Source organism: Pseudoalteromonas sp. S16_S37 (assembly GCF_014694405.1).
Taxonomy (GTDB): domain Bacteria; phylum Pseudomonadota; class Gammaproteobacteria; order Enterobacterales; family Alteromonadaceae; genus Pseudoalteromonas.
This window is the reverse complement of record NZ_JAAUWV010000020.1, coordinates 1-56,024: the sequence shown is the minus strand read 5'-3', so window position 1 is coordinate 56,024 and position 56,024 is coordinate 1. Positions and strand designations below refer to the sequence as shown.

64 protein-coding genes and 2 pseudogenes (1 of these 66 running past the window's edge) are annotated in these 56,024 nt (G+C 41.2%); 17 read left to right on the top strand and 49 right to left on the bottom strand.

The window, feature by feature from the left end:
- From HC733_RS10935 to HC733_RS10885, 12 genes are all read right to left on the bottom strand, one after another.
- Positions 1 to 1,241, bottom strand: the 5' portion of a protein-coding gene (locus tag HC733_RS10935; protein WP_190365082.1) for a phage tail tape measure protein. 1,126 nt of this gene lie to the left of the window's left edge; the window shows 1,241 of its 2,367 coding nt (coding positions 1-1,241); its start codon is at positions 1,239 to 1,241; the stop codon falls past the left edge of the window.
- 6 nt (positions 1,242 to 1,247) lie between these two features.
- Positions 1,248 to 1,364: a DUF6890 family protein gene (locus HC733_RS23630; protein WP_446727639.1), complete on the bottom strand. Its 117-nt coding sequence runs from the start codon at positions 1,362 to 1,364 to the stop codon at positions 1,248 to 1,250.
- A gap of 53 nt (positions 1,365 to 1,417) precedes the next feature.
- Positions 1,418 to 1,702, bottom strand: coding sequence for a putative phage tail assembly chaperone (locus HC733_RS10930; RefSeq protein ID WP_190365081.1), 285 nt, complete (start codon positions 1,700 to 1,702; stop codon positions 1,418 to 1,420).
- Positions 1,695 to 2,315 (bottom strand): hypothetical protein, encoded by a 621-nt coding sequence (locus tag HC733_RS10925; RefSeq protein ID WP_190365080.1) that lies wholly within the window; start codon positions 2,313 to 2,315, stop codon positions 1,695 to 1,697. The genes HC733_RS10930 and HC733_RS10925 overlap by 8 nt, the downstream gene beginning before the upstream one ends.
- Positions 2,315 to 2,767 carry a phage protein gene (locus HC733_RS10920; RefSeq protein ID WP_190365079.1) on the bottom strand — a complete coding sequence of 151 codons (453 nt, stop codon included), beginning with the start codon at positions 2,765 to 2,767 and terminating at the stop codon, positions 2,315 to 2,317. Before HC733_RS10920 ends, HC733_RS10925 begins: the two co-directional genes overlap by 1 nt.
- 10 nt (positions 2,768 to 2,777) lie before the next feature.
- The gene (locus HC733_RS10915; protein ID WP_190365078.1) at positions 2,778 to 3,872 is read right to left on the bottom strand and encodes a DUF2586 domain-containing protein; all 1,095 of its coding nucleotides are present in this window, start codon (positions 3,870 to 3,872) and stop codon (positions 2,778 to 2,780) included.
- A 10-nt stretch (positions 3,873 to 3,882) separates the two neighbouring features.
- The gene (locus HC733_RS10910) at positions 3,883 to 4,506 is read right to left on the bottom strand and encodes a phage virion morphogenesis protein (protein ID WP_194710038.1); all 624 of its coding nucleotides are present in this window, start codon (positions 4,504 to 4,506) and stop codon (positions 3,883 to 3,885) included.
- Position 4,507: 1 nt separating this feature from the next.
- Positions 4,508 to 4,981, bottom strand: a complete 474-nt coding sequence (locus tag HC733_RS10905) for a phage tail protein (RefSeq protein ID WP_190365076.1) — start codon at positions 4,979 to 4,981, stop codon at positions 4,508 to 4,510.
- A complete protein-coding gene (locus tag HC733_RS10900; protein WP_190365075.1) occupies positions 4,978 to 5,415 on the bottom strand; it encodes a head completion/stabilization protein in 438 nt (145 codons plus the stop codon). The genes HC733_RS10905 and HC733_RS10900 overlap by 4 nt, the downstream gene beginning before the upstream one ends.
- A 61-nt stretch (positions 5,416 to 5,476) precedes the next feature.
- A complete protein-coding gene (gpM, locus tag HC733_RS10895; RefSeq protein ID WP_190365074.1) occupies positions 5,477 to 6,229 on the bottom strand; it encodes a phage terminase small subunit in 753 nt (250 codons plus the stop codon).
- Positions 6,230 to 6,295: 66 nt separating this feature from the next.
- Positions 6,296 to 7,348 (bottom strand): phage major capsid protein, P2 family, encoded by a 1,053-nt coding sequence (locus tag HC733_RS10890; RefSeq protein ID WP_190365073.1) that lies wholly within the window; start codon positions 7,346 to 7,348, stop codon positions 6,296 to 6,298.
- A gap of 11 nt (positions 7,349 to 7,359) precedes the next feature.
- Positions 7,360 to 8,259, bottom strand: coding sequence for a GPO family capsid scaffolding protein (locus tag HC733_RS10885; protein ID WP_190365072.1), 900 nt, complete (start codon positions 8,257 to 8,259; stop codon positions 7,360 to 7,362).
- Between the two features lie 191 nt (positions 8,260 to 8,450).
- On the opposite strand from HC733_RS10885, the gene HC733_RS10880 reads away from it, so the two are divergent.
- From HC733_RS10880 to HC733_RS10865, 4 genes are read left to right on the top strand one after another with little or no spacing between them, the layout of a single operon-like run.
- Entirely contained in the window at positions 8,451 to 10,223 is a 1,773-nt protein-coding gene (locus tag HC733_RS10880; RefSeq protein ID WP_190365071.1) for a terminase large subunit domain-containing protein, read from the top strand.
- A complete protein-coding gene (locus tag HC733_RS10875) occupies positions 10,223 to 11,281 on the top strand; it encodes a phage portal protein (protein WP_190365070.1) in 1,059 nt (352 codons plus the stop codon). The genes HC733_RS10880 and HC733_RS10875 overlap by 1 nt, the downstream gene beginning before the upstream one ends.
- Positions 11,278 to 11,592, top strand: a complete 315-nt coding sequence (locus HC733_RS10870) for a hypothetical protein (protein ID WP_190365069.1) — start codon at positions 11,278 to 11,280, stop codon at positions 11,590 to 11,592. Before HC733_RS10875 ends, HC733_RS10870 begins: the two co-directional genes overlap by 4 nt.
- Positions 11,592 to 11,990 carry a 3TM-type holin gene (locus HC733_RS10865; RefSeq protein ID WP_190365068.1) on the top strand — a complete coding sequence of 133 codons (399 nt, stop codon included), beginning with the start codon at positions 11,592 to 11,594 and terminating at the stop codon, positions 11,988 to 11,990. The genes HC733_RS10870 and HC733_RS10865 overlap by 1 nt, the downstream gene beginning before the upstream one ends.
- A 151-nt stretch (positions 11,991 to 12,141) precedes the next feature.
- Here the strand turns inward: HC733_RS10865 and HC733_RS10860 are convergent, their stop codons facing one another.
- Positions 12,142 to 12,378: a PapB/FocB family fimbrial expression transcriptional regulator gene (locus HC733_RS10860; RefSeq protein ID WP_190365067.1), complete on the bottom strand. Its 237-nt coding sequence runs from the start codon at positions 12,376 to 12,378 to the stop codon at positions 12,142 to 12,144.
- A 343-nt stretch (positions 12,379 to 12,721) separates the two neighbouring features.
- Here HC733_RS10860 and HC733_RS10855 point away from each other — a divergent pair, with 343 nt between their 5' ends.
- Positions 12,722 to 12,967, top strand: a complete 246-nt coding sequence (locus HC733_RS10855; RefSeq protein WP_190365066.1) for an ogr/Delta-like zinc finger family protein — start codon at positions 12,722 to 12,724, stop codon at positions 12,965 to 12,967.
- Here HC733_RS10855 and HC733_RS10850 read toward each other — a convergent pair.
- Genes HC733_RS10850 through HC733_RS10820 form a run of 7 tightly spaced genes read right to left on the bottom strand, consistent with a single transcriptional unit; the run spans position 12,964 to position 18,645 of the window.
- Positions 12,964 to 16,200 (bottom strand): replication endonuclease, encoded by a 3,237-nt coding sequence (locus tag HC733_RS10850; RefSeq protein WP_190365065.1) that lies wholly within the window; start codon positions 16,198 to 16,200, stop codon positions 12,964 to 12,966. The two genes, HC733_RS10855 and HC733_RS10850, sit on opposite strands and share 4 nt — an antisense overlap.
- On the bottom strand, positions 16,197 to 16,751 hold the full coding sequence (locus HC733_RS10845) for a 3'-5' exonuclease (protein WP_190365064.1): 555 nt from the start codon (positions 16,749 to 16,751) through the stop codon (positions 16,197 to 16,199). The genes HC733_RS10850 and HC733_RS10845 overlap by 4 nt, the downstream gene beginning before the upstream one ends.
- The gene (locus HC733_RS10840; protein WP_190365063.1) at positions 16,751 to 17,041 is read right to left on the bottom strand and encodes a hypothetical protein; all 291 of its coding nucleotides are present in this window, start codon (positions 17,039 to 17,041) and stop codon (positions 16,751 to 16,753) included. Before HC733_RS10840 ends, HC733_RS10845 begins: the two co-directional genes overlap by 1 nt.
- Positions 17,042 to 17,064: 23 nt before the next feature.
- Positions 17,065 to 17,655, bottom strand: a complete 591-nt coding sequence (locus HC733_RS10835) for an SAM-dependent methyltransferase (RefSeq protein WP_190365062.1) — start codon at positions 17,653 to 17,655, stop codon at positions 17,065 to 17,067.
- A gap of 8 nt (positions 17,656 to 17,663) precedes the next feature.
- The gene (locus tag HC733_RS10830) at positions 17,664 to 18,068 is read right to left on the bottom strand and encodes a hypothetical protein (RefSeq protein WP_190365061.1); all 405 of its coding nucleotides are present in this window, start codon (positions 18,066 to 18,068) and stop codon (positions 17,664 to 17,666) included.
- Between the two features lie 11 nt (positions 18,069 to 18,079).
- On the bottom strand, positions 18,080 to 18,373 hold the full coding sequence (locus HC733_RS10825) for a helix-turn-helix transcriptional regulator (protein ID WP_190365060.1): 294 nt from the start codon (positions 18,371 to 18,373) through the stop codon (positions 18,080 to 18,082).
- The gene (locus HC733_RS10820; protein ID WP_190365059.1) at positions 18,370 to 18,645 is read right to left on the bottom strand and encodes a helix-turn-helix transcriptional regulator; all 276 of its coding nucleotides are present in this window, start codon (positions 18,643 to 18,645) and stop codon (positions 18,370 to 18,372) included. The genes HC733_RS10825 and HC733_RS10820 overlap by 4 nt, the downstream gene beginning before the upstream one ends.
- A gap of 190 nt (positions 18,646 to 18,835) precedes the next feature.
- On the opposite strand from HC733_RS10820, the gene HC733_RS10815 reads away from it, so the two are divergent.
- Positions 18,836 to 19,300: a helix-turn-helix domain-containing protein gene (locus tag HC733_RS10815; protein ID WP_190365058.1), complete on the top strand. Its 465-nt coding sequence runs from the start codon at positions 18,836 to 18,838 to the stop codon at positions 19,298 to 19,300.
- A gap of 43 nt (positions 19,301 to 19,343) precedes the next feature.
- Here HC733_RS10815 and HC733_RS10810 read toward each other — a convergent pair whose 3' ends face one another.
- The 9 genes from HC733_RS10810 to HC733_RS10770 all read right to left on the bottom strand — a co-directional run bounded on the left by HC733_RS10810 (position 19,344) and on the right by HC733_RS10770 (position 23,210).
- The gene (locus HC733_RS10810) at positions 19,344 to 19,664 is read right to left on the bottom strand and encodes a hypothetical protein (protein ID WP_190365057.1); all 321 of its coding nucleotides are present in this window, start codon (positions 19,662 to 19,664) and stop codon (positions 19,344 to 19,346) included.
- A 40-nt stretch (positions 19,665 to 19,704) separates the two neighbouring features.
- Complete coding sequence (locus tag HC733_RS10805) at positions 19,705 to 20,268, bottom strand: hypothetical protein (protein ID WP_190365056.1); 564 nt, start codon at positions 20,266 to 20,268, stop codon at positions 19,705 to 19,707.
- 21 nt (positions 20,269 to 20,289) lie between these two features.
- Positions 20,290 to 20,451: a hypothetical protein gene (locus HC733_RS10800; protein WP_190365055.1), complete on the bottom strand. Its 162-nt coding sequence runs from the start codon at positions 20,449 to 20,451 to the stop codon at positions 20,290 to 20,292.
- A gap of 286 nt (positions 20,452 to 20,737) precedes the next feature.
- The gene (locus HC733_RS10795) at positions 20,738 to 20,902 is read right to left on the bottom strand and encodes a hypothetical protein (RefSeq protein ID WP_190365054.1); all 165 of its coding nucleotides are present in this window, start codon (positions 20,900 to 20,902) and stop codon (positions 20,738 to 20,740) included.
- A gap of 34 nt (positions 20,903 to 20,936) precedes the next feature.
- Positions 20,937 to 21,110 (bottom strand): hypothetical protein, encoded by a 174-nt coding sequence (locus tag HC733_RS10790; protein ID WP_190365053.1) that lies wholly within the window; start codon positions 21,108 to 21,110, stop codon positions 20,937 to 20,939.
- 266 nt (positions 21,111 to 21,376) lie between these two features.
- Complete coding sequence (locus HC733_RS10785) at positions 21,377 to 21,532, bottom strand: hypothetical protein (RefSeq protein ID WP_190365052.1); 156 nt, start codon at positions 21,530 to 21,532, stop codon at positions 21,377 to 21,379.
- A 4-nt stretch (positions 21,533 to 21,536) separates the two neighbouring features.
- On the bottom strand, positions 21,537 to 21,689 hold the full coding sequence (locus HC733_RS10780) for a hypothetical protein (RefSeq protein WP_190365051.1): 153 nt from the start codon (positions 21,687 to 21,689) through the stop codon (positions 21,537 to 21,539).
- 68 nt (positions 21,690 to 21,757) lie between these two features.
- The gene (locus tag HC733_RS10775) at positions 21,758 to 21,901 is read right to left on the bottom strand and encodes a hypothetical protein (protein WP_190365050.1); all 144 of its coding nucleotides are present in this window, start codon (positions 21,899 to 21,901) and stop codon (positions 21,758 to 21,760) included.
- Positions 21,902 to 21,995: 94 nt separating this feature from the next.
- Positions 21,996 to 23,210 carry a tyrosine-type recombinase/integrase gene (locus tag HC733_RS10770; protein ID WP_190365049.1) on the bottom strand — a complete coding sequence of 405 codons (1,215 nt, stop codon included), beginning with the start codon at positions 23,208 to 23,210 and terminating at the stop codon, positions 21,996 to 21,998.
- A gap of 124 nt (positions 23,211 to 23,334) precedes the next feature.
- On the opposite strand from HC733_RS10770, the gene sbcB reads away from it, so the two are divergent.
- Entirely contained in the window at positions 23,335 to 24,801 is a 1,467-nt protein-coding gene (sbcB, locus tag HC733_RS10765) for an exodeoxyribonuclease I (RefSeq protein WP_190365048.1), read from the top strand.
- Positions 24,802 to 24,849: 48 nt separating this feature from the next.
- Here sbcB and HC733_RS10760 read toward each other — a convergent pair whose 3' ends face one another.
- Positions 24,850 to 25,734, bottom strand: a complete 885-nt coding sequence (locus tag HC733_RS10760; protein WP_190365047.1) for an NAD(P)-dependent oxidoreductase — start codon at positions 25,732 to 25,734, stop codon at positions 24,850 to 24,852.
- Between the two features lie 139 nt (positions 25,735 to 25,873).
- Here HC733_RS10760 and HC733_RS10755 point away from each other — a divergent pair, with 139 nt between their 5' ends.
- Together HC733_RS10755 and HC733_RS10750 are read left to right on the top strand one after the other, a co-directional pair.
- Positions 25,874 to 26,389: a glutathione peroxidase gene (locus HC733_RS10755; RefSeq protein ID WP_190365046.1), complete on the top strand. Its 516-nt coding sequence runs from the start codon at positions 25,874 to 25,876 to the stop codon at positions 26,387 to 26,389.
- Positions 26,355 to 27,338, top strand: coding sequence for a 2-hydroxyacid dehydrogenase (locus tag HC733_RS10750; RefSeq protein ID WP_190365102.1), 984 nt, complete (start codon positions 26,355 to 26,357; stop codon positions 27,336 to 27,338). The genes HC733_RS10755 and HC733_RS10750 overlap by 35 nt, the downstream gene beginning before the upstream one ends.
- Positions 27,339 to 27,390: 52 nt before the next feature.
- Here the strand turns inward: HC733_RS10750 and HC733_RS10745 are convergent, their stop codons facing one another.
- Positions 27,391 to 28,284, bottom strand: a complete 894-nt coding sequence (locus HC733_RS10745; protein WP_190365045.1) for a DMT family transporter — start codon at positions 28,282 to 28,284, stop codon at positions 27,391 to 27,393.
- A 191-nt stretch (positions 28,285 to 28,475) separates the two neighbouring features.
- Between HC733_RS10745 and HC733_RS10740 the strand changes: the two genes are divergently transcribed.
- Positions 28,476 to 29,285: a substrate-binding periplasmic protein gene (locus tag HC733_RS10740; protein WP_190365044.1), complete on the top strand. Its 810-nt coding sequence runs from the start codon at positions 28,476 to 28,478 to the stop codon at positions 29,283 to 29,285.
- Here HC733_RS10740 and HC733_RS10735 read toward each other — a convergent pair.
- The 5 genes from HC733_RS10735 to HC733_RS10715 all read right to left on the bottom strand — a co-directional run bounded on the left by HC733_RS10735 (position 29,248) and on the right by HC733_RS10715 (position 38,195).
- Positions 29,248 to 31,941, bottom strand: coding sequence for an ATP-binding protein (locus HC733_RS10735; RefSeq protein ID WP_190365043.1), 2,694 nt, complete (start codon positions 31,939 to 31,941; stop codon positions 29,248 to 29,250). The two genes, HC733_RS10740 and HC733_RS10735, sit on opposite strands and share 38 nt — an antisense overlap.
- Before the next feature lie 72 nt (positions 31,942 to 32,013).
- A complete protein-coding gene (locus HC733_RS10730) occupies positions 32,014 to 34,254 on the bottom strand; it encodes a TonB-dependent receptor (RefSeq protein ID WP_190365042.1) in 2,241 nt (746 codons plus the stop codon).
- A gap of 99 nt (positions 34,255 to 34,353) precedes the next feature.
- Complete coding sequence (locus HC733_RS10725) at positions 34,354 to 36,597, bottom strand: NAD(P)-binding protein (protein ID WP_190365041.1); 2,244 nt, start codon at positions 36,595 to 36,597, stop codon at positions 34,354 to 34,356.
- 22 nt (positions 36,598 to 36,619) lie between these two features.
- Entirely contained in the window at positions 36,620 to 37,576 is a 957-nt protein-coding gene (locus tag HC733_RS10720) for an acetoacetate decarboxylase (protein WP_190365040.1), read from the bottom strand.
- Between the two features lie 25 nt (positions 37,577 to 37,601).
- Complete coding sequence (locus HC733_RS10715) at positions 37,602 to 38,195, bottom strand: hypothetical protein (RefSeq protein WP_190365039.1); 594 nt, start codon at positions 38,193 to 38,195, stop codon at positions 37,602 to 37,604.
- A 287-nt stretch (positions 38,196 to 38,482) separates the two neighbouring features.
- On the opposite strand from HC733_RS10715, the gene HC733_RS10710 reads away from it, so the two are divergent.
- On the top strand, positions 38,483 to 39,337 hold the full coding sequence (locus tag HC733_RS10710; RefSeq protein WP_190365038.1) for a hypothetical protein: 855 nt from the start codon (positions 38,483 to 38,485) through the stop codon (positions 39,335 to 39,337).
- A 1-nt stretch (position 39,338) separates the two neighbouring features.
- On the opposite strand, the gene ccoG is transcribed toward HC733_RS10710, so the two are convergent.
- The 3 genes from ccoG to HC733_RS10695 all read right to left on the bottom strand — a co-directional run bounded on the left by ccoG (position 39,339) and on the right by HC733_RS10695 (position 43,336).
- Positions 39,339 to 40,721, bottom strand: coding sequence for a cytochrome c oxidase accessory protein CcoG (ccoG, locus tag HC733_RS10705; protein WP_190365037.1), 1,383 nt, complete (start codon positions 40,719 to 40,721; stop codon positions 39,339 to 39,341).
- A gap of 152 nt (positions 40,722 to 40,873) precedes the next feature.
- Positions 40,874 to 42,304, bottom strand: a complete 1,431-nt coding sequence (locus tag HC733_RS10700; protein ID WP_190365101.1) for a sigma-54 interaction domain-containing protein — start codon at positions 42,302 to 42,304, stop codon at positions 40,874 to 40,876.
- Positions 42,305 to 42,373: 69 nt separating this feature from the next.
- Positions 42,374 to 43,336 carry a GlxA family transcriptional regulator gene (locus HC733_RS10695; RefSeq protein ID WP_190365036.1) on the bottom strand — a complete coding sequence of 321 codons (963 nt, stop codon included), beginning with the start codon at positions 43,334 to 43,336 and terminating at the stop codon, positions 42,374 to 42,376.
- A 98-nt stretch (positions 43,337 to 43,434) separates the two neighbouring features.
- Between HC733_RS10695 and HC733_RS10690 the strand changes: the two genes are divergently transcribed.
- Together HC733_RS10690 and rsmF are read left to right on the top strand one after the other, a co-directional pair.
- A complete protein-coding gene (locus HC733_RS10690) occupies positions 43,435 to 43,860 on the top strand; it encodes an MAPEG family protein (protein ID WP_190365035.1) in 426 nt (141 codons plus the stop codon).
- Between the two features lie 113 nt (positions 43,861 to 43,973).
- Positions 43,974 to 45,413: a 16S rRNA (cytosine(1407)-C(5))-methyltransferase RsmF gene (gene rsmF / locus HC733_RS10685; protein ID WP_190365034.1), complete on the top strand. Its 1,440-nt coding sequence runs from the start codon at positions 43,974 to 43,976 to the stop codon at positions 45,411 to 45,413.
- Positions 45,414 to 45,665: 252 nt separating this feature from the next.
- Here the strand turns inward: rsmF and HC733_RS10680 are convergent, their stop codons facing one another.
- The 3 genes from HC733_RS10680 to HC733_RS10670 are packed head-to-tail and all read right to left on the bottom strand — an operon-like array spanning position 45,666 to position 49,109.
- Positions 45,666 to 47,168, bottom strand: coding sequence for an aldehyde dehydrogenase (NADP(+)) (locus tag HC733_RS10680; protein ID WP_190365033.1), 1,503 nt, complete (start codon positions 47,166 to 47,168; stop codon positions 45,666 to 45,668).
- A gap of 23 nt (positions 47,169 to 47,191) precedes the next feature.
- Positions 47,192 to 48,193, bottom strand: coding sequence for a 4-hydroxyproline epimerase (locus tag HC733_RS10675; protein ID WP_190365032.1), 1,002 nt, complete (start codon positions 48,191 to 48,193; stop codon positions 47,192 to 47,194).
- 4 nt (positions 48,194 to 48,197) lie between these two features.
- A complete protein-coding gene (locus HC733_RS10670) occupies positions 48,198 to 49,109 on the bottom strand; it encodes a dihydrodipicolinate synthase family protein (RefSeq protein ID WP_190365031.1) in 912 nt (303 codons plus the stop codon).
- Positions 49,110 to 49,360: 251 nt separating this feature from the next.
- Here HC733_RS10670 and HC733_RS10665 point away from each other — a divergent pair, with 251 nt between their 5' ends.
- The 4 genes from HC733_RS10665 (at position 49,361) to map (ending at position 52,904) form a co-directional block, all read left to right on the top strand.
- Positions 49,361 to 50,605, top strand: coding sequence for an NAD(P)/FAD-dependent oxidoreductase (locus HC733_RS10665; RefSeq protein WP_190365030.1), 1,245 nt, complete (start codon positions 49,361 to 49,363; stop codon positions 50,603 to 50,605).
- 8 nt (positions 50,606 to 50,613) lie between these two features.
- Positions 50,614 to 51,846 (top strand): M24 family metallopeptidase, encoded by a 1,233-nt coding sequence (locus HC733_RS10660; RefSeq protein WP_190365029.1) that lies wholly within the window; start codon positions 50,614 to 50,616, stop codon positions 51,844 to 51,846.
- Between the two features lie 70 nt (positions 51,847 to 51,916).
- A complete protein-coding gene (locus HC733_RS10655) occupies positions 51,917 to 52,129 on the top strand; it encodes a ParD-like family protein (protein ID WP_190365028.1) in 213 nt (70 codons plus the stop codon).
- A complete protein-coding gene (gene map / locus HC733_RS10650) occupies positions 52,122 to 52,904 on the top strand; it encodes a type I methionyl aminopeptidase (protein WP_190365027.1) in 783 nt (260 codons plus the stop codon). Before HC733_RS10655 ends, map begins: the two co-directional genes overlap by 8 nt.
- A gap of 27 nt (positions 52,905 to 52,931) precedes the next feature.
- Here map and HC733_RS10645 read toward each other — a convergent pair.
- The 7 genes and pseudogenes from HC733_RS10645 to HC733_RS23140 form a co-directional block, all read right to left on the bottom strand.
- Positions 52,932 to 53,265, bottom strand: a pseudogene (locus tag HC733_RS10645) (VOC family protein).
- 117 nt (positions 53,266 to 53,382) lie between these two features.
- Positions 53,383 to 53,811 (bottom strand): nucleotide triphosphate diphosphatase NUDT15, encoded by a 429-nt coding sequence (locus HC733_RS10640; protein WP_190365026.1) that lies wholly within the window; start codon positions 53,809 to 53,811, stop codon positions 53,383 to 53,385.
- A gap of 28 nt (positions 53,812 to 53,839) precedes the next feature.
- Positions 53,840 to 54,223 (bottom strand): DUF6697 family protein, encoded by a 384-nt coding sequence (locus HC733_RS10635; protein WP_190365025.1) that lies wholly within the window; start codon positions 54,221 to 54,223, stop codon positions 53,840 to 53,842.
- Positions 54,224 to 54,317: 94 nt separating this feature from the next.
- Positions 54,318 to 54,632, bottom strand: a complete 315-nt coding sequence (locus HC733_RS10630) for a hypothetical protein (RefSeq protein ID WP_190365024.1) — start codon at positions 54,630 to 54,632, stop codon at positions 54,318 to 54,320.
- A 90-nt stretch (positions 54,633 to 54,722) separates the two neighbouring features.
- A complete protein-coding gene (locus tag HC733_RS10625; RefSeq protein WP_203219207.1) occupies positions 54,723 to 55,016 on the bottom strand; it encodes a hypothetical protein in 294 nt (97 codons plus the stop codon).
- A 191-nt stretch (positions 55,017 to 55,207) separates the two neighbouring features.
- The gene (locus HC733_RS10620) at positions 55,208 to 55,801 is read right to left on the bottom strand and encodes a DUF998 domain-containing protein (RefSeq protein WP_190365022.1); all 594 of its coding nucleotides are present in this window, start codon (positions 55,799 to 55,801) and stop codon (positions 55,208 to 55,210) included.
- 12 nt (positions 55,802 to 55,813) lie between these two features.
- A pseudogene (locus HC733_RS23140) lies at positions 55,814 to 56,024 on the bottom strand (IS5/IS1182 family transposase); the annotation flags it as partial.

The window sequence follows — 56,024 nt, the reverse complement described above, 5'->3', positions numbered from 1 at the left end:
TGCAACATGGCTAAACGATATAGTCCCATCAACGCGTTAAATGCGCCCACTGACACGATTGCACCCACTAATACAACGGCAAATGTACCAATAATGCCCGACAACGTTGGGAATGTTTGAGTGAGCCAAACAACACCTTTCAAGAGCTTGGCAAGCACATCAACAATAGGCTCAATAATCGGTAGTACGGCTTGCCCCATGCTCACTAATGCGGCATTGAGTGAGCCGCCAAATCTATCCCACGCACTGCCTATTGCATCCGCCATTTCTACGGCCACACCCATATCTGTAATATTGCTTAGCTTATGGATATTGCCCTCTAATTGGTCCATTTGCGGCATGAGTTGTTTAATGAGTGCAACGGCTTCTTTTGTACCAAATGCCTTTTGTAATGCGTCACTTTCGGCAACTGTATCAATTAAGCCAAATCGGTTATGTATGCGATCCATCACATCAACAATAGGGAGCATTCTCCCCTGTGCATCTGTGAGTTGAATGCCCAGCTTTTCTTGGGCTTTACCCACACCAGATAAAAACGCGCGATACTTAGTCCCCGCTTCACTGCCCGACATAGTAGCTTGCAGTTGACCAAGCACAGCCATGGACTCGTTCATTTTAATGCCATGGCTGTTTGCATCGGCGCCCAATGTTGAGAACGCGCCCGCCATTTCTGAGCCCGTTGTTTTAAACATGCGAACAGACGCGGCCGTTTGCCCTGTGAGCATTTGGACCCACTCCGATTTACCAACTTCTTTCGCTGTATCTTGATAAATCCCATACATGGTGCCGAAATAATCAGTGGTCGTGGCGGCATCTGACTTGGTGCCTTTGGCTAGAATGGCTGAAGATTCGGTAAACTGAGCAAGCTCTTTGCCCGTTAACCCTGATATTGCAGATTGGATATCGTAAGAACTGCGGATCACCTCTGCTGTATTACCTCCGTAATTACTAACAAAGTTCATCGCAGTATTGTTAAGCTGAGTTAGCGCTTGGTTGCTCACTTCAAGCGAGTTCACTTCTCCTAGTGCGGCTTGTGCTTCAATGGCGGGGTTTAGGGCACCCACTAACATCATGGCCCCCCCTGCGGCATTCATTAAGCCACCAGATAACTGGGCCTTGGCACTGGCTGTTTGTTCACTCAGTTGATTAATTTTTGCCATGATTTTATTCACAGGGCCTGTGACTTTATCAATCACCCCAATTGAATACATCAACTTGTCTAATTTACTGAGTGAACTCATGCTTCCCTACTCTTCGCCACTTAATGCCATACAGATACCGTTGTTTACGGCAACAGTTAGCAACTCCTGTTGCTTAGTTTCAATAAAGAGCGCTTGGGCCAAAGTTTCATCAGTTATTTTCATCGTGCCAAAATGTTTGGCGTGATAAGCCAACAACTGATCTACGCGGTTAAACTCTATTTGTTTGGCGCGCTCTTCGATTTTTTTACCGACAAGTTAAACTCTGGCTGATACTCATCAACAACAATGCCAGCCATTAACAACGATGCACCTGGTAACTTTAAGAATGTTTTAAGCTCCTGCTTTTGTTCATCTTTTACTGTTCCCATTAAAAAGTTAGTCGCGGGCTGAATTTTGTTGTTAGGCGAAGCACTGTTTAAATATTTGTTGTACGCTTGTGTCGTTACATTAAATGTAAATTCTTTATCATCACTCTCAATCACAATAACTTGATTAGACATCTTCCTTGTTCCTTTTAATTTGGTTTTGTTCCAATAATGTATAACTAAAAATAGTGCCGTAACGAGCAGCAGATTGCTCACATAGGCTGATAAACTCCTCGTAGTCACGGGGATCAGCAATGACCTGACACCCTGCGGACCACTTACCCACCAACTTTGACTCAACATGCTCGCCAGCTCGATGGCAGTTAATGCCAAAATAACCACTCTGTAATTCAGCTTGACTACCATCGGTTTGCAGGTCCTCGTTTTTGTCGTTATCACGAAGTACCAAAACGGGCTTGTTTTGCACCAGCGCTTTGTACTTGCCTTGATGATACCCAAATGTCCAAAGCCCTAAATGCTGGCCCGCAACCAGTACCGCCGTACCGTCTACATTCATGGGATGCTTGCGCCAGTAGATCCCCGCATCAGTAGTTGCTTTATATTGTTTAAGTTGCCACTCACCGTTTTGTTGATACAGCACACAAATCAAATCATTAAATGTATTGGCGCGTGTATTGTCTGAGCGAATGCCGATAATATTGAGGTTCAGTTCCCCTTCAAACACGGTGTATTTACTGAGTCCCATAGCACTCAGCAATAGCTTTGGTGTGATCGTTAAGCCACGCATTAGAGATTCCTCACTTCATCAGCTGTTAAATAAGGCACACTATTAATACGGATAAAATCAGGGCTTGTTATGGGACACTTCACGCTAAAGGTGTTTTCTTCGCCCCCTTCTGCTTTAATGTTTAACAGGTCTTCAAGCTGAGGCATGCATCCAAAGGCTTCTATATTCATATCGCCTGCGGCAACACTTGCAGTAAATTGCACGTCGAATGGCTCGATGCCTTTCCAGCTACCCGCTTGTTTAGCCTGTGCTTGTAGCAGCAAAAAGTTTTCGTGATCAAGTTTGAGCGTTACTTCAGCCTCTACTGGTCCATCAATCCAGCCTTTTGGCACGCCTCTTACCATTTTTGGTTTACGGCCATCAGTAATTTTTACGCTTGCTTCGGTCACATGCACCATTGCATTGCCCATAAAGCAATCAAAATCTTTTCCGCCTAATACTTTTTGAGTCATGAGCTTATCCTTAGCTATCTAGCATAATGCCTACAGTGATTGTATTCGGTGAGTCAATCGGTTTGATCTTGAGCACGATATGTACGTGCTTTTCGTTTAGGAACGTCAAGCTAATACTGTCTTCGGTTGGTGCATCAATTAGCCCGGGGAATCTGTCTTCGCCAATGGTGATGGACTTACTCATATCAAAAAGCGGTTTGCTCAATTTACGTTTGCCGTAAGCTATCCCCGTTGGACTATTATTTAACTGTCGGTTCTTAATTTCGTATGTCGCTTTAACATGCACCTGTCGTGCAGCCATGTCGAGTACGCGACCAATTTCAATTTGTTGAAAATCGCCACCATTCGCGTCAAGCATATTTACATCGCCAAAATAGGTGCCATCTAAGCTGGTGTAATACTGCACACAACTAAATCGCAGTGCATCAAGTGCCGATGTTGTGGCGTTCGTCAATGGGGTTCCTGCACTGTCTACTGGGGCTGTAAGTAGAGACATAGCCCCCGTTTTTGTGCGCATGGGGCTATCTGCAATCGTGACTGAACGCTTACACAAGCGCCCAACCACACCGCCAAGTTCATCGCCAATTAGCAATGGTACAACTGCAACGCGTTCAGCTACCACACCATCTGTAATAGGCTGTAGAGCGGTAATCAAATCAGCCCACGTTTGTGTGCCATCCAAACCTGGTACGGCAACTAAAGTGCGAACATAGCGTGCATATTTTGATTGGATCTCTAAGTTTTTTGCTTGGTAGCTTTCAACTTCTGCTTTACCCGTTGCAGGCTTGCAAATCACGATGATTTCGGGATTTACATCTTGTTCCATCGCTTTATCAATGAGCGACAAAACATTATCGTCACTGGTATGTGAAATTGCGTAACCACTGACCAAATCATCGCCATTGCGCTGCCATGCTTGTAGCTGTGTTTTAAGTGGTGAATCTGTTTCATCAAACAGCGCGTCAAAGTCGCTCTGTGCGTTGATTGGCTGTATAGAGCCGTTGTTTTTTGGCGCTTCACCAATAAACAAAACGGTTCGTTCAACTTCTGCTATTGCACCACTGCCTGTTTGCAACGTGGCGACTGAAACCTTCCCTTGTGCCATTTTCGTTCCTTTACGCCACTTGCATGGCTTTGTTTAACATAAAACTCATGTGCTGCTTGTGCTCTTTGGGTGTTTCACCCAAAAATGAGCGGGCGGGCAAGTCAATTTGCCATTCGCTCTTACCTGAGCCGCCCTTTAACTCCCTGAGCAAAAACCCCGCTTGTTTAAGCGTAATGTTTGCCACTATCCATTTTATACTGGGTCGTTTGGACCCTTTGCCTCGATTGCGTGGAATGGTATACCCCGCCCTTATCAAAGCCTTTGCCATTGGGCGTGTTGCCATCCCATCACTGTTGCGCTTACCACCACCTTTGCGTGGGTTCACATCAATGGTGGCACCTGTCTGATGGGCCGTTGCAATCTTGCCTACTCTGGCGCCTTTCAAATACACCTGTGCATCGTTAGCTCTTGCGCGAACTTTCAAATGTCGCTTTAACTTGGTGAGCATTTTCTTTTTTTTGCCGTTTGCTCGACCTTGCCAACTTTTACCCGCCAAATCTTTTTGCTTTGTGATTCGGTCTTTGCTTGCTCGGTTAACGCTCCTGATCACGCTTCTTAATATATTTTTACGCTTTTGCGGCTTGAGCGATAACAGCTGTAGCTGTTCAAGGCTCTGGCCTTGATCAAACTGCATACTAAGCACGGCTTATGTCTGCACCTAGTGTGAACAGTTCAGCAATCCAAATGCTTTGCTCACCAAAGTCATAACGAATACCGTTTAACTCAAACGGGCCGTTGTTTGTTTGAATTAGCTCTATGTCTTCACAAAGCTGAGTGATCGTTAGTTCAACTTCGTTGCTGCTGTCGTCGTTAACATCAGCACTAAATTCAATGTCTTTGCTGTCATTGCGCCCACCGTTGTTTTGCAACCAAAACGATGCAAAAGCACATATCAGTGCAGCAGGTGCAGCACATGGGTTTATGCTAATAACCCCCGAGTAATAAAAGCGTGCTGCTAATAACCCGTTGCCATTCACTGTTTTACTGCTCGGCTCAATTCGCCCGCCTTCAATCCAACAATCAAATTGCTCTGGTAGAGCTAGCAAATGCCCCTGATACTGCGCACTTTGTAAATGCGCTTTTAGCTTTGCTATTTTGCTTTGGCTCATAGCAACTCAACCGTGGCAGTGGTGCTTAATCCAACTAGCAAGCGCATGTTGTTTACGAATTGATGTAACCAATATTCATAGCTATCAACGCTTGCTTGCTGCTGTGCAGCGGCGTTATCTCTGTGCGTACTACCCAAGCGACTAATTAATGAGTTAGCTTTGGCTTTGCTACATACCGCCAATTTGTAAAACATTATTTGCTGCGCATTTAGCGGTTCGCCATTGCTGAGCAAAACCTTGTCGAGTTCTTGGTTTACCTCGGCTTGCGCTGCTTTTAACTTGTCGCTGATCAAATCTGTTTTGTTTGCATACTCACTGGGGATAGCAAAGTGTTCAATAAAGTAGGCGGTGCTTAAGTCAGGGTAATACCCATTACCCGCCACTACTTTGTCGTTTACTTGTACGTCTGCCAAAGGCATGTTTGATATATCCACTTTATATCCCTTAGTAATTAGTGTGGGCGCCACTTAGTCGTAAGCAGCCAATCAAATACTGTTAACTGGTTACGCTAAGTTGCCCACTGGCGTTGGAGCTATTGCAAAGGTATTTTTTTTCTATCTTTTCAATGAGTGTTTTAACACCCGCTTTTTCATTTATCTGTTGCGCAATTTTGCCGAATCGGACAGCATTACCATAGTTGTGCTGCGTGGCTTCTAGCTTCGTTGCAATGGCATATAGCTTTCCACCTGCGATTTCGCTACCTTCCCAGTTCTGATGGCGAGTGGCATGAATAACTTGCTGTAACGTAAACGCCATGTTTGCCAAATCATTCTTTGTGCAGCTATTTTGCAAGTAGTAATTGGCATCATCGTATAGTTGATCTATTAAGAATGTGGGCCAGTGTTTGGTTGAGAATACAGTTGGTAGTGGTTGCTTTTGCTCTATAAGCAATGGCAATAGCTCAATTGCTTGGTTCCATCGTTTTAAATCAACGAGCCAAACAAATACCCATGCAAGTACCATATTCGGATAATTGTCTCCACGTAACCTGTATTGAGTTAAAAACCCAAGATAATCATTCTTTTCAATCGCTTTGGCCTTGTAATCAGCTTTATCGCTAATATCACTAAATGTTTTTAGTTGAGCCAAGTCCGAAGTCATAGCCGCCTTAAATAACGCGTACTCGGTTTGCGTATCTATGTTGTTTTGCGCTTTTGATTGCTCTTGAACCTGCGCTTGCTTAGGTTTGCTTTTTGGTACTTCGCTATTTGTTTTGGCTTTGTTTAACGCTCTTTGAACTAGGCTCATATAAAAACACTCTTTAAAAGTGCCGCCTGCAAGCAGCTAGGCGGCAAAGTTTCACTTACTTGGGAATTAGGACCACGTGCCTTCGGCATCTTTATGGATTTTTACCGAGTCAGATTCGATGTAGGCAACCTTTTCTAAATCCTCTACGTAGTAACAGGCGTTGCGTGATTCATAGTCTTCAACACGCTTTTTCTTGGCGTTGTTTTCAATGCTCATTCTTATAGAACCTGACTGAATGTAATGGCTAAGGTTGTCAAAGCTGGTAACAAAAATACCCCTTGGCGGGAAAAATGAGATTTGAAAGCTCGGTAAGCCCCCATAAGTATTAATTACCTGAGACATTTCTACTTTTTGCTTTTCACTTGGGGTATGGGCATTTTTTGCATAATGCTTCCCCTTATCTTTAGCAATAAGTTCATCACCGATAATTGCGACAAGTCCAATACGCTTATGGAGTGGGATAAACTGAACCAAGTCATTTACTGCGCAATCTAAATTCTCGTAATCCCCACCTTCACCTATACGAATTTCGTCGGCTCTCACAGTCTCACCATCAGCGCCATCTTTAATTACTCGTAATGGGGCATCGTTTCGAATATGTTCTAACCAGCCAATGTTAACGTCTTGCATCATTGGATACTCATCTAAGTTCGTAGAATCAGCAACATGCGTTCCATACCAGCCAATTTTAATAATATCCAATGCTTTTTGTTGCCTTACATGGTTACGGTAACGCTCATGGAAATCAGGGAATTTTGCCCAGGCGTCCATTTTTGCCCATGCAAGGTGAGTATCAACCTCTTCAGGAAAACACTCATATTTACGCTTATCTAGCTTTGATGCATCTTTTGTTTTACGCTCTTTTGTATCATCTGTTTCAACTCCAGCACGCCCAGTTACGCCAGCCCCAGCACTCAGAAATAGAGGCTCGCCTTTAATCTCATCGGGCATGCCGTGATTGATACGGGTAAGAAACTCCGCTGATTCATAAACTTGATCGTATAGCTTTTGTTCTAAACTCGGATCAACTACAAAGTTCTCTGACACATTGGGCACACCGTAGTTTTCAGCTAGTGCACGGCATATAGAATTAAACACTTGAGTTGTTTGTGTACGCATAGCTTGTATCCTTACAGTAGATTCGCGTATTTGCCATCATCGCCTGTAGGCTCATCATCGGCGTTGGTTGTGTCGTCGGCTTCGGTCTTAGAAAGTTCGTTAAATTGATCTTTAAGCTGCTTAAACTCTTGGCTCTGTTTATCGAACTTTTCATTTAATTTGTTGAGCAGTTCCGTCTGCTCGGTGTTTTGGGCTCCGCCCTGGCCTTCATCCTGTTGGCCTTTTTCTTCTTCCGTATTTTTTGCAACCGCGGTCATCGAATCAGCGATTGTTTTAAAATGTGGAGAAAGCGAATCAGCGACGGCTTTCCCAATATCTGTTTTGTCTTGATCTGTTAATGGCATGATGTCGTCATCCTTGTTGAATAGGGTTTTAAAAAATGGCTTTTTTGAAGGCTTTTCTTCTTCTTTGAAAAGCCCAAGGTCAGCACGAAGAAAAGAAACGTCCGTGTTTTCTGCGCCTCGCTCTCTACTAAACTTAGCTCTTGATGTGTAGGTGCTTGCTGGGTAATCAGTGACGGCTAAACCTGTTAAATAGGTTTTGCCAGTTCCTTGGAAGTTGCGATCTCTTTCTATTGAAAAATAAACATGCTGATCTGCTTGATTAAGCAGAACAAAGCTGGCGTTAGGTGCAAGTATGGCGTATAGCACTTGAACACCATCTTCATTTTTTGATGTGCTGACTTCTATTACGTCACCAAGCATGCCACCATTTAGCTTAACCGATGATAAAGCTTCAGCTTTCCAGCCTGACCAATCTGCATAATGGTCAATGTTAATTCGAGCTCCATATTTCTTAGGGCTGTAGGTTTCAACAATATCGTTGATATCTTTCTCGGTAATTTCTCTACCATCGACTGTTAAACCAACAGCAGCAATAGCAAGCGGTATTGTTCGTAATTGACCTGACATTGATTAACCTGTTTAATGCGTTTCGCTTATTAACTTGCAATGAGTTTGCACGCTATTTTTGGTTATTTCTAACGGTTTAACTTTTTGAAATTCCTATATTTGCTCTTTAGGAAATGTTAGGTTTTTAAGTAACAGATTCGGCCCTTTTTTATCCTTAAACTGCAACTATGGATAATAAATAAGGGTGCAGGATGCAGCCAAAGTACGGACCAGACGTTCGCAAACAAGCGCAAGACTTGTATGTTGTGCAAGGCTATACGTTTGATGAAATAGCTGAATTGCCAAACATGCCAAGCGCGAGAAGCGTTAGACGCTGGGCTGACGATGGTAAATGGGCAGATATGTGCCCAAGCTATAATGCTGAAATGGCATTCAGTCGCCGTATTAATATCCTAACCGACAAGCCTGAAAAAAACGACGCTGATTATAAAGAGCTAGAGTTTTGCACTCGCCAACTCTGTGCGCTAAACAAAAGCAAACTCGCCCCAGCCCCGAAACAACGCGCAGCTAATGACGGTCAACCAGAAAGCAACGGCTCCGCTGGCAGTAGCAAAAAGAAGAAGAAAAAGAAAAACGACTGCTCAGCCATCACGGTTGAAATGCTCGACGAACTAAAAGAAAAGTTACTTTACCCGCACCAATTACACTGGTTTGAAAACCAAGACCACCGAAGCCGCTTTATATTAAAACCGCGCCAGATTGGTGCCACCTTCTACTTTGCATTTGAGGCGTTTTACGATGCTGTGGTAAATGGCCGAAATAAGATATTTATATCAGCAAGTCGTGACCAAGCCGAAGTATTCAAAGCCAACATAATTGCGCTGGTACGTGAGCACTTTAATATAGAACTCACTGGCTCGCCTATGGTGTTAAACCTTAAAGGCGGTAAGACGGTTAAGCTTATTTTCAAATCAACCAACGCAAGAACGGCGCAATCAGAAAGCGGCGACTTATATATAGACGAAGTGTTTTGGATACCAAAATACAAAACGCTTCGTAGCCTTGCCCAGGCAATGGCAACGCATAAGCATTTGAGGATCACTTACTTTAGTACGCCTTCAGTTACCAGCCACGAAGCATACGATCATTGGAATGGTAAGTGGTTTCGTAAAACCAAGGCTTGTAACGACCCTGAGTTTGCCATTGATTGTAGTCATAAAGCATTAAAAGCAGGCCGTTTATGTAAAGATGGCATTTGGCGGCAAATGCTCACCGTGCATGATGTGGTTAACTCTGGATTTGACCGCATTGATATATCTGTACTCGAAAACGAATATTCACAAGACGAGTTTGACAACTTGTTTATGTGTAAGTTTATAGACGATGCACACTCAGCGTTTAACTTAAAACAAATTATGGCTTGTGTTGGTGACTCGACTAAGTGGGATGATTTTGACGAAGAGTTTGAACGCCCATTTGCATTAAAACCTGTAGTGATTGGTTTTGACCCTGCCCGCTTTGGTGACAAAGCTTGTGTTGCTGTTTTAAGCCTACCAATGAAGCCTGGTGAAAAATTTAGGCTACTTGAAACGCTCGATTTAAGTGGCAACGATTTTGAGGCCATGGCCCGCGAGATAGAAGAACTCACACATAAATACAATGTGCAACATATTGGTGTTGATACCACTGGCATGGGTTATGGTGTTTGGGAGCTAATAACCGCATTTTTCCCAAATGCTGAGCCAATTCACTACAACCCGATCATTAAAAACCAAATGGTAATAAAAGCACTAAACGTGATTAAAAATCGCCGCTTTGAGTTTGATAAAGACGCGGTAAACATTGCCAGTTCCTTTATCAACATTCGCCGCAAAGTAGTTGGCGACCAAATCACCTATGCAACAAATCGCACTGAAACAACGGGCCATGCTGATATTGCTTGGGCAATAATGCACGCCATGAAATTTGAACCTTTAGACGGTAACACGATGGGCCGTCAAACATCTGTAGGGATAGCAGCTTAATGGATAAGCCAAGGATTAACGTAAAAAGTGGCGAAACGCCCAACTACACAGGGATGAGTGATGTATTTAGTTTTGGCGATCCCGAACCGTGTTTAGATAACCGACTCACTGACTACACGGGGGTTTTTGCTGATAGCAATGGTATATATGCACCACCTGTTAGTTTAAACGGCTTAGTAAAACTGCTTAGAGTCAACGCACAGCACGGCCCCATATTGGGCTTTAAACGCAATATGATCCTTAAGTGGTTTAAGTCAAATTCTGTATTGAGTAACGAGGCATTTAAAAAATTTGCATATGATTACCTTTGGTCTGGTAATGCATACCTACAAATAATCAAAAACCCATTCGGTCAAATAATCCGCTTGCGCCACCTGCCAGCACTAACTATGCGATACACAACAGAGCGCGGGGTATATGCGCAGCTCAGTAATAACCACTTAGAACCCATTCGCTTTAAAGCAGGTGAAATATTACATGTAAAGGAATACGACCCAGCGCAAGGTATTTACGGCATACCAGAATATTACGGCGGTATTCAAAGCGCATTGCTTAACGAAGACGCAACTTTGTTTAGACGCCGTTACTATAGAAATGGAGCACACATGGGTTTTATCTTTAGTATGGCTGACCCTAACCTAAGCATTGAAGATGAAAACAAGTTAAAAGACGCGATCAAAGACAGCAAAGGCGTGGGTAATTTTAGAAGCTTATTTTTTAACTTCAGAAGCAACAAAGCAGATGCAGAGAAGTCGATTAAGATCACCCCCGTTGGTGATATATCTACCAAAGACGAATTCGAGCGCATCAAGAAAATAACACTCAACGACATGTTGAGTATGCACCGTGCACAAGAAGCGCTGAGCGGTCAGAGTTCTGGCGAAAAAGCGGGGTTTGGTGATTTAGATAAAATCACCCGCGCCTACTACAACAACGAAGTAGTGCCGCTTCAACAGACCATGCAAGGCATTAACCGCTATTTGCCAGCCCATCAGCATATTGATTTTGCAATACCTAATTACTCCGACTTATACCCAAACAAGGATGAAGCCGCATGATAGATATGGAGCATTTAAAACACATTGTTCAATTTGTAGTGATCAGCATGGTAGCTGCTGCGATTCAATTATATCTATCACCCCACGCATTCACATTTGCACGATATTTTTTTAATGCACTCATGGCATTACTTGCGGCTTATTTGGTATCGAGCTTTTGTGAATTTTGGCAAGTCGCTGAAAGTGCTCGCCCCGGCTTTATTGGTGTAGGAGCTTATTTAGCGCCACACCTATTTAATGGACTAAACAACTTAGGGCAAAGGTTTAGTAAAGATCCCCTAAAAGTGATTAATCAATTAAGGAGAAAGTAATGGGGTGGTTATCAAAAATTTTTAGCGTTGGTACTGCTGAGCCCGTTAAAGCTGTAGGTGAATTAATGGATGAACTATTTACGTCTGATGAAGAGGTTCTCACATTAGAAACCGTTAAACAACGCATAGCTCAAAAGCCGCAACTTGCACAAGCCAAAATTAATCAGGTGCAGGCAGCACACCGCAGCATTTTTGTTGCGGGTGCTCGGCCTTTTTTGATGTGGGTTTGCGGCCTTGGCTTTTTATTCGCTTTTGTCGTCAACCCCGTTTTGCAATGGCTTTGGCCTGATCTTGGCGCGCCAGAATTGCCACTGAATGTTATGATGGAACTTACGTTGGCAATGCTTGGACTCGCTGGTTTGAGAACCGTTGAGAAAATGAATGGTGTTTCTAAATAGCTGTTGAAATTCACAACCAAGAGTTAAAAGTATAATAAATTCAAACATATAACAGGTCCTTTCAATTATAGACCTGTTATATTTTAGGCTCATCATTAAAAATAACACCAGTTAAGTGACTATTTACCCTAATTAAGAAAAAAGTAGTATTTTATAAATCGTGTTCTTTGATGGCCTCAACGATCCCTGCTTTTTCATTCAGCTTGTTTAAGGCTGGCGCAAAGTTGGGCTCACGCACGCCGTTGAGCGCACATGCTGACTTTTTATCTATCCCTATCACCAAATAGTCATATAGCGCCGCTTTGACACTTTCACTTGATATTTTAGTTAACTGCAAAAGCAGCTTAAAACGCTCTTCGCTCTGCATTCCTTTAAAAAGATAATTCATAAAAAAATTATGTGTTAAGTCATAATTATTTTATTTTAATTGTGTTTTCGATTTTTACAATGATTTTTAATGTTGAGTTGTCACTTTCATGTCAAAGCTTGTCACAACTTTGACAATGAGATCCTTTTCAATAATCAGACAGATCCTTTATTTACTTGGCTTAGCATTAATATTGGTGTCACAAAGCCTGTCAATTTGACGTATTTTTTGCGCGAAAGCGGAAGGCGAGGAGGAGTGAATTTTTCGCCCTTTTGGTTTCTCAGTAGCTATTCTGGATATGATTTGCTGTAATGATGAGTGCTGTATATAATCACAGTAACTTAAACGGTAAGTGGTGTTGAAAATGGCAAGAGTTCTCTGCCCTAATTGCAATAGCAAAGCAACGATTACATCAAGGGAAAAGCAATCAGATCACGTTGCTGATTTATATGTATCGTGTACTAACACTAAAAATTGCGGTGCTACGTTCGTAAGCACAATTGCATTTAAACATTATTTAAACCCCCCAAGGCAAGATACCGCACAACTTGCTGCTTCTTTACTGAGAAACTTACCCAAAGAAAAGCAATTAGAACTGATTGGGGTTTAAGCTCTTAACCCCATTGCCCACCAATCATTATCAGCTATGGCACATGCTTCGCCATTAATAACCAGCGTTGCCAGTTCAAGATCACCCAAATAGTCCGCTTTGCCTTTGGCTCTAACACTGATGTTTAACTCTTCTCGGTCTTCAATATCTGCATATGTGTAAGCAAGTGCAACTAGTTCACGTGCATAACGCCACTGTTCTTTGTTCGGTTCGTAGCTCTCAATTGCTTTAACATGACTACCACCCACTTTACCGAAAGAATATAGCTCGCCATTTGAAACGTAATACACTATATCTTCATGAACAACAGCCTCGCCATCATAACCTGGTGTAAGTTCGCCAAATGGGTTATTTAGCTGGTAGCCTTTAAACTCTCCAAATAGCGGCCACACATCGTGTTTTATTCTCGGCACTTCCATTTGCGGATATGAATACAGTTCGTACGCAATAGAGAAATACACCCGCCCTTTAAGTGTAAGGCTTTCACCATCGCGCAAACGGTTAGCATCCTCTAAGCAAAAGTATGGCCAGTGCTTGTTGCACTCAATTAACCCGTCACTGTCGTTAGTATTGTTAGCTTTATATGCTTCAACACGTGCAATGCTATCAATAAGAGCCTTTTGATTTTCTTTTATCTGCGCTTTTTTATCCAAAACTATTAATCTGCCACTTCTGACCATATAAATTTGACCGTTTCGCCGCACTCTTTTGCCGTCAACGAGATCCTTTTTAAACTCCCTGATCTCTTGAGCGGTAAAACCGTGCATATCTAGCAATAACTCGTCCTTATCCCTTGTAGTGCAAGGCGTACAATTATTCCCACTAGTCCAAGATAGGTCGGCTGCGCCGACGTTGTTAGCATCGTGCAACGTATCAGCATTAGTGTTGTTATTGGTAGCGGTGCCAATAGGCTGTTTGTCCCATGTGTGCACACGGGTAACTAAACTAGTAAACGATTGTGTATCTTCAATACCTTTAAGCCTCTTAACACACTCACCATATTCGTTACCATGGGGTGTAATTTCGTACGCAGGTTTATACCTTGCATCACGGCCAATACCAAAGCCCCCCATTAAATCAACGAAGGTTTTAAAGTCGCCTTGATCTGCTGCAAGTCTTATTTTTTCAAGGTCATCATTGCCCTTTATTTCTTCTCTTACTCTGCGAAGTTCTCGCCAAATTGTAATTGGTGGGGATTTTTGAAATTGAAATTGCCGAATACCCCAAGTACTGGCCCATGCTTTAACGGGGTTGATAGCTTGTGTTAGCTTCTCCCCTGTTTCAGCATCATATTCGTTAGCTAGTGCAAAGCCGTCTATGTTCTTACTAATGTATTTAGCAATATATGCTGCTGCACCGCCTTTGCGTTTACCGTCCGCCTCAACTGTTGCAGGGTCCATTTTAATAGCTGTGTAACGCGGGCCGCTCGGCGTGTAGTCTTTTTTAGGCTCTTTAGTGTATACACCACGCTTTTTGTTAAGCCCCCATATACGCCGAGACTTTGTGTACTTGGCTCTTAAATCACGGCGCCTTTTAAATCTCTCAAAAAATACACCTCTATCGTCTCGAGTAAAGTATCTGCGAAGCGTGTGGTTTACTTTGTTGTAATGACGCTCTGGCATCCAAAGCAACATATGCCAATGGGGGCAACCATCTGCATGCGGTTCAGCAACACGCAACCCCAAATAAGGGATCTCTAATCTGTCTAATTTAGCCCTAGCTTGTGAAAACAGTTTATTTAAATAATCGTTGGCTTCTTTGGGTGTTGAACCATCCCAGCTTTTTGAATGCGCATGAAAACGGCTAGGGGTAGTTATGTTGAAAAACCCGCCAACATAGCCCATTGCCTCGGCCATTTCTTCCGTTTCTCGTATACGTAACATCAACTCGTTACGCATATTTTCAGGGTTCGCAACCCCCGCTTCAACCGCCTTCATGAGTGAAATTACATCACCACATTCGTTTACAAGCTCAAGGCTTTCTAAATACCTTTTACCCTTTTCTTTATTGTATTTGTATTCACTTAACGCTTGTTTAGAGCAATATGCATTTATGCCTTTGCGCTTCTTAACACGTTCTTTGTTCTTTTTGTCATATGCAGAAAATACATCACGACCTACTTCGCCCGTGGCTATCTCTAAATGCTCAAGATAGCGCGCCCTGATCCTTTTTAACTTAACGCACCACCACTTATGGCATTGTGCTTTAAGTAGCCCAACTTCTGCGTCAGGCTCAGTTAGATATATGCCTTTTTCTGAGTATTTAAGCGACACACCCAAGGGGGCGGCAAATTCAGCAATTGCGTTGTAATAATCAACAGCATCAAATTTATTGTCTTCTTCTGCAAGTTCACACAAAATTGTCGAAACTTGGTTCGCTAACACACCCGCATGCTTTTTCGTTTTTTCTAAATTCGCTAGGATGTACCAAGGCAATGGCATTTCTGAGACTATTTTTTGTAAAATTTTTATGCGTGGCTTAAGACTTTTAATAGTTCTCCTAAACCATTCATTGGCTTTATATTTACTCCGTACGCTATCATCACATCTTGATAAGTAGCGCTTTGCAAACCGCATTTGTAGTGGCTTTGGCACTACTGCTAAACACTCTGAAATAAAAGCCTTGTCTGAATCATCCATTTCACTAAATAGCCCCATAACAGCACTTGATACTTTGCTACTACTGGCGAGCTTTTTTAGTGTTTTAAGATGCTCTGCATCATCAATCGACTGTACATCAAATGAAAAAGGTTTATGCTCGTAATTTTTCGCGAAACATAAACTTTGCGCGGTTTGACGAACAAAAGAAGCCTGTATGCTTCTTTTTTTAGTTGTTTCTGCTATCTGCTTAACAATGTAATTATGGTGTTTATTATCATGCACCTTTTTAAGAGCTGATTTAGCTTGGTCACTGAATGCAAACTTTTTAGTTTCACCCGCTTTAGTGACCAGGACTGTTTCAACGTCAATGCGCTGTTCTGATTGCTGTAAAAACTCACAAAACCAAGTGTTTGCGTTTTCACTTGGGTTTGTAGGCTCTTTTTTATACCACCCTTTTTCACGTTTAGTATCGAGTTTATCAAGATAATTAGCGACTAATTTAAGTTGTGTATAGGTGGTAAATTTAGGAAGGTTAGTTACTAAAGTTTCTCTGTGCTTAACGTCATAAACCGCATCAGTTTTAACCGATACGGCTATAGGTATATCATAAGTTTTAAATTCAAACGCAATCACGACTTTGCAAGGATCGCGTAAATTGCCGACACATACTTTGCTTGATGAATGGCATCATCAATTGCATTATGCGTGGTTCCGATAAATGGCACCTCTTTTTTTGGATTAAACTTTTTGAGCGTGAGCCCAAGTTCTACAACCGTTCTTACATCTCGGTCATTCCAAAATCGCCATGGCTTTGTTGATTTAATTGCTTTATACGCATTAGACAAAATTACGTTATCAAAACTGGCTCCATTCCCCCAAACAACACGGTCATGAATATTTTCAATTTGCCCTATCCAGTCTGAAAACGCATAAAGCGCTTCTCTTAGTACGTTAGTATCATCACTGGTTATTTCAGCTCGTGCAGCATCACTTTGTTTTAACCACCAAATCACTGTGCTTGCATCAATGTCGCCAAACTTTACTGCGTCTTCCAAAGCTATTTTTTTATAAAAAGAATCGCCTATTTCACCCGTAATGGGGTCAAAAAAAACAGCTCCAATAGCCACTATTGCAGCGTTACTGCCTTGGCCCATCGTTTCTAAATCAAGCATCACATTATTCATTACAACGCTCCTGAAAAGTTAATTTCAATCGCTGGTACACCTAATTGGACAGCCTCTAAAGCGCAGTTCATTTGGTGTAATACATGGGTAAACACACTTTGCTGTTTAGCGATTAGTTTTAATATTGGTAAAAAATCAGATAAACAATTTTCACACTCAATGAGCATTGCAACAGTTGCGCGTTTGCTTAAATTTCTTATTGTAAAATTTGCTTGTTCAATGATGTGTACAACAATTTCAGTGTTTAAATCCCGTTTTTTACACAGATCTTGGTCTTTGATATGGGTCATTTTTTAGTCCTTAGTGGGTAATTTTAGATAACAAATAAATTAGGGTGTACGCAGCGTCTTTTGCTTTTACTAAATACAAAATGTGCATATTCAATTGAGTCTGTTTTGTTTGGCTTTTCGGGGTTAAAACCTGGTCGTTTATGGTGAACAAAAACACTGTCTAGTGGTAATTCTGTCCACATTGATAAACGCTTTTTTGTTCCTAACCAATTTAAACGTTGCAACATAATCACATAACCATCGCTACAAACATGCTCTAACGCTTTATATACAAACTCTTGAGCTATTGAAAACGGAGGGTTAGTAATAACCGTTTGATAATATCCTTCTCCTCTTGTTTGCAAGAAATCAACTTCACAATGCTGGGCTCTGCTATCTGCGCGAATGTCCCATGTGTCCACTTTTTTGCCGAACTTAGCAAGTGCTTTGGGGTAGCTCATTTCGTACTTTTCACAACCACCCGCACTGGGGTCTAAAATACGATTACCAATCATAATTGGTCTAACTGGTGTGCCAAATGGGTCAATTGCATGTAGAAATTGCTCAATTAACCACGTTGGGGTAACGTAATAATCATCGTCGTTTCTATCCGATACTCGTGCTGTTGAACTCATCACGCCACCTAATCAATTTGCTGTTGAATAGGGGTAATAGATACAACGCTACCCTCTTGGTACTTAGGCTCATTTGGTTTAGCACCTTGAAACCATTTTTCGGGCGTCAGTGCATTAGCATCAATAAAACTAAGCACTGTTCCGTTTATGAACATTAGAGCATTTCGCAACTCGTGAGCTTCGTCTATTGTAAAATCGCACCAGTTTTTATCTGAATCAAACCGACCCAATTTTGCGACATAGCAAAGTAGAGAGCGCTCTTTAATTGATAATAAATTGTTCCAAACATATTCAGGTGTGTTTTTAGGTTTACCACGCATTTGACGAATTTCTAACAGCCCTTTTGGTATATGGTTATGGTGAACAGATAACTGGGGTTCATGTTGTAACTCAATTGATTTTGCATTAGCCATGATTAACACTCCTAGTTAGATAGCTCATTAATATATTGACTTCTAAAAGCGCGTAACTCTGTCTGCTTGTAATGATTGGCTTTTCCAAATTGAATGGCTTTTGGGAACCCCTCAAGTTTCGACAATTTCCAAAACTTATTTCGGCCACACCCTAAAAGCTGCATAGCTTCGTTTGTACTCAAAAGCCTGTCTTCTGACTCTTCAAGCTTTTGGCGCAGTTCTAGGTTCTCATGTAGTAAAGTGAATAAAAGTGCTTTGGCATCGTCTTGAATTTGCAAAGTGCTAATGTGTTCTGATGAAATCATGCTGCTTGCTCCTGCTGTTCAATTAGTCTTGACCTATAGATATGGTCAAAGCTCTCTTGGCTCATAGATCTATATATTTTTATATCTGATTCAAGCCAAGCGACACGGCCCTCTGATATCCTGTGGCAAGGAGGAAAGTTGCAATTCGCCATTTTCTTGTATACTAGTGGCCGTGAAAACCCCACCTCTATGGAAACTTCCTTTGCTGAAAGTAATCTTTCTTCATCACCAATTGCTTGACCATTTATATTCAATCTAGTGCTAGTGTCCATATATTCACCTTTTTCTATAATTGGTATTTAAATAGCTCTTACATGTGCTAGCATTAGTTATATATTTAAACCCTAATTCTAGTTGCAAATCAGCCATCTAGGATCAGATGTTCACCATTTGATATTGATTACGCTAAAACATATCAAATGTGACACCAATGACAATTATATTAGGTGAGTATTTGATACCATGTCAAGTGATATTAGTGAAAAATTGAGACTTATCAGAAAATCAACAGGTTTGAGTCAGCAGAAGTTTTCAGCTGAGATTGATGTACCATTAGCATCTTATAAGCGTTATGAAACAGGCGCGAATGAAGTGGGTGTATCTGTTGTTCAAAAAATCTTAGGCTACAAAGATTTCAATAAATACACTTTATGGCTTCTGAATGACAGCACAAATCCTTCTTATGGACAAATATCACCAGACAGTAATAGCCCAACGCCTGTGCCGTCTGTTGCTAATGTTGAAAAAGTATTTATTGAAACTGTTGTCAAATGTCTAATGAACTTTGGTTATTTTGGCTGGGTAACTTTTAATACAGAGAAAATGGATTTTGATGTGTGTGGAAAGTACATATTTAAAGAAGTTGCCCCTCTATTTCACATGCCTATGAAAGACAATGCAGGTAGCGAAAAAACGATTAATGAATAAAGCACACTGCTCTATGTTGAAAAATAAGGCAGCATATTTTGCCTTATTTTTTAACAACTTGCAGCATAGGCTGTTTGTATTCTGTAATTTTCACGGGCGTATTTTTACTGTTTTTGTAGTATTCAACAGCGCGTTTCATTTGCTTATCAACAAGATCATATTGCGCCATCTTATCGGCTGAACTCTCAACAATTGCAGAGCCGATAGCATGCACTATGTTGTGTGAGGATATGTTATCACAGTCGCTTTCATTATTACTTTTAAAGTCATTCACAATCACAGCATCTAAAAGCTTTTCTATCATGTTCTCAAAATTGCGTTTATCTACGCTTTTAGTGATGGCTGATACAATAATCCCTACCATTAAAACCCATGTAATGATACTTAAGGCTAAAATTTCCAATTTATTTCCCCACTATTCCTTTTGAGTTTTTGCGTAACTGCATAAATTGTTTGACTGGGTATGATGTAACAACTAATAAGCTAGTTACATTACACATGATTACACCCGCTTTGTATATTACTGACAGGCCATCATAGTCTAATATGCCCCTGGCAATAAGCTGCATTATTTGCAGAGACATCATTATTAAAGTTATATACAAACAATTAATAGCCACACTAGAAAATTTACACCCTCTAATTAAATGTAAAAAATAGAGTACACATGCAAAACTTGCTGATGATGCAATATTCGTGAAGTAAAAGAACTGCCTTAGCTTTAGCTTTTCTGTGTCAATTAAAAGCACTTGTTTTGCTAATTCAACCCCAACAAAGTGAAAAACCAGAACACAAAACGCTGAAATAAAGCACGAATGAAGTTCATGATCCTTTTCTGTTTTTAAGGAGTTCTTACCACCAAAGAATAAGGACCAGCGATGATAGCTAAACACATAAAGTAAGTAGAAAACAACTAATAGTTCCAATCCTTTGATGACCCAGCCAATGCTAAAATAAATATCATTCATGCTAATCCTTAGAGTCACACCCTATCCAGTAAAGCTTTCTACAATTGGATATTGAGGCACACGTTGCACTTGTGGTGGCTCACCCGCATCCGAACCGCCACCATTTCCAGCCTTTACCAGAGCCAAGTTTTTACTTGAAAGACTTTTTAAACGTTTCTTCTGAAGTGCTATTTTCTTATTCATAAAACAATTCCATATTTGCGTGTTTATATATTCCGTTAGCACTTGTTACCCTTATGTTAAAATATTTCACATTTTAAGGCAACTGTGCGCTTGATTGTAGCGCAAATAAAGCACTAACGACAAGTTTAACTGTATAAATAACCAGCATTTATTATTCAGTGCAAAACAATGATAAGCTAAAGTTGAATAATTTTGGAGTGATTCTTTGTCTAGGAATTACAAATATAAACTTAATTCTTTGGTATAGCTTAACAGTAAAAAGATGGCTATCTTTGCTGTAATTAGCCTATACTGCCTTTTGAAGTTCATGATCATCTATGTTTTTCAGAGATTTTTTACCCCCAAAAAGCAAATTTAGTCTGTTCTCTTTAAACTTATAAAGTAAGAAGCCAACAACTAATAGCTGAAGCGCTTTAATAGCCCAATCTGCAATGAAAATGATCTCACTCATACTTTTCCTTAATGTGTAAGAACAAAAAACACGGTCACCCACTAAACGTATAAGGTGCAACCGTATAAACAATTCCTGCTGCCATTACTTTTGGCGGCTCTTCTGTGGTGCCGCCGCCGCTGCCTCCACCTTGGACTAGGTTCCAAGACTCTATTCTTAATTTCTTAAGCTGTTTTTTCTTTACTTTTAGCGCTATTAATTTATTCATATTAATTATTCCATTGCCTATTTTTTATATCCCTTAGCACTAATTGTTGCCAAAATGTTAACTCATTAAGTAGGCAGTCGAAACATTAAGTTCTCATTGTAGCCTAAACATAGTGCCAAGAACAGAAAGGCTGTATAAATAAACAGCGTTTATTATTCAGCACAAATAAATGATAATTTAATAATCATCAACTGAATAGCAGATAAAGTTAGGTAATATCGTCTAAGGCAGCGTCGCTCCAAAGAACATTAAGCACACAAACCAAATTAAGACACCTTGCCAGTTAGATATAGAGGCGCAGCCTGTACCTGTGGTGGTTCAACTGCACCTGAACCGCCACCATTTCCAGCCTTTACCAGAGCCAAGTTTTTACTTGAAAGACTTTTTAAATGTTTCTTCTGAAGTGCTATTTTCTTATTCATAAATTTATTCTCGTAGCTTAATTTGCTTGTCTACTGAGTTAATTTGTGTAGGAATAGAAGAATCCCCTCCACCACCTGTTCCACCTTTAACTTGCAACAAATCTCTATTAGATAATTGCTTTAGTTTTTTTGATTTTAACTTCATAAATTTATTCATATTCAGTAATTCTTTTATGCTTATTTTAGTTACTTGGTATGGCTTATCAGTAAACTAGCCCATACCTCCTATGATACTTTTACATTTGTAGCAAGCGGTTGAGTTGGGACTATGGTTCCGCCTCCGCCACCTGTTCCACCTTTAACTTGCAACAAATCTTTATAAGATAAGTGCTTTAGTTTTTTTGATTTTAACTTCATAAATTTATTCATATTCAAAAATCCATTCATGCGTTGGTTATCTTTTAATCCAACCAACCAGCAACAAAATACTAACCATCATAACAACCTGTAACAATCTGTTGATTTATACAGGTCGCTCATCAATTTTATTTATCGCATCTTCTATTTGCTGCCAATAGAGTTCGTACGCCTTTGCCTGATCTTTGATGTAATCATGTTTGTTATATACGGCCATTACGCCACGCATTTTATGCCCTAACATTTTTTCAGTGATGTGTGGCGGTACTTCAAGCTCACTCAATAGTGTACTTATTGAGCGCCGCGCGTCGTGGGGTATAAATTTAACCATTTGATAATCTACGTTTAAATGGTTCCACATTCGCGCACAAAACCGATTTATTGCATGTGTTGTGATTGCGTTTTCTCGTTTACTACCGGGAAAAACAAAACCACGGTTGCCGTAAATAAACTTTAATGCATTGAGCATTTCATGCATCTTTTTTGTGATCGGGCGTCTAATTGCTGCGTTTGTTTTAGAGTTTTCAGGGGGAACTGTCCAAATATTATTTTTAAAGTCTAAGTGCTCCCATTTCATTAAACGCACTTCAGACTGCCTTGCCCCCGTTATAAATATCATCTGTAAGCAAGCTTTTGCTACGGGCGTTGCTTTGCTGCTTTCTATTTGACGCCAAAGCAATGCTATTTCATTAAACTGCAAAAAGCGTTGACCTTGCGCTGCTGGCTTACCCACATGCTTAGTTTGCAAATTAAACAGGCTATTATTATTTGGCAACTCACCACGCACTGCCGCCCATCTAAATGCCGTTTTTAAACGAATTAAAATAATTGGTGTAGTTTTTAACGAGCCCTCTTGTGCAACAAAATCAAAATACTTATGCCAATCAAGCGGGGTCATATCACATGCTGGCTTTTCGTTTAAATAGGGTAATATCCATTTATGCACTTGGTTTGTATAGAGCGTTTGGGTTTTTTCTTTGTAGCTATCAATGTTTTTGTCTAGCCAATCTTTTGCTATCTGCGCTGCAGTTGGCTCTTCTTTAGTACCTCGTTGGTATTCTTTGTATTTCACCCTCGGGTCTTCACCCGCAGCAATCCACCCTTTGAGAATATATGCGTGGTCCTGAGCTTCTTTAATTCCGATGTTTGGGTAATGCCCAAGCGTGATGATTTGTTGCTTACCTAAATACCTACACCTGTATTGCCAAACCACAGAGCCATTTACATTACGCCTTACCCTTAAGCCGTCACGATGTGATAGTATTAGTGGGTCGTTCTTTTTGTTTATGAGGTTTCGCAGTTTTGCATCTGACAAAGACATGGTTACAGCTATATACACAATTTAAAATTCTATATACACACTTATATACACACTTGCTAGAGATTGCAACAAACAACAGAAAGCAGCAAGAGACAAAAAAATAACATAAAAGCTTGATTTATATATGAATAGCACACTTTCAGAGACACAAAAAAAAAGCAGCGCAACACAAACAATCTATTGGCACGACTTCGAAACTTGGGGGGCATCGCCACAAAAAGACCGCCCAAGCCAGTTTGCTGGTATTCGTACCGACCTTGATTTAAACATTATCAGCGAACCTTTAATTGAGTACTGCAAACCCGCCCCAGATTATTTGCCACACCCAGAAGCGTGCTTGATCACTGGGATCACCCCGCAACATGCCCTTAAACATGGTTTAAACGAAGCCGAGTTTATGGCCAAAATTCATGCAGAATTTAGTCGCCCAGATACCTGTGTTGCAGGTTATAACAGCATTCGTTTTGATGACGAAGTAACGCGCTATAGCTTATATCGTAACTTTTACGACCCATATGAGCGTGAATGGCAAAATGGCAATAGCCGCTGGGATATTATTGATTTGGTTCGCGCCTGTTATGCACTGCGCCCAGAGGGTATTGAGTGGCCGTTAAAAGAAGACGGTACGCCGAGCTTTAAACTTGAGCATCTAACCGTTGCCAATGGCATTGAGCACAGCGCCGCGCATGATGCTTTGAGTGATGTAACAGCAACCATAGCATTGGCAAAGCTCATCAAAGAAAAACAGCCTAAGCTGTATCAATTCTTCTTTGGCTTGCGCCACAAAAAAGCGCTGCTGGATATGGTTGATGTGTACAATATGCAACCGCTAGTTCACACCTCATCGCGCATTCCTGCAAGCCAAGGCTGTACCACTTGGGTTGCGCCAATGAGCTTTCATCCGGTAAACAAAAATGCCGTGGTGTGCTTTAGCCTAACGCACAACCCGCAAGTGTTAATAGATTTGTCGGTTGAGCAACTGCGCGAGCGTTTATACACTAAACATGCAGATTTAGCTGAACATGAACAGCCGCTCGGCTTGAAGTTGGTACATGTTAATAAGTGCCCTATTTTGGCGCCCGCTAAAACGCTATTGCCCGAAAACGCGGCACGCTTAGGGATTGATAGAGCACAATGCTTAGAGCATCTTAAAGTACTTAAAGCGCACCCAGAGCTTAGAGATAAGGTTGCGCAGGTGTTTAACGAGCAAGGTGACTTTAGCACCACCACTAATCCTGATTATCAATTGTATAACGGTTTTACCAGTAAAGCGGATAAGGCAAAGTTTGCGATTATTCGCCAAGCACAACCTCAAGCGCTTGGTACACTCAACTTAGAGTTTGAAGATGCGAAATTTTCAACCATGCTGTTCCGTTATCGCGCTCGCAATTGGCCACAAACACTGAGCCCTCATGAGCTTGATGTGTGGCGTAAATATTGCCAAAACAAACTGATGCACGGCGAAGATAGCCCATCTATTCGTGCCGAAGACTTTATGTTAACACTTGAAAATTTAGTGCATGAAAACGAGGGTAATGAAAAGAACCTGAGTATTTTAAAAGCCCTGTATCACTACGCACAGAGCTTATAGCTTTCGCATAACAATGCCGAACTAAGGTTCGGCATTGTTATTTATTTGCTACTTTTTGTCGTGAATAGCGTCCAAACGCGCCAATAAACTTGAGGTGTCTAAGCGGCCTCCACCAAGCGCTTGTACGTCTGCATAGTATTGGTCAACCATCGCTGTTAAAGGAATAGACGCGCCATTGCTGCGCGCTTCATCAAGGGCAATACCTAAGTCTTTGCGCATCCAATCAACCGCAAAGCCAAATTCATATTCGCCCGCAAGCATCGTTTTATAACGGTTTTCCATTTGCCATGAACCCGCAGCGCCTTTAGAGATGGTTTCAATCACCTTTTCACCATCTAAACCCGCTTGTTTGGCAAAATGTAAGCCTTCGGCCAAACCTTGAACCACGCCAGCTATACAGATCTGATTCACCATTTTACATGTTTGCCCGCTACCGACTTTACCAAGCAACTGAGAAAACTTGCTGTACGCTGCCATAACACCTTGAACACGCTCGAAAACCGACTGCTCACCACCAACCATTACCGTCAGCACACCATTTTCGGCACCCGCTTGACCACCAGATACTGGCGCATCTAAAAACGCGATACTGTTTTGAGCAGCTTTATTGGCCACTTCAATGGCTACTTTTGCTGATGTTGTTGTGTGATCGACTAAAATTGTGCCTTCACGCATACCGGCAAGTACACCAGTTTCACCATAAACGACTGAACGTAAGTCATCATCATTACCTACGCACATAAATACAATATCAGCTTCTTTAGCAGCCTCTGCTGGCGTATTTGCATAGCTGCTTTGATGTTCACTGGCCCATTTTTGCGCCTTTTCTACGGTGCGGTTATATACGCAAACCTGATGACCTGCGTTGGCTAAATGCCCAGCCATTGGGTAGCCCATTACCCCAAGTCCTATGAATGCAACTTTCATTGACATAATTCTGTCCTATTTCGCTGTTATGGTATCGAGAATGGAGTTTTTATACCCAACTAAACTGGGTATAGCAAATGAAAAGCTATAAATAACTTATGAAAGAACTTAATACTAGAATTAGCGAGCAAGGAGTCTGAGCGCTATGGAATCAATACATCGCTACAGTGTAAAACTAATTAATGGCGAAACGCTCGCACTGAAGCAACTTGAAGGTAAAACGGTACTTATCGTTAATATTGCCAGCAAGTGCAGCTTTGCGCCCCAACTGAGTGCGCTGGAAAAATTGTACCGACAATATAAAAACTATGGTTTTGAGATTTTAGCATTTCCTTGCAATCAGTTTGGCCGCAATGAGCCACTTGAAGGTGCTATGCTAAACGAATTTTATAAAAGTCACTTTGGCTTGAGCTTTATTGTATGTGATAAAGTTCAGGTAAATGGTCCTGATGCTCACCCTTTATTTAATTATTTAAAATCTAATACTAGAGGAATTGCACAAAACCGTGCAATTAAATGGAACTTTACCAAGTTTTTAGTAAACTCACAGGGAGAGCTGGTTTCTAGGTACGCACCAAGGACCAAACCAGACACATTAAAACCTGTCATTGAGAGTCAATTAAATGATGAAAGTAGCCCTATTCAGTTCGCAAAATTATGAAAAGCCATTTTTTTCTAAGGCATTAAGCAGTCATCCTCACATTGAATTACATTATTTTACTGAATCATTAAATGAACAAACGGTTGCACTGTGCCAAGGATTTGATGCGGTATGTGCTTTTGTTAACGACACATTAAATGGCGCTGTACTAGCTGAGCTTGCTGAATACGGTATTCAAGCTGTTGCGTTACGTTGTGCAGGCTTTAACAATGTTGACACCAAAGCTGCCAACGCTTTAGGAATTAAAGTAATGCGCGTGCCAGCATATAGTCCTGAGGCCGTTGCTGAGCATTGTATTGCTTTAATGCTTACATTAAGCCGTAAAACCCACAAAGCCTATAACCGTGTACGCGAAGATAATTTCGACCTTAATGGTTTGCTGGGTTTTAACCTGCATAACAAAACAGTGGGTGTTGTTGGCGCAGGCAAAATAGGTCAAGCGCTTATTTCAATTCTAAATGGCTTTGGTGCAAATGTGTTGGTGTACGACCCAAATGTTGGCGAAGGTTCATACACTTTGAGCTCCTTTGATATGCTACTTGAACAAAGTGATATCATTAGCCTAAATTGCCCATTAAGTGAAACCACTCACCACATGATTAATGATGATGCATTTGCCAAAATGAAACCTGGTGTGATGCTTATCAACACGAGCCGCGGCGCATTGATTGATACAAAAGCATGTATTCGCGCGCTCAAAAATAGAACCCTTGGTTATCTGGGCTTAGACGTATATGAGCAAGAGTCAGAGCTATTTTTCAAAAATCGTAGCGACGAAATTATTCAAGATGACGTGTTTATGCGTTTGGTGAGTTTTCCTAATGTTTTGATCACAGGCCACCAAGGCTTTTTTACCCAAGAAGCCCTAGAACAAATAGCCAACGTAACACTTTATAACCTACAACAAGTGTTAGACGCTCAAGTAGATCTGACAAATCAGGTCGTATAGTCATTTCAATGTATGGGAGTAACTCAGCTTATCCCATGCATTGACTTCATACTCAACCTAATAGCAGCACTCCAACCCCAACTAGCGCTAACAAGCCACCTAAAAGCATATTTGCAGTGACGGGTTCTTTTTTAATAAATCCAATGGTCATTACCATTAACGGCGCTGTTGCAAAAATGGTTTGTGCAATAGCAGGATCGGTGTGTTTTACAGAAAGTAGCTGCAACCACAACCCAATAAATGTACCAAAAAATATTGCAGCCAATAACCACCCCTTACCATCTATTTTATGGATGCTCACCGCTTTTACTAAGCTATGTTCTTTAACAAAAAATACCAAAACGGCCACACTGAATGTACCACTCAATAACCTAATTAAGGCCGCCCACAGACTACTATTTTGCTCAGTATTCATTGCACCTTTTGACATCACCATCCCTGCGGCTTGGCAAAATGCCGCAAGTAATGCAAACAAAATACCTTTAACATAAATACTGCGCTCTAAATCGGGCAAGATTTGCTTTGGCTTAAGTGCAATTAAAACTCCCACTATCGTAATAAAAATACCAAACCAAGCCTGCCACGATAAATAGCTTCCGAGCATAACTATATTAAGAATGCCCGCAATAGCAGGTGCAAATGACTCTATGATTAGGGTTCTCGCAGGACCAATGTTTCGTAGTGCCGCAAAATAAGCGCTGTCGCCAATCGCAATCCCAATAACACCACTGGCAATCAACCAATACCAACTGTGTATATAGCTTGGCGCTTGCCAATCTTGAGTCACTATTATGGCAAATAGCATCATACCAGCAGCCAATAAACCTTTGTTCACATTCAGTTCGAGTGGCGACAAGCTGTGACTAAAACGTTTATAAAGTAACGTAGAGCTTGCCCAAACAAGCGCGGCCGCTAAAGCGGCAATTTCTCCAATTCCTAACTGCATATCTCTCACTTGTTATTTTTTTGGCAATTATGTAATGATGCTTTTGAAATAGAAATAGAAATAGAAATATAAATAGACAAAAGAATGCTAAGTTTGACAAACAAAAACTTAAGTATCGATTACTGAATTATTTCGCCACTTTTCAAAAAATTCGACTAAATTTAATAGATTATAAATAGGAGATAGCCAATTTGCGCATTTTTACGACAGTATTGGTATTACCTTTATTAATCCTCACGACAAATTGCATTGCCGTTGAACAGTGCAAACAATCTGTTAAGTTAGGACTGGTTGGCGATTGGCCCCCTCTTACATATTTCCGTGATGATGAAGCACAAGGTTTGGATATTGAAATTGCCAAAATGGTGTTCCACTCGATCAATGTATGCGTTGTTCATGTGCGTTTACCATCAAGTGCGAGAGCCTTAGAACAAATGGAAAAGGGCGATGTTGATGTCGCAGTCATGGTTAGCTACACAGAAGAGCGAGCTAAATATGGCTACTTTTCTCGCCCTTATCGAAACGAAAAGATGCGCCTATTTAGTTATTTAGAACCTCGGCCAATTTCGAGTTTGAATAACTTACTTGATGAGGGGAAAACCATAGGCTTGAGCATAGGATCATTTTATGGGAAAGAGCTAACTGAACTTGCAACGATTAAGCCCTACCAAAGCCAACTGGTACAAATTTCTAGTGCTGAGCGACGTGCTGAAATGCTCGTTAAAAAACGGGTAGACTTTATCGTTGACGATTTAATTACTGGTCTTTACATGATGAAAACCAAGGGATATCAAAATATAAAACCTTGGCCATATGTTGTTCATGACAATCAAGTTCATTTCCTCATTCGAAAAAGTCAAGCTAACAAGGAAATATTAAACAAAGTTGATAGTGCAATTGAATCTTTACAACCTAAAATAGACCGGCTTGTTGCCAACTTTGTAAATAATCAAATGGCGTCTATTAACTCGTCACTTTCGTTTGACGTGAACTTGCGATAGTTTGCTCCATTACCGCCACTAACTCTTTAATGTGTGGCGTGAGTTCATCTTCAGAACAATGCTCTTTGAGCATAGTATCTACTTTTGATGCAATGTTCTGTATTTCGAAGCACTCAAACATGCCTGCGGTTCCCTTAATGGCATGTATAGATTTCCCCAACCCCTCTAAGTCATGGTATTTCATTTGATTTTGGATCTGAACTTTTTGCTCATACAACCCAGAAATATATTTGTTTTTAAGCAAATCAAACTCTTCATTGGGAATGTCTATTTCATCCACAATTGAAATATTAAGATAATGACTAATTTTCTTACTAAACTCAGCTCTATCAATTGGCTTTGCGAGGTGATCCGTAAAACCAAGCTTTAAATATCTGTCTATTTCATGCTGCATGGTGTTTGCAGTTAACGCCAAAATGGGAGCTGAACAGCCTGTTGCCTGAATAAATGTCAAAGCTTGCTCGCCGTCCATAACCGGCATCTGAATATCCATCAATATCAGATCGTATTCGTTATCTAACACTGCTTGCACTGCTTGTTGCCCGTTTTCCACGGCCGTGACATTCAAGCCCATACGCTCTAATATCCGTTGAATAAGTTTACTGTTGTCGCCATGGTCCTCCGCCAGTAGAATATCACCTTTGAGCTGTGTATTTACTTTTTCAGTCGCAGGCTCTTTAATTGGCTTACTCTGTGTAACTTCATCTAAACTCTTAACCCACCGAGTATTTTCAGTTGTAAAAAGCCCTAACGTTAACGTAAACACAGTGCCCGAACCAACTTCACTCTCAACCGATATATCACCATTGAGCTTATTGGCTAGACTTTTCGAGATATTTAAACCTAAGCCAGTGCCACCGTATTTGCGCGATGTCGATGAATCTGCTTGATAAAAAGCACTAAATAGCTCTTTTTGCTCCGTTGATGTCATCCCTATACCGGTATCAGTAACCGAAATACTTAACACATCTTCTGAGCAAGAAACATCTATGGTTATTTTACCCACAGAAGTAAACTTTAACGCGTTTGATGTTAAATTAAGCAAAATTTGTCGCAAACGCGTTGGGTCGATAATGATGTAATCGGGCAATGGAAAATGATATTTCAAATCAAACTCAAGGCCTTTATCTCTTATCTGCTTACCCAATAATGACTCAACATGCGCTATAGACTTGAACAAATCTGACTCCATCAATTCAATTTCAAGTCGGTTAGCCTCTATTTTTGACATGTCTAAAATATCGTTAATAAGACCTAATACGTGTCTTGAGTTTTGTAAAATCACGTTAATAGCATGATTGCGCTCTTGTGGAGTAATATCGCCAAGAATAATGCCATCCGCATAACCAATAATTGAGGTCATCGGTGTTCTTATTTCATGACTCATATTCGCTAAAAATCGACTCTTTGACTCACTTGCATCTCTTAGTTGAGAAGCCAACTGCTCTAGCTCATAAGTGCGTTTAAGCACTTTGGTTTCCAGATTTTTGTTAAGCTCGATATTTTCTTCATTGGTAAGGCGGAATTTATCAGCAACTGCAAATGCGAGTAATAATGCATCAAGTGCGGTTCCGACAAGGCCTAGCAAGTAAAGGTTTAGTGTGGAGGCTGGGAGTATTCCTAGATTGGTTAAATTCCCAATCATATTGGGCACCATCATGGCAATGTAAGCCAATACAAAATATCGAGCAGGCTGAAATCCATCAAGTACACGCAAAAAGCCAATATACATCCCAAGACACAGTGCACTACCAGTCATCACTGTGGCCCATAAAAAGCCGAAACCCGGAAATAGTATACAAAATGGCAATCCAAGCGCAGAGATAGTACCTAGCCAAATTGAGGTCACCGACAAATTAGGGTGCTTATCCTTAAGTTTCAGTAAATTATTGTAGAATAGTATGTTTGTAATTGGAGCTAGAGAAAAACCCAGCCAGTGTAAGTGAGCAGAGTAAAAACCAAACAATTGGTCAGAGATATGGAAAAAGTGACTCCAACTAAACACCCATACACCGGCAAATAGGGCAAAGTATAAATGTGTTGCATCTTTTGAGCCGATATAAATGAGTAAGTTGTACAACCCTAATATGATGCCAACGCTGAAACAAAGCGTCATCAATAAGTTTTCTTTAATAACCAGCTCATTAAAATCTTTTACGGGTTTAATTACTAACTTGGTTGGGGTGTAGAAAAACTCACTCTCAAAGGAGGTCACTAAGTAGTAGGTGGTGTTAGGTTTTAGCTCTATTGTGTTGCCATAATGAAATGCGAATTCGTTGGGATTTTTCCCTCCTGAGAAATAGCGTTGAACGTCACCTTTATCGCTGTATATTCTGCTCTCAATCCTGTCTACTACTGTGTTATAAGGGTATAGAACTAACTTCTCAAGACTAGATTTGTTGGTGATTTGCGTCACTAACCAATAGCGACCTGAAAAGAGCGCTCTGGAGGGCAAAGGTTTGAGCTGTTTTGCCCACAGCTCAACCGATTGATAACTTGTTGGGAAACGAGTGTTTTCAGATGAAATAAGTAGCTGTGCATGGTCATGTAAGTTAACACCTTGCTTGTCCAATGAGTACTCAAAAACATCAGCATGACTGAGGCTTGAAAACATCAACCCTAAAATTATGATCAGTTGTCGTATCATTAAACGCATATAATGCCTTGATATTTTTGTGCTCATACTCCCATGAACACTGCTACACTTTCATCCATCTACCCTTTATCACTAAAACCGATAACGCACATCAAGACCGACTCTTCGACCTTCTCCTTTAAAGTCTTCAAGCATACCCAAAAAGCCGCTTAAGTCGAACTTTAAGTTGCTGTATTCTTTATCAAACAGGTTTTTTGCCCAAAGATTAGTCTGCCACTGTCCAACATCTAAACGCGTATTAAACCGCCATAGCGCATAACCATCTTGTTTCGCGTAACCACTTTCAAGTTGGTCAAAATAGTATTCAGACTGGTAATCAACACCCAATGTGGTACTAAGCTCACCAACATTATCCAATGAAACGGTATAACTAACCTGCGCGTTAGCATTTAATTTTGATGTAAATGGAAGACGATTGTCTGTTAACGACACGCCTGCAGGGTCTACAAACTCCTCAAATTCGGCATGAGGTAAATAACCTAAACCGATTTGAATATTTAATTGTTTATTAATGTCATAATAAACATCAGCCTCAGCTCCATATATTTTTGATGCGCCCACATTCTTTAGAAGTTGCAAAGGTACAGCACCGGGGATTACAGATGGTTGATTCATAAACACCTGCTGATCTTTGTAATCATAGTAAAAGATCGCAGAGTTAAACCTTATTGAGTTGTCAGGGAAAGTTAGTTTTGCACCGATTTCGTGTGCATTTAGGTGCTCAGTCCCGTAGTCTGCTTCCTTTGCTTGCTCTGGGCTTGATAAATAACCGCCATTATATCCACCACTTTTAGTACCATTGGCAAAGCTGTAATAGAGTAACTTGTTTTTATCTATATTATGGTTAATGGCAAACCGACCAGACCAACTACTATCATCATTGTTTCCCTTAACGTGATAAAAAGGGATCACCGCACCATCGAGGTTAGTGGGATCCAGTACAACATTGAGTCGCGAAATGGAGTCATAATCTACAGATTCATCGCTATATCTTAGACCAAAGGTAAGCGTAGTATCTGTGCGCCACTGCCACTCGTACTGTGCAAACAATGCTATTACACTATTACGGATTTCATTGCCATAAAAAAACGTCGCTGAGTTTGCACCATTAGGTGTGCCTCTCAAGTCTCGTAGAATGTCGTTGTAGTTGTCCTGATAGAGACGTTCTTGCAATTGAAAAATACCTGATGTGAGGTAACCATTCTCATAATCACTTTGATACCTAACTTCGTTACTCAATAGTTCAGCTTTTAGCCCCAAATTCCCCTCACACGTGCGAGCTGGCGACCCGTCACAGTTAAAAGCATGTTCTCTATCTAAGCGGCTGAACGAGTTAATCCATAATAGGTGCGACTTATCAGTAAGTTGATATTCGACCTCTGCTGTCCACCCTTTGCCAATACTATGGTGTGGCGAATTATTGTTAACATTTACCGCCCAAAAATCATCACTGCCATCATTAAAACCAAGTAAATCTGTGCACTTCCCTTGATTTGCTTGTTCAGGTGAGCATTTTAAACGCGTTTGAGGGTCAATCACACCAATGTTTCCTACAGGCTGAACAATACCGTTCCAGTGGCTGTAATTTGCTTTGAGGTAAACACTCAGTTTATCCCATTGAGCCAAATAGCTGAACCTAAGATCGGATTGCTCCATGCCCGCTTCAGGGGCTGTTGGGTGTAAATTGTAAGATGTATAATCGTACTTTACATGATTTACGGCAAACCTAAGCGCAGACTCGTCGTTCAAGCTGGCGTTATAGAAGCCCTGTACCTTTGACCATTCATCGGTGCCGATGCCAACTTCAATTTCGCCATAGCTTCCTGAATCAGGGCGCTTTGAACGAATAAGTACTGCACCTCCGGTACTATTTCGGCCAAATAATGTGCCCTGAGGCCCCTTTAGCACCTCGACTTGCTCAATATCAAAAAAATTAACCAATTGATTATTTGCAGATCCCACTGAAACACCATCAACATACATGGCAACGGGTGATGTATTTGCAGTGTTATAGTCAAGTAGGCCAACGCCTCGGATATTGATCGCAGGTGGTGTGCCCTCCGCCGCGTTTTGGCTCACCTTCATGTTAGTTACAAAACTACCTAACTCAGTGGTATCTTTAACACCGAAGTGGCGAATGTCCTCTCCTTTTATTGGTGTAATCGCAATACTGACCTCATCCAGTGACTGAACTCTTTTTTGCGCATAGACTTCAATGACTTCGATAGATTGTTCGTCTAATGCCAAACAAGGCTTTAGCAAAGCCCCGCAAACAGCAACACAGACAAGGCTTAGCGAGAGAGATTGTTTCATATCCTTACTCTTTTATTACATTTCATTAGGTTAGTGGCAAAAAGTATAGTTCATTAACAGATCCTCCACCAAAATTATGAGAGGTATATCCATTATTTCTTATGCCCCATCAGGTTCAAAGCCATCTTCGCCGCTAATTTGTGACGGTATTCCACACAAAGCTCGTGATGTTTGCATACCCGCCATTACAGCAGCTTCAACGCAACCAGCATTCACACCAGTTTGGATCCAATCACCTGTAAGATATAAATTGGCAAAAATAGAACCGTCAGTGGACAATCTGTACTGACTACTTCCTGTTACAGACAAAACATAACGCTCGCTTGGGTCAACATTTACGCGCCAGTATTGGCTGTCAAAGCGCTGCTCACCTATATGGCCTGCAGGCGCGTATAATACTGACCAATCAAATTGTTGTTGGCTATAAGCACTGGGCCACAAAGGCTGCATTTGTGTTCTTAATTTATTAAGCGCATTCACTTTGACTTTAGCTGTTTGTTCAATAGGAAAGTCATGATGGCTTTGAGGTGGATAGCTATCGCAACCAAATGCACTACAAAAATACGCAATGTTGTCTGGCCCATTACTTGGCCAATCTTCTTTGTCTATCAAGTTAGACATTGCTGCCCAAGTGTCAAACGGCTGAGAAAAGCCACTTAAAATCGGTCTTTCTTCGCTTGGTGGAGAGTAATTAAATCCAAGTTGTTCATCGGTTTTATTCAACCAAACTTGAAACGCTTGCGTCGCTACCGTTTTCACTTTGGTAGCTTGGTCATTTAACTTGCTATCGAGTTGCAATAATTTGGGACATAAATGAGGTAAAGATGCTACTGAAATACCAAATATAACCTTGTCAAAGTCCTCACCTCTGCGCAACGTTTTGGTTGGCAACGGTTCTCCAAAGGCAGTTTGATATACACTTGGCCAGTCAGACCAAAATGATTCCAAATTAATGTCGTGTTGCTCAATCAGCTGCGCCTGTTCGGGAATAACTTGCTCTAATAATGGCTTGTCTGGCCAACATGGTAGCCCTTTAACAAACACAAATGGTTGATAAGACTCATCAACCAAAGTAACTTGCTCCGTTATATTAATCTGCTCTACAACGTGATTACCTTGTTGATCAGTACCTGGAAGTAATGCATCCACCTGATTGAAAAACTCAAACTTCACGCCACGGCTTTGCAATAACTCGTAAATCGGCGCAAAAATCACATCTCCCATACCGGCTTGCATTTTCCACATAACGCCACCACGATAGCAAAGCATCAGACGCAACATGGCAAGTGTCGCAACCCCAGCCTCTACATCACCCTTTTCAAAATTGCCATCAACATAGCCAAATACGAGATCATAAAATCCTCGAACGGGGGCTGACTCAACCGTGTATTGCTCATTCGCGCCATTTTTTGCTAGCCATGCTTTAAAATCTATGTTGTTAATTGAGCCAAAACCTTTGGAAAAAACTTTATCTTTGATAAGACCAATTAACACCGCAATGCCCAAATCGGCACACACATATGCTCGGCGAATATTTGGGTTATCGTCCAATAGCTCTATCGCTTCACTATTTAGCCATCGCTTCAATTTACGCACCAGATACCAAACGACTAATCTATCTTTTGAATTACTTAAGTCTTTATCTGTCGCTCTTAGATTGACCAATCTCTGTAACTGTTGAGAGAGAATGGAAGGGGTTGACCAGATTTCTCTAAGATCGTCATGGGCACTTTGGAAAAAGTCTTCTACCTCATCTTCTACGTCATCGAAGGCTTGACGAACTTGGTTTGCTAAGTGTTGTAGTAGGCTCCTATCTCGGCGTTTGGTTGTTTGCAGTTTGGTTTTCTTGTGGTGTAAAGATACTTCCTCTTCCAAAGTACCGATGAACTTTCTCAGCCACGCCACTGTCATTTCTATTAACTGCCAAAAGTGCAAGTCTAAAGTGCCGTCAGCGGGATTTCCCTCTAAAACAGGAAAGTCAATTGGCCATGTTTGCCACTCATTGTCGATGTATTCTTGAAGCACTACAAAACTGTGCGGTTTAAACGCTTCTTGCCATGTGCTTAGTGGCATATCACTTGGTCGGTTGAGCTTGTTATATACATTTTCTATGGCTCTAAATGAATTAACATAGGCACCAAACCAAACATGCAAGCCATGCTCTTCAATACGCTCGCCCATTTGTGCGTTTCGACCACTAGCCCCCTTGCCGCCAAGCCGCCAACCGAGCTGATAAACAGTAATATCATATTTTTGCTGCCAATTTTCTTGCTCTGTTAAATATACAGCAGCTGTCATAGCCGATACTCCGCCTCCGAGTATCGCGATTTTTTCTCGACTCATGATTATTCCTTGCTGTTAATGCTTAAGCACCACTTACGATTTCGTAAGCGCCATCTTGATCAAAGTTCATACAGACGTAATATGGTAACGTTGCGGTTTGCTCGCCAATGTCGATACCAAACATATCGTTTAATGGAAATGCATCTAAACGATTTATTGTGACTTTGAACTCGTCTTTTAAAAATCCCATTTTATGGATTTGTTTTATTTCGGAAGGCGAATGGACCACGGCTTTGTATACGGCATTTTCAGCAAAACCATCTGGAAATTGCTTGAACAAAATTTGGTCCATTTGAGGGTGTGTAAAGCCCGACAAAAATTGTTTCAATAAATCAGCACTAATATGAATGTCATCGCTGCTTGAGTGCAAAAGCTCAGCCACTTCATGTCCGATTTCAAACAGCTCTTCAAACCAACTATCATCATCTGCTTCTCTGCTAATAGTTAACAGTTCATGCCAGTCCATTTTAGTATCAGGGCTAAATGGATTGAATGTTTCCAAACTCAATGAAAAATGATCGGCTTGTTTGTAAGAGCTAGGCATCTCATATCGGCATTGATACTTGTTATAGCCCCACGTTTCACGACCATTCACTAAGGCATTAATATTGTTAACTGTTATAAAAGCTGGATACCAATATAAATGTGTCATTTTGTTCGTAGTGCTGTCTACTTGCGCAATAGGCAACCAAATAATGACATCTGTCTCTTGCATCCAGCCATAACTTCTAAATGGCTCTACTTTGGATGCAATATTTTCTATATCAGTGAAAGTGAGCAAACAATACGACGATAGTGCTTTAAAGCTAAATTCACTATTGGTAATACTATTAAGGGTTTGATCAACATAGTTTTGAATAGACAAATAAGTGCCTTTTATAAAGAAGCCATACATCATGGCGTTGATCATTCGACAAGGAGGCTTTGCGATTGGGTTGCCGTAAAAGTGTTGATAGGTGCCGTATTGCGCTTCACTCATAATCTATATCCTTAGGTATTTATCATTAATTCACTTCTATCTGCTCCTGTTTAAGCGACTGCTGAAGTGCCACAATTTGTTGTTCACACAAATGAGTATAGTGAAGGTATGCGTATTTGTTGAAATGATTAGATAACGCATTCATAAAACCGTGACTATATCTTGTGCGTGTACAAGAAACCCATGAAGTTTTCTTAAGTGTTTGAATGACGGGTGTCAGTTCAAAATGTGATTCTTGATGAGGAAAATATAGGTCGACAGGACAATTTGGATGGATATGTAAATAGTTTCGGATCTGTCCAGGGTAAAAACCAATGAGCTTTTTAGGGGCGTTACTTTTCAAGTGTGCTAATGCTCGCCAAGCAGCAACCGCACCGGCACTAAAACCGATTATTAAGTCCGGTTTATGGCTAGCGATAGACTTTTCTACCTTGGCCATATAGCCATCATGACCTATCGTATTGACGAACTGCTCATAAACGAGAGATTCGTCTTTTTGTCTAGCTGGTTGTTTGCTCATGTAAGGAGAGCATATAACGACCTCGCCGCTTAGCTCATTAGCAAAGGTGTCTAAATTGGCTGTATGCCCGTATATATCACTAACAATTAGCGTTACCATAGAGTTTATCCTTTTTGTAAATTGGTATTGCTTTGGTATGTAACGCCAACCTTGCATTATAAATTAATGCAACTTTTGTGTATATCATTAGCTAACCCCTTAGTCTTTATGCATGTCCTTTCACCGTAAGGGTTATAGCGCTGATTATTACAACAAAGGCTGGCTATTTAAATTTAGCAGCGAACCATGTGATGTAAACAGCATTGAGAAATTTATTTACATTCTCGTAAACTCCACTTTTTATCAGTTTGCTACACTTAAAATTCAGTAAACCGCTAGGTAAACGAATGCTGCGATTTTTCATTTTCATATTCTTGTTTCTGCCATTGTGCCCGCAAGCAAAGAGCATCTCTTGGATATACGTCGACTTTGCGCCTTACTACATATTAGATGGCGCTAAAAAAGGCTTAGGTAGAGATGAGCGCGTTATTCAGCTTCTAGATAAAGCTTTGCCATCTTATGATTTTAAATACGTCACTTTACCCGCCAGCCGCGCTATCCATGAGCTATCCAGCCCAAAGAATTTTTACTGCATGATCTCAATCTATAAAACGCCACAACGCGCCGTGCATATAGATTACACAAAAGAAAGTTCAACCATTGGCCTATCACCATCGCTTGCGATTAGGCGCAGTACACTAGAGAGACTCAATTTAGATTTGGGACAACAAGTCTCAATTCGCGAGCTTATTCATCGTCACCAACTCACCTTAGGGATCTCGGCCAGTCGCTCATTTGGCAACATACTTGATGGCATTATCGATACAATTCCCCCAGAACAGCTAGTATCACGTCCAGGAAAAGACCCATTAATGAGTCTCACAAAAATGCTGCTTAAAAAGCGGGTAGATATTACTTTGGGCTACCCGAGCGAGCATTACCATATGCAACAATTGTTAGATAACGACTATCAACTATCACAACTTACCATTGAAGAGACTGACAGCTTTGCCCAAGGTTACATTGGTTGCACTAAACAGGCTCAAACCCCAGAACTTATAAGAGAACTTGATATAGCGCTAAAAAATATCAAGTCCTCACGGGCGTTTAGTGATGCGATGCTCTATTGGCTACCTACAGAGCTGCAGCCAACATTGACCAGTAAGTTAATCCAACAAAACATCAACACGCCTGAGGGTTAAACTAATTTCTATAAAAGTAGCTTGGTTTCTCGAGTGTTATGCTGGCATCTTCCATCGCATTGACTACAAATGTAACTCGCTGGGTCTTACTGCTAAGTAAACTGCCATCAATACTTACGGTAATTGGCACCAGTAACATTTCACCTGCGGTCACCTTTATCTCACTTGGTGACGTAAGTGTTGCGCCATCAAGCCCTTTTAAGCTCACTCGGTAGTGCAAGTCTTGTTGCGTTTTGTTTATCACACTCAAGGTATAAGGATTCTCAACAATACCTTCGTAATTCACCCGATACAGCGCATTTCTATCTCTGATAACTGACACTTCAAGTGGTGTGCGTTGCATTAGCCATATCGCCATCACGACGATGACCATCACCGCCAAAGAAGCATAACCAATTAACTTAAGCCTAAACGGATTGGTTTTTTCATTGCCTTGTTGACGTTCACTTTGATACTTTATTAACCCCGTTTGATAGCCAAACTTGTTCATGGTTTGGTCACACGCGTCTATACACAATCCGCAGTTTATACATTCATATTGCAAGCCATTGCGTATGTCGATGCCAGCTGGGCACACTTCAACACACAAATTACAGTCAACACAGTCCCCTAGTCCTAATTTTTTTGGATCGTCTTTGCGTTTTCTGCGTCCACGGTCTTCACCTCGCTGCGCATCATAACTTACTAATAATGTATCTTTGTCAAACATAACTGATTGAAAACGAGAATATGGGCAAGCAACGGTACACATTTTCTCTCTTAAAAAACCTGCATTACCATAAGTGCATAAAGCAAATAAAAACACCCAAAAACTCACTAAACCCGACCACTGCAAGGTGAACATTTCACTATACAATGTTTGCGCTGGAATAAAGTAGGCCATAAAGGAAGTGGCAGTGAGCAGTGAAATAACGAGCCAAAGGCTGTGCTTGACGATTTTTTTGCGCGCCTTTTCTAAATTCCATGGCGCTTTATCAAGTTTTATACGCTGATTTCGAGTGCCCTCAATTCGATGCTCAACCCATGTAAACATCAGCATCCAAACGGTTTGTGGACACATAAATCCGCACCAAACGCGGCCGAGCCAATTAGTTACAAAAAATAAGGCAAATGCACCGGCCATAAAAATACCCGCTAAAACCATAAAGTCTTGCGGTAAAAACGTTGTACCAAAGATTCTAAATTGCTGATGAGCCACATCGAATAGAATTGCCTGCTTCCCCTGATAAGGTATCCAAGGTAAGCCGATAAAAGTCAGCATGAGCAGCCAACTTAAGTAACGCCTGATGCGCTGAAAATATCCGGTCTGCTCTCGGATATAAATTGGCCCTGGTTGCTTATAGGGCTTAATAATTAAATCTTCTTCTTTAAAATCAAACTTCATAATATATCTACTTGCTATTACTCTAAATAAGATACAAGTAGTTTTGCAACTTTCAGACCAAACTGAAAGATAGATTAAACATTTGATTTTAAACAGTTTAAAATCAAAGTAACCACACCAAATCGTGATATATCACGATTTGGTGTTATATATCACGAATCTTCTTTTTTGATCCCTAGCTTTTTCAGTTTAGAGCGCAAGGTACTTTCATTCAGGCCAAGTTTAAAAGCAGCCCCCTTTGCACCCGCGATTTGCCAATTACACGCTTCTAGTACCGATAGAATATGCTTACGCTGGGCAGCATCTAGAGTAAGATCATCTTCAAATGATGGTTTTGCCAGTTTATCAGCCTCAGATAACGGCTGCGTTAACTGTAATACCCGTGTGGTACTGAGTATCGCTTCACGTTCCAATACATTTTGTAACTCTCTAATATTGCCGGGCCAATCATAGCGCTTAAGCTGCTCTATAGCGGCATTTGAAACCCCTTCAAGTTGCTTTCCAAGGCGTTTATTAAGCTGCTTAATGATATTGGCGCTTAGAACAGGAATATCTTCTTTGCGCTCTCGAAGCGCGGGAGCTGTAATGGGAAATACGTTGAGACGGTAATAGAGATCCATCCGAAAGCTGCCCTGCTCAACCATTCTCCATAGATCTCGATTGGTTGCTGCAATGATACGAATATCGACCGACAATGTTTGGCTACCACCCACTCGTTCAAACTCATGCTCTTGCAATACACGCAGTAGCTTACTTTGTGCTTCTAATGGCAGCTCACCAATTTCATCCAAAAATAGCGTGCCTTTATTAGCAAGCTCAAAGCGCCCTTTACGCCTTTCGTTTGCACCTGTAAAAGCGCCTTTTTCATGACCAAATAACTCAGACTCTAGTAAGCTTGGGGTAAACGCAGCACAGTTTACCTTTACAAAAGGTTGCTTGTTTCTATCGCTAAGCCGATGCAAGTTTCTTGCAACCAACTCTTTGCCCGTACCATTTTCTCCAAGGATCAAAACCGTACTACTCGTTTGGCTTACCAATTCGATTTGCGACAACATGGTCTTAAAAATATGACTACTGCCCACCAAACCTGAGTCTTGCCAATCTTCATTAAGCTCTGATAGCAAATAGGCATTTTCGTCTTTTAACTGTTCACTGAGAGACTTTACTTGCTCTAACGCCGCCCTAAGCGCTTGCTCAGTTTCCTGCTGTTTGGATATATCTCTGAATATAGCAACTGCGCCAATTAGCTTGCCTTGTCTATAAACGGGTGTAGAAGTGTACTCTACTGCAAAGCTACTGCCATCTTTGCGCCAAAACACCTCATTTTTTACATGCCGTCTTTTTCCGTCAAACATGGTGCAGTATATTTGACATTCATCGGCTGGATACGATGTTCCATCGGCGTGACTATGGTGATGATATTGATGTATTTTTTTACCTAATAACTCCTCCGCTCGCCATCCTGTCATGCGCTCAGCCGCAGGGTTTATAAATACTGCATTTCCCGATAAGTCAAAGCCATAAACACCTTCACCAACTGCGTTAAGCAACAGCTCAGCGTCACCCAAAAAGTGGTTAACCATATTCGCCATATATTACCTCGTGAAATATCACGAGCACTATAACATAGTGTTGTTATCATTGAAGGTTAATTAGCTAAACTGTTGGCGATATTCAGCTAATGTTCGACCATATTGCTCTTTAAACACACGATTAAAAGAGCCTAAATCTTGATAACCTACCTGCCAAGCTACTTCATTGACATTCATACGCGTTGTGCGCAGTAGCTGCTTTGCTTTTTCTAAACGAGCCAACCTTACGTATTGCGAGGGAGAAAGGCCTATTTGTTTTTGAAAACGTCGAATTAATGTGCGTTCGCTCACGCTTAGATGTTCAGCAAGCGAGTCCAAGGTTAACGCCTCTGATAAATTCGCTTTAATATGGTTTTGCAATGACAAAAGCCTCTCGTCTTGATGCAGTTCAAATGCACCAATATGCATATAAGAGTTTTGTGATAGTGAGAGTTTGGGAATCGCTAACCAAGACGACAACTCTTCCGCCAGATCTGCTCCACAAGTTCGACCAATAAAATGTACCATCATCGAGAAATAGCTTTGTGCGGCACCAGACGTGAGCACCTTACCATCCTGCAAGTAAATTTTCTCTTGGCTGACTTTTAGTTGAGGAAAGTAACGCTGATAAAAAGACTTTAACCACCAGCTGCTGGTGACTTGATAACCGTCTAAAAAACCACTGACTGCCAAATAACTTACTGAAGTACAAGTGGCGATAACATGCTCACTACGTTGCGCTAAATGGTTGATGTGTTGTTTTAGCGGTGCGTATGTTTGACAGTCTCGCCAGAGCTTTTGATGACCTTGAAACTGACTGCCAATCCACAACATGACATCAATGTTATCTAAATCAGCGAGTTTTTTATCACAGGGTAAAACTAACCCTTGGCTTGTTGTAACTTGCTTGTCATGTACGCCCACTAGGTACCAACTAAATAACCTCTTTTTACTGATAGTATTGGCAACATTTAAAATATCAATCACGCCTGTAATGCCTGTTGCGAGGGCATTGTCAGGGCAAATAATCGCTACTTGGTACATTTGTCAGTTTCACCCATAAAAGTGTCATTAATGACACATTAGCGCTTTAAACCTTTGCAGTAAAGTAGTACCAGTTAACCAAGATGAGGTATTAAATTATGTGGGTACACTATCCAATTCTATTTCTAATTGCACAAATGTGTTTGTTGTGGCTGTTAACCATGTGGCTGCGCATCTCTGCTATCAAAGCCAAGCAAGTCACAGCCGCAGATATTCAGTTTATTCAAAAAGACCGCTTTCCAAGAACAGCGACACTCGCTGGTAATAGCTACGATAATCAGTTTCAGCAATCGGCTTTATTCATCGTGCTGTTGTGTTTGCTCAATCAGCAAGGTATTGAAGGGCATTTTTGGTATGTTACAAGTACTTTTTTTGTTTTTGCACGCTATTGGCATTGCTTTGAGCACATTGTGTGTCGAAACTTGCTTTTGAGAACCATCGCATTTGCTTTGGCTACTATTTGCTTTTTTATCGCATGGTTTGGCTATCTGTATCAAAGCTTGACGGGGATAAGCCTTGCCTAACCCTCCTTCAATTTAGCCACGATTAACAGCTGGTTTTTAAAAGGACTTTTAGACCAGCGTTAAAAAATGATAAAATTTGCCTTTGCTCATTATTCATCAGCTAGGCACCCGTTTTGACCCCTTCTACATATATTCCAGAATCATTTATAGATGATGTAAAAACTTATATTCCGAGGCACTTATCAATAGATGAGTTTGTTGAGGCTTGCCAACGCCCACTGCGTCGCTCTGTCAGAGTTAACACTTTAAAAATGTCGGTCACTGACTTTCAAAGCTACTGTAAAGCACATAATTGGGAAATAGACCCAGTTCCTTGGTGTAACACTGGGTTTTGGCTTACTCGTCCAGATGACGAAGAACAAAACCTGCCAATTGGTAATACCGAGCTTCACTTAAGTGGCTGTATTTACGTGCAAGAGGCAAGCTCTATGCTGCCTGTACAAGCGCTAAGTGACGTCATAGACGACTGTGAATATGTACTGGACATGGCTGCAGCGCCAGGTTCTAAAACTACACAGCTCGCTGCCATGATGAATGGCAACGGAGTGTTAGTTGCCAATGAGTTCTCATCATCTCGTGTAAAAGTACTGGCCGCTAATACCAAACGTATGGGTGTCGCTAACTGCGCATTATCACACTTCAATGGCAATATATTTGGCAACTATATGTTTGAGTGTTTTGACAGCATATTGCTTGATGCCCCATGCTCGGGCGAAGGCACAGTGCGCAAAGATGCAGATGCATTAAAAAATTGGTCAATTGAGTCCAATATCGAAATAGCCGAAATTCAAAAACAGCTGATCAAAAGTGCTTTCTATGCTTTAAAACCGAGCGGCACGCTGGTGTATTCAACATGTACGCTCACCCCCCTTGAAAACCAAGAAGTTTGCCAGTATTTACTAGAGCAATTTGCCGGTCATGTTGAAGTAGAGTCTCTGACTAATCTTTTCCCTAATGCAAGTCAAGCCATCACAGAACAAGGTTTTTTACATGTATGGCCACAAATTTATGACAGTGAGGGTTTTTTCATAGCTCGGTTTAAAAAACTTAGCTCGGTGCCCAATAGCGAACAACAAATTAAAAAAGGCGCTTTTCCATTCGCCCCCACTGCAAATAAGTTACAAAATGACTTTAACGCATACATCAAAAAGCACTTTGGTATTAAGGCGATTAAAGGTCAGTTAATGACACGAGACAAAGAGCTGTGGCTTTTTCCTGAAGGTATGGAGCAAATAGCAAATAAAATCAAATATTCGCGGCTCGGTATTTTGCTCGGCACTACTCATAAAAATGGTGTGCGTTTGGAGCACGAATTTGCAACGGCTTTGGGTAAGCTCGCAAGCGAAAACAGTTATGCAATGACCCCGCAGCAAGCACAAGATTACTTTCAAGGTAAAGACATTCGTCTTGCAAAGCCCACAACAAATGTGGGAGAAGTAATTCTAACATTGTGTGGCGCACCGGTGGGGTTAGGTAAGTGGCAAAAAAACAAAATAAAGAATAGTTTGCCCCGAGATTTAGTTAGCGACACCCAGTTAATAACTTGGGTATAACTTGGAGATATCTTTCACCTATTTTTAGATTAAATAAGCATATAAGATGTAACTTAATGTTTTTTATAAACTTTAAATATATTGCATATGTTTGTAAGTTTTGTGAATAGTTAACTACACTTAAATTACTTTCTACTTCTCCCTAATGTATAGAAGGTGTTCTTAAGTGACGCATTGGCTCCTCAGAGCCATCCCCTAAACCCAGAGCATCCCTTTGCTCTGGGTCTTTTTTAGCTTAACATTTATCAATAATTACGCTGCCCGTTGACGGCAAATCGGTCTTAAGAATCGCAGCATCGCATTTAAACCCACTGACGTACTTCTTACATCTGTACTTGATGGGAATGGCCCACCATGATTCATAGACGCGCATACCTCAACACCGGTTGGCATCTGATTTTCAATTAAGCGGCCTACTTTGTACTGCAGAGCTTCAATGATTTGTGCATTGCTTGCGAAGTCGCTATGTGAACCATGTATTGACGCGGTAAGTTGTCCTTGCAACGAATCAACCAATTGCTTCAATTGCTGGGCATCATCGTATTTCACCATCATCACTGAAGGGCCAAACACCTCTTCATGTAACTCGCTATTTTCGATGTAGGTTTTAGCATCCGTACAGAACAGATGTGCATTAGCATGAAATTCTTGCTCAAGTACGCCCTGTGCGAGCAAGCTTACACCTTGCGCATTTTTTAGTAGCTCAATGCTTTGCTTAAAGCTACTGACAATATTGGGCGATAGTAAAGTATCAGACGTACTTTGAGACAGTTGCTTAATTGCTTCTTCTACCAGCTCATCCGCGTCACTTGGCACGAGCCATAAACCGGGGCTTGTACAAAATTGTCCATTACCCATCAGCACAGATTGGCATAAAGCCTGAGCCAACTCTTTGCCTTGTTCAGCCGCTTTTTGTGTAAAAACAAACTGAGGGTTAGTGCTACCTAATTCACCATAAAATGGGATAGATTCTTTTCTGTTTGCTATGGTTTCCATCAGTTTTTGAGCGACACCAAAACTGCCGGTAAAACCCACCGCTTTTATCGGATCAGCTGCAACAAGTTGATGTGAGATCCCATAACTCTTTGCTTGGATCATTGAGAACACCCCCTTGGGCATACCTGTCTTCGCAATCGCCTTATCTATCGCATGGGTCATAAACTCGCTAGTCACAGGATGTGCGGTATGACTTTTCATTACCACAGGACAGCCCGCAGCTAAGGCCGCAGCTGTGTCACCGCCTAAAGTTGAAAATGCATAAGGAAAATTGGATGCGCCAAACACCGCCACCACACCTATTGGTAGGTAACTTAAATGCGTATAGGGTTTTGGCAAAGGTGCACGACTGGGATCAGCTTGATCCTTAATATCCAGATCGAGCAAGCCGTTTTTGCACTGCTCTAAACTTTGTGCAAAAGCACGTAGCTGATTCATAGTGCGACCACGCTCACCTTGTAATCGGGCTAAAGGTAAGTTGGTTTCTTGATGAGTTACTTCAAGTAGCTGCTCACCCAGCGCTTCGATTTCATCTGCAATTGTATATAAAAATGTGGCACGTTCAGCAGGACTTGTTTGGCGATACGCGACAAATGCTTGCTCAGCCGCGCTCAGCGCTTGCTCCAACATCTGTTCGGTTGCTTCAAAAATAGGGGTTGTAAGGGGTTGATTAAGTTTAGGTGAAAAGCCAAAAAACTTATCTGCACCCTCGGCAATACACCACTGCCCTGCGATGTAACTTGCTCCGCTGATCTGCATAATTCACTCCTGTTGTTTATTTATTAAATTACTTGAAAGCCAAACGCGTATGGGTCGTCATCATCTACCGTTATATTGCTGGTGCCAGTGACCTTAGACCAACCTCGTATACTGGGTAATATAGCGCTCTTTCCAGCCACTTCCGTTACGCCTTCAATGCACCCAATAAATTGACTACCTATGTAGCTTTCATGTACAAAATCTTGCCCAACTTGCAATTGACCTTTAGCAAACAGCTGTGCCATACGGGCACTTGTGCCAGTACCACAGGGAGAGCGGTCAATTGCTTTATCACCATAAAATACCGCATTAGCCGCGCTGGAGTTGTGCTGTTTTGGCTGTCCTGTCCAAAGGACGTGAGAGGCACCTTTCACCGTAGCGTCTAATGGATGAACGCATGTTAGTTGTTGGTTGACAATTTGCCTGACTATTGGGCTGTGTTTAAGGATTTCACTGGCCTTCCACTTATCGATACCAGGGAAGTTTGCTTGCGGCTCAACAATGATATAAAAATTGCCACCGTAGGATATATCTACCGTCAAGAGGCCCAGCTCAGGCACTTCTATCTCGATATTTTGGTAGGCTAAAAACGCGGGTACATTGAATAACTTAACCCACTCTACCTTGCCATTTTCCATTCGATAATTGACATCTACACGCCCTGCTGGTGTATCCAGCTTTAGGCTATCTTGCTCGGTGGGTTGGATCAAACCATGTTCAAGGGCAAACGTAATCGTTCCAATAGTGCCATGACCACACATAGGCAAACATCCAGAGGTTTCCACAAACAAGATACTGGCATCACCATCGGGTGTGGTTGGAGGATAAATGAACGACCCTGACATCATATCATGACCTCTGGGCTCAAACATTAACGCTTGGCGGATCCAGTCATATTCAGCCATAAAATGCTGTCGCTTTTCACTCATGGTATCACCCCGTAAATTGGGGTGACCACTGGTGATTAAGCGCACAGGGTTGCCACAAGTGTGGCCATCAATACATGAAAATGTCCCTTTGCGCATAAGCTTAATCCAAATTAAATTTGCTTAAATCGATACGGTTGCTCATCGCCTCATCATACAAGCGATTAATCATCACTTTTTGCTCTTCTGGCAAGCTTAAACGCGGCGCACGTGTCACTTCAGAGCCTCTACCAGCTAACTGCTCAGCATACTTAATACACTGTACAAGTGTAGGGATAGTGTCTAGGCGTAACAATGGCAAGAACCAACGCCAAATCTCTTTGGCCTCTTCATAACGACCTTGGCGCGCCAACTCATAGATTGCTACTGACTCTTTGGGGAATACATTGGTTAGCCCAGAGATCCACCCTGTTGCACCAAGCATTAAACTTTCTAGCGCAATATCATCAACACCGCCAAAAATGATGAAACGCTCCCCAAACGCACTTTGCAGCTCTGTAATGCGACGTGTATCAGTTGTGGCTTCTTTGATTGCCACAATGTTTTCCTCATTCGCCAGTACCTTCATACCTTCGATAGATACATCAACGCCATACGTAATTGGGTTGTTATAAATCATCACGGGCAGCGACATGCTGCGCGCGACTTGTTGATAATGGTAAATAGCTTCACGCTCAGTTGAGCGGTAAACCATACCTGGTAGCACCATTAATCCGTCGATACCAATTTTTTCTGCGTCTTGGCAAAACTCTACTGCAAACTGTGTAGTCGTCTCAGCTACGCCGGTTAATAATGGCACGCGACCAGCTACAACTTCTTTAACCGCTTTAAGCACCTCGCGTTTTTCTTCGTATCTTAACGAGCAATTCTCGCCTACCGTGCCTAACACAATGATGCCGTGTACACCTTCGTTGATAAGTGCATCAACCATGCTTTTTGTGGTCTCGAAATTAATGCTGCCATCATCGTTAAATTGGGTTGTTACTGCTGGGTAGACCCCTTGCCAATTAATCATTTTATTTTTCCTCATTGGTTTTTGTATTTACCATCTTAGGTATATTGTATACAATAATCAATATCCTGTTGGCGAATTTATTTTTCTTAACTCTATTGGGATATATAAAAAGCTTTTAATTTACTGATTTTATTAGCATAGTGATTTTCAAAAATGGTTAAAAAAATTGCCTTTTGGGTTAATAGTAAAACATGCAATTTGGCTAATTTATGTATTTCTCAGCCAAAAAAATTACAACGCAGGAAAAATGCATGACCAAAAAAGAACAAAAAATTGCCGTTATAGGTGCTGGCATCATAGGCCTCTGTGTTGCCAAGCAATTGCGTGATAAAGGCTATCGCGTTTCTCTATTTGACAGTGAAGGCATTGCACAGCGCTGCTCAAAAGGAAATGCTGGCCACTTTGCCACAGAACAAGTATTTCCTCTGGCTAACAAAAAACTACTGCCAAAATTACCGAGCATGATATTTAACCCCCGCGGCGCGCTATCGATAAAAGCAAGCTATGCACTAAAGATGCTGCCATGGTTTTGCCGCTTCTTACTAAACATGCGAGAAAAACCCTTCAAAGCCCATACGCAAGCTCTTAAGGCGCTAAATGAACACGCTTTACCTGCATATGACGAACTCTTAGCAGACAGTAATTATCAAGAGCTATTGACTAAAAATGGCTCGTTACTCACCTTCGAGAAGACCAGTCATAAAGATATAGAAAAGATGTATCGAGATTTTAAGGCGCAGGATGTATCTGTCGTTTGGCTTGATAAAAAAGCGCTACATGAACTTGAACCAAATATATCTGAGCAAGTAACAGATGCGCTGTTTTTCCCAGACGTAGGCCACAGTGTTGACCCCCATCAATTGTGTATGCACATTTTTAATCTTTATAACGAGCTAGGTGGTGAGTATATACAACAAAAAGTGACCAATATCGTCGCACAATCAGCTCAAAGCACTATCACAACAAGTGCTAATAATACCTATCACTTTGACAAAATAGTTGTGTGTACTGGTGCTTGGAGTAAACCGCTTGCTAAACAACTCGGTTTTAAAGTGCCACTCGATACCGAACGCGGCTACCATGCTATGGTTGAAAAGCATGGCATTCTATCTCGTCCAGTTGCATCTGCTGAGCGGCAGTTTATTATCACTCCAATGCAGCAAGGTCTTCGTTTGGCAGGTACCGTTGAATTTGCTGGCTTAGATGCGCCAGAGCGCACTCATCGTGCGACCATGCTACTAGGACATGCTCAAAACATTTTAACTGATATTGAACACTGCCAAATAACGCAGACTTGGATGGGATGCCGCCCTTCTCTGCCAGATTCATTACCAGTGATCAGCAGCGCACCTGATAATGAAAATATATTATTTGCATTTGGCCACCAGCATTTAGGCCTAACGCAAGCAGCTATTACCGCAAAATTGATTGCCCAATTGTGTCACGGTGAGCAACCCTCACTTGACTTAACCCCTTATAGAATAAACCGATTTTAGGAGCAAACATGACAACATATGGCATAGGCACACAATCACAACAACAAGCCCTTGATGCACTTGATGCACTTGAAAACATGACACAAGGCATTGAGCCTATTGCGTATCAAGAATACCAAGCACGTATTGCAAAAGCGCAGCGTTATATGCAAGAGCATGACATAGATGCAATCTACCTAAATGCAGGTACCAACCTTAAATATTTTACCGGTATGCAATGGTATGCCAGCGAGCGCTTAGTGGGCGCTATTTTACCCGCTTCAGGGGCTGTTGAGTTTATCGCCCCGACTTTTGAAATTGGCTCGCTACTTGATTATCAAGTGATTGAAGGGCCGATTAACGACTGGCAAGAACACGAAAGCCCATATGCGCTATTTGCTAAAGTTTTGCAAAACATGGGGATAAGCGAACAAGCAACCATAGGCATAGACGAAAGCACTGCATTTTTTGTTGCCGATGGCATTGCCAAAGCCGCACCAAGCTTGAACTTGATTAACGCTAAGGAAGTCACAGCACACTGTCGAATGCATAAGTCTGAAAACGAATTAGCGCTTATACAACGGGCAATGGACATGACGCTTGCTGTTCATAAAGCGACGGCAAGCATGCTACATGAAGGTATTACAACAACACAAGTGGAAGCATTCATTAACCAAGCGCATAAAAAAGTAGGTGCAACAGGCAATTACTTTTGCATAGTGTTATTTGGTAAGGCCAGCTCTTTCCCGCATGGGGTTAAAGAACCACAAGTGCTTAAAAAAGGCGATGTTGTGCTGGTAGATACCGGTTGCAAGCTCGAAGGCTACCTTTCAGATATTACCCGTACCTATGTATTTGGCAAGGCAAACGAACGTCAGCGCACCATGTGGCAACATGAAAAAAACGCACAAATTGCTGCGTTTGACGCTGCTAAAATTGGTGCAACTTGCGCAGATGTTGACTATGCTGCACGTAGTTACCTTGCAAATCAAGGTCTTGGCCCGGATTATGACTTACCTGGGTGCCCTCACAGAACAGGCCACGGCATTGGCTTAGACATTCACGAATGGCCTTATTTAGTTAAGGATAACCCCCAATTACTCGCTCCTGGTATGTGTTTTAGTAATGAGCCTATGTTAGTGCTGCCGGATGAATTTGGTATTCGTCTGGAGGATCATTTTTACATGACCGAAGCAGGTCCAAAGTGGTTTACACAGCCAAGCCATAGTATTGATGACCCTTTTGGTTTGAATAAAGATTAATTAGAACGCTTTACTTTTCGAACTCCCAAAATATACAATGTATATATAAAACATATATAGGATGTATATTTTGGGTATCGTTAAAATCTCAGACGAACTACATGAAGAACTGCGCGCGACCTGTCAGGTTATGTCTCGATCCATTAACTCTCAGGCTGAATTTTGGATAAAAATGGGCCGCTTAGCCGAGCTCAATCCAGATAAAACCTTTACGCAATTGATCCAAGCGGAACTTGCACAACACACTGGCCAAACATTCACTACGAGCGAAAAAAATGAATGATGTTGTCTTAAAGTCTTCTGCACAAGCAGATTTAATGCGTGAGTCTGGTAAGTTACTCTCACAAGTCTTTGTCATGTTAGATGAGGTTGTTAAACTAGGTATTTCAACAATGGCGGTAAATAACCTCGTTGAACGATTTATTGTCGAAGAGCTCAACGCAAGGCCTGCATCAAAAGGACAATATGGCTATGAATTTGTACTTAATAGCTCTGTGAATCATATTGTTTGCCATGGTATTCCCAATGAATCTGAAATATTAACAGATACAGATATCGTCAATTTTGATATTACATTAGAAAAAAATGGCTTTATCGCTGACTCTAGCAAAATGTACGTGATGCCAAATGCATCTGATGAGGCAAAAAAACTCGTCACTTTAACCGAGCAAGCCATGTGGCAAGCCATCAAATTGGTTAAGCCAGGGATTCGACTCGGTGATATCGGTCATATCATTTCCAAACTTGCCCACCAAAATGGTTACAGCGTGGTACGCGAATATTGTGGACATGGTATCGGTGAGCAAATGCATGAAGCCCCCAACGTACTGCACTACGGCAAACCAAATACAGGCTTAAGACTACAAAGTGGCATGACGTTCACTATTGAACCTATGATCAATCAAGGTAGCGCACGGATCAAAACCAAAAAGGATGGCTGGACTGTCGTCACAAAAGACAGAAAACTCTCAGCGCAATCAGAACATACTATTTTAGTAACCGACACTGGATTTGAAGTGCTAACGTTACGACCAGAAGAGGCGCATTTACTGGCCTGATTTTTTAAGCGCCTGTTAATGTGGCGCTTAAAACAGTTGTAAACCATCATAAGGCTTTGTTTTTAGATAATCTAATCGACTCGCTAAACTACCAACATGCAATTCAAATTTATGCCCGTTAGGGTCCAGAAAGTATAGCTGCTTTAAACTCTTGCTCATTGATATCGAATGCTAAATGGCAATAGTCTTTAGCTGGGTTTAGGTCATCAAGGGATAAACAAAACCAAATATTATTAAGAGAAAGGTATGCACCAGTATGCCATTTAGCATGTGCCGTCATGCCAAGGATATCAACGTAAAACGCAAAGGATATATCTAAATCAGCTACAGCTATGGTGATGTGGTTTATGCCATTTAACATACCTTTTCCTTGTTAATATACACAGCACCTTTATCAAGGCTATATTAAAAGATCCTAACTCCTTGGGTAAACCCTAGCGCTGTGCCGACTTTACTTAGTGCAAACTATATTTGAATTTTATCGCAAAGCGAGTTGAGCACACTCATTGATATTGATGGGTTCTTTAAACAGATTAGTGAGTGGTAAAAATAATGGTTCAGGGAGATTATCTAACTCAAACCACTTCCATTGCCTACACTTGTTGGGTTCAGTAACAATAGGCTCACCACTTGGACATGACGCAAGCATAAATAACGTCACATAATGTTTGTTTTCTTTTTCAAAGATGTCATTGGTAAAACTCAACTTTTCAATAGAGTCTGCAATGAGGCCTGTCTCTTCAAATGTCTCTCGCTTTGCGCATTGTTCAATACTTTCACCTAATTCAAGGTGACCTCCCGGCGTTGCCCAAGTATGAGCACCGTGTGAGCCAATACGCTCTCCTAGTAACACCCGACCTTCACGTAAAATAATAACCGCAACACCAACTCGAACTTGTTTTTGCAATCTATATACCTCCGGTTAGTTTAAATGTTTACTTATCTGCAGGCACCAAGTTAAACACATATGACAACGCCCCGTGCCTCCCTGATTTCTGTTCAGCTTGTGCAAGCTCTTTAGGATCGCAAGTTCCACCAACACATCTATACTTACCAAGATAACTGTAATATTTTGATTTTTTACCTTCTTTCGCAAATACAGGAAACTCGTTTTCCATCTGCGACATAACCAGCTCGGCCTTTTTCTTCACCTTGCCCGACTTTCCAGCTTGGATTTGTACAGGACAATCAGGGTTCAGCTCCAAGTTAAAACACCCGGCCAGTATTTGTTTATTTCTTTGCGGTAAATACGTTTGAATTTCACCACCTACTAAGGCTTGAATCTCTTTGCGAGTATAAGTTTTTGCTTTATCGAACATAACAACTCCTGTACTGGGTAATATGGCACTGAAAATAGCTGTATATCAAGCTCCTAGTGCTTACAGATAAACGATTAAAAAAGCACTGTGAGCATCACGGCGCATCTTTAGTATTGAACCCCGCTATAAAAAACTCTACTTTGCCACAAGATTTACACGCATACATGTCTAAGTTTTCTTTATTGACAAACAGTTCGCCTAGTTCTCCTAGTACTCCCCATCGAGTCCCTTCATGAAAGTTTTTTGTACCGATAAAATCTAAAGTTGTCTGACAGCGAGTACACTCTAAGGGTGAATTACAAGGCACGCTATCTTCGGCCATTTTGCCTTTTTCAAGATTACAACACCAACATACCTCAAATTCATCATCATCGATTGTTGTATTACAGTTTTGGCATTGCCACGACATATTTATATTCCTTAATAAAAAAACCAGTAAGAGCCACTTATCATAAACTGCGTTCTATATACCATTTACAAGCAGGTTGGCATTTTCTGTCTAGTCGCGTTTTTTAGCCATAAAAATAGCAACTCGCTCTAACGCTGCATCGCGATGAACTTCCCCTTTATGGAACTGTTCACTTTCAATCATTGCCAAAAGGTTGTTCTGCACAACTAAATCAGAGCAATTTTTCTTAAGAACGGGTTCAAAGGTTGCGAAAAAGCTTAAGGCCTCTTGAGGCGATACAAACTCATCTATCACGATTTCATCCAGTAACATGCCTTCGCGAGCAACTGGATCAACCTTAACTCGATATAATCTTTTGCCACTTTGCTTTTCGTTTCTGTTCATCAACCACCTATCAGCGCCACAGGGTTCGGTTATTTTTAAGTGGTAAACAAGCGACACTTTTTTTGTGGCTGCGTGCTCTAGGGCTGTATGAAATGATTCTGTAGTAGAGAATAGCATCTAAATTCCAATCCTTTTCTTAAGCATAACGATCTGCTCTGAACTTTCCTTTACATCAACGTATAATGAGATAATTAAATGTTCGAATAGTGCGTTAAAATTAACGAAAAAATACTTAACCAGAGCAGCTGCAGCCAATACGATATACGTTGATAATAACCTGCTCGCTTTTGCAACTTATAAGCTTTTGCCATTTTAGTTAAGTAATAAATAGTTAATGCAACGCTTATAACTGATACAAGCCTAAACCAAAAAGGCACATAAGATGAACTTGGACTAAATGCAATTATGATCGGCGCAATTAGCAGCGATAGAAGCATAATACAACCCGCACAAGAGTGAATTTTACATTTTAACGTAGGCGATTCTATGTATGGGTCTTTATCCATAGGAAAATAACCCGCAAGCCAAGTGCCGACGCCATGTGCGATGATTAAATACCCACAAATAGTTATGGATAAATTTGCTTCATTAAGTTGCGTTACGGCCCACCCGAACAAACAAAATATAAACCCTAACGGATAGTTATTTATGGCTGGGGATATTTTTTCGGTTGGACTGCCTGCAGCACCTAGTTCACTACAAAATTGGTTTACGTGATCGTAATTAGTCGATTCTGAAAATCTCGGTTTTTCAAAAAACTGAGGTTGTTCAATTTGGATTGCCATCTTTAGAGTCGGTTAACCATCTAACGTTTTTGTTGTTTGATTTTCACGTGCCAATGGCGCACAGAGCCAGCTTAAAATCCAGACGTAAAAAAGCCTTAATAGGCTTAGGATTTTTCTAAAGTTTTGGCCCACACCCGCTAGAATGGCATTGAGTTTGTCGCCCAATATGCCTTTCAAGCGGTTTAATCCCAAATGGCCATCACTTTTCATGTGCCCGATGATG

Bases quoted from the DNA above. Each gene is read 5' to 3' on its own strand.
- ccoG (WP_190365037.1), bottom strand. From the start codon at position 40,721: ATGAAGTTTGATTTTAAAGAAGAAGATTTAATTATTAAGCCCTATAAG.
- HC733_RS10670 (WP_190365031.1), bottom strand. From the start codon at position 49,109: ATGATTAATTGGCAAGGGGTCTACCCAGCAGTAACAACCCAATTTAAC.
- HC733_RS10695 (WP_190365036.1), bottom strand. From the start codon at position 43,336: ATGTACCAAGTAGCGATTATTTGCCCTGACAATGCCCTCGCAACAGGC.
- HC733_RS10835 (WP_190365062.1), bottom strand. From the start codon at position 17,655: ATGAGTTCAACAGCACGAGTATCGGATAGAAACGACGATGATTATTAC.
- HC733_RS10785 (WP_190365052.1), bottom strand. From the start codon at position 21,532: ATGAATAAGAAAATAGCACTTCAGAAGAAACATTTAAAAAGTCTTTCA.
- HC733_RS10690 (WP_190365035.1), top strand. From the start codon at position 43,435: ATGTGGGTACACTATCCAATTCTATTTCTAATTGCACAAATGTGTTTG.
- HC733_RS10745 (WP_190365045.1), bottom strand. From the start codon at position 28,284: ATGCAGTTAGGAATTGGAGAAATTGCCGCTTTAGCGGCCGCGCTTGTT.
- HC733_RS10795 (WP_190365054.1), bottom strand. From the start codon at position 20,902: ATGAGTGAGATCATTTTCATTGCAGATTGGGCTATTAAAGCGCTTCAG.
- HC733_RS10735 (WP_190365043.1), bottom strand. From the start codon at position 31,941: ATGCGTTTAATGATACGACAACTGATCATAATTTTAGGGTTGATGTTT.
- HC733_RS10710 (WP_190365038.1), top strand. From the start codon at position 38,483: ATGCTGCGATTTTTCATTTTCATATTCTTGTTTCTGCCATTGTGCCCG.
- sbcB (WP_190365048.1), top strand. From the start codon at position 23,335: ATGAATAGCACACTTTCAGAGACACAAAAAAAAAGCAGCGCAACACAA.
- HC733_RS10860 (WP_190365067.1), bottom strand. From the start codon at position 12,378: ATGAATTATCTTTTTAAAGGAATGCAGAGCGAAGAGCGTTTTAAGCTG.
- HC733_RS10625 (WP_203219207.1), bottom strand. From the start codon at position 55,016: ATGAACAGAAACGAAAAGCAAAGTGGCAAAAGATTATATCGAGTTAAG.
- HC733_RS10885 (WP_190365072.1), bottom strand. From the start codon at position 8,259: ATGTCAGGTCAATTACGAACAATACCGCTTGCTATTGCTGCTGTTGGT.
- HC733_RS10865 (WP_190365068.1), top strand. From the start codon at position 11,592: ATGGGGTGGTTATCAAAAATTTTTAGCGTTGGTACTGCTGAGCCCGTT.
- HC733_RS10725 (WP_190365041.1), bottom strand. From the start codon at position 36,597: ATGAGTCGAGAAAAAATCGCGATACTCGGAGGCGGAGTATCGGCTATG.
- HC733_RS10720 (WP_190365040.1), bottom strand. From the start codon at position 37,576: ATGAGTGAAGCGCAATACGGCACCTATCAACACTTTTACGGCAACCCA.
- HC733_RS10760 (WP_190365047.1), bottom strand. From the start codon at position 25,734: ATGTCAATGAAAGTTGCATTCATAGGACTTGGGGTAATGGGCTACCCA.
- HC733_RS10780 (WP_190365051.1), bottom strand. From the start codon at position 21,689: ATGAATAAATTTATGAAGTTAAAATCAAAAAAACTAAAGCAATTATCT.
- HC733_RS10770 (WP_190365049.1), bottom strand. From the start codon at position 23,210: ATGTCTTTGTCAGATGCAAAACTGCGAAACCTCATAAACAAAAAGAAC.
- HC733_RS10930 (WP_190365081.1), bottom strand. From the start codon at position 1,702: ATGTCTAATCAAGTTATTGTGATTGAGAGTGATGATAAAGAATTTACA.
- HC733_RS10890 (WP_190365073.1), bottom strand. From the start codon at position 7,348: ATGCGTACACAAACAACTCAAGTGTTTAATTCTATATGCCGTGCACTA.
- HC733_RS10825 (WP_190365060.1), bottom strand. From the start codon at position 18,373: ATGATTTCATCAGAACACATTAGCACTTTGCAAATTCAAGACGATGCC.
- HC733_RS10870 (WP_190365069.1), top strand. From the start codon at position 11,278: ATGATAGATATGGAGCATTTAAAACACATTGTTCAATTTGTAGTGATC.
- HC733_RS10620 (WP_190365022.1), bottom strand. From the start codon at position 55,801: ATGGCAATCCAAATTGAACAACCTCAGTTTTTTGAAAAACCGAGATTT.
- HC733_RS10830 (WP_190365061.1), bottom strand. From the start codon at position 18,068: ATGGCTAATGCAAAATCAATTGAGTTACAACATGAACCCCAGTTATCT.
- HC733_RS10700 (WP_190365101.1), bottom strand. From the start codon at position 42,304: ATGGTTAACCACTTTTTGGGTGACGCTGAGCTGTTGCTTAACGCAGTT.
- HC733_RS10880 (WP_190365071.1), top strand. From the start codon at position 8,451: ATGCAGCCAAAGTACGGACCAGACGTTCGCAAACAAGCGCAAGACTTG.
- HC733_RS10805 (WP_190365056.1), bottom strand. From the start codon at position 20,268: ATGAATGATATTTATTTTAGCATTGGCTGGGTCATCAAAGGATTGGAA.
- HC733_RS10730 (WP_190365042.1), bottom strand. From the start codon at position 34,254: ATGAAACAATCTCTCTCGCTAAGCCTTGTCTGTGTTGCTGTTTGCGGG.
- HC733_RS10755 (WP_190365046.1), top strand. From the start codon at position 25,874: ATGGAATCAATACATCGCTACAGTGTAAAACTAATTAATGGCGAAACG.
- HC733_RS10820 (WP_190365059.1), bottom strand. From the start codon at position 18,645: ATGGACACTAGCACTAGATTGAATATAAATGGTCAAGCAATTGGTGAT.
- HC733_RS10910 (WP_194710038.1), bottom strand. From the start codon at position 4,506: ATGCAGTTTGATCAAGGCCAGAGCCTTGAACAGCTACAGCTGTTATCG.
- HC733_RS10810 (WP_190365057.1), bottom strand. From the start codon at position 19,664: ATGGTAGGGATTATTGTATCAGCCATCACTAAAAGCGTAGATAAACGC.
- gpM (WP_190365074.1), bottom strand. From the start codon at position 6,229: ATGAGCCTAGTTCAAAGAGCGTTAAACAAAGCCAAAACAAATAGCGAA.
- HC733_RS10715 (WP_190365039.1), bottom strand. From the start codon at position 38,195: ATGGTAACGCTAATTGTTAGTGATATATACGGGCATACAGCCAATTTA.
- HC733_RS10665 (WP_190365030.1), top strand. From the start codon at position 49,361: ATGACCAAAAAAGAACAAAAAATTGCCGTTATAGGTGCTGGCATCATA.
- HC733_RS10750 (WP_190365102.1), top strand. From the start codon at position 26,355: ATGAAAGTAGCCCTATTCAGTTCGCAAAATTATGAAAAGCCATTTTTT.
- HC733_RS10660 (WP_190365029.1), top strand. From the start codon at position 50,614: ATGACAACATATGGCATAGGCACACAATCACAACAACAAGCCCTTGAT.
- HC733_RS10790 (WP_190365053.1), bottom strand. From the start codon at position 21,110: ATGAATAAATTAATAGCGCTAAAAGTAAAGAAAAAACAGCTTAAGAAA.
- HC733_RS10775 (WP_190365050.1), bottom strand. From the start codon at position 21,901: ATGAATAAATTTATGAAGTTAAAATCAAAAAAACTAAAGCACTTATCT.
- HC733_RS23630 (WP_446727639.1), bottom strand. From the start codon at position 1,364: ATGAAAATAACTGATGAAACTTTGGCCCAAGCGCTCTTTATTGAAACT.
- HC733_RS10875 (WP_190365070.1), top strand. From the start codon at position 10,223: ATGGATAAGCCAAGGATTAACGTAAAAAGTGGCGAAACGCCCAACTAC.
- HC733_RS10630 (WP_190365024.1), bottom strand. From the start codon at position 54,632: ATGTCGTGGCAATGCCAAAACTGTAATACAACAATCGATGATGATGAA.
- HC733_RS10675 (WP_190365032.1), bottom strand. From the start codon at position 48,193: ATGCGCAAAGGGACATTTTCATGTATTGATGGCCACACTTGTGGCAAC.
- map (WP_190365027.1), top strand. From the start codon at position 52,122: ATGAATGATGTTGTCTTAAAGTCTTCTGCACAAGCAGATTTAATGCGT.
- HC733_RS10840 (WP_190365063.1), bottom strand. From the start codon at position 17,041: ATGACCCATATCAAAGACCAAGATCTGTGTAAAAAACGGGATTTAAAC.
- HC733_RS10635 (WP_190365025.1), bottom strand. From the start codon at position 54,223: ATGTTCGATAAAGCAAAAACTTATACTCGCAAAGAGATTCAAGCCTTA.
- HC733_RS10925 (WP_190365080.1), bottom strand. From the start codon at position 2,315: ATGCGTGGCTTAACGATCACACCAAAGCTATTGCTGAGTGCTATGGGA.
- HC733_RS10815 (WP_190365058.1), top strand. From the start codon at position 18,836: ATGTCAAGTGATATTAGTGAAAAATTGAGACTTATCAGAAAATCAACA.
- HC733_RS10680 (WP_190365033.1), bottom strand. From the start codon at position 47,168: ATGCAGATCAGCGGAGCAAGTTACATCGCAGGGCAGTGGTGTATTGCC.
- HC733_RS10845 (WP_190365064.1), bottom strand. From the start codon at position 16,751: ATGAATAATGTGATGCTTGATTTAGAAACGATGGGCCAAGGCAGTAAC.
- HC733_RS10920 (WP_190365079.1), bottom strand. From the start codon at position 2,767: ATGACTCAAAAAGTATTAGGCGGAAAAGATTTTGATTGCTTTATGGGC.
- HC733_RS10855 (WP_190365066.1), top strand. From the start codon at position 12,722: ATGGCAAGAGTTCTCTGCCCTAATTGCAATAGCAAAGCAACGATTACA.
- HC733_RS10915 (WP_190365078.1), bottom strand. From the start codon at position 3,872: ATGGCACAAGGGAAGGTTTCAGTCGCCACGTTGCAAACAGGCAGTGGT.
- HC733_RS10905 (WP_190365076.1), bottom strand. From the start codon at position 4,981: ATGAGCCAAAGCAAAATAGCAAAGCTAAAAGCGCATTTACAAAGTGCG.
- HC733_RS10800 (WP_190365055.1), bottom strand. From the start codon at position 20,451: ATGAATAAGAAAATAGCACTTCAGAAGAAACGTTTAAAAAGTCTTTCA.